The 45,514-nt window shown below is 34.9% G+C and carries 46 protein-coding genes, 2 pseudogenes and 1 riboswitch; of the genes and pseudogenes, 6 read left to right on the top strand and 42 right to left on the bottom strand.

Going from position 1 to position 45,514, the window contains the following annotated elements; translation table 11 throughout:
* Positions 1-539: 539 nt before the first annotated feature.
* The 16 genes from BCR26_RS10080 to BCR26_RS10005 all read right to left on the bottom strand — a co-directional run bounded on the left by BCR26_RS10080 (position 540) and on the right by BCR26_RS10005 (position 14,324).
* On the bottom strand, positions 540-995 hold the full coding sequence (locus BCR26_RS10080; protein WP_069698863.1) for a cupin domain-containing protein: 456 nt from the start codon (positions 993-995) through the stop codon (positions 540-542).
* 10 nt (positions 996-1,005) lie between these two features.
* A complete protein-coding gene (eutH, locus tag BCR26_RS10075) occupies positions 1,006-2,097 on the bottom strand; it encodes an ethanolamine utilization protein EutH (protein WP_069698862.1) in 1,092 nt (363 codons plus the stop codon).
* A gap of 20 nt (positions 2,098-2,117) precedes the next feature.
* Positions 2,118-2,381, bottom strand: a complete 264-nt coding sequence (locus BCR26_RS10070) for a EutN/CcmL family microcompartment protein (protein ID WP_069698861.1) — start codon at positions 2,379-2,381, stop codon at positions 2,118-2,120.
* Positions 2,382-2,390: 9 nt separating this feature from the next.
* Positions 2,391-3,014 (bottom strand): hypothetical protein, encoded by a 624-nt coding sequence (locus BCR26_RS10065; RefSeq protein ID WP_069698860.1) that lies wholly within the window; start codon positions 3,012-3,014, stop codon positions 2,391-2,393.
* A 9-nt stretch (positions 3,015-3,023) separates the two neighbouring features.
* Positions 3,024-3,653 carry an ethanolamine utilization phosphate acetyltransferase EutD gene (eutD, locus tag BCR26_RS10060; protein ID WP_069698859.1) on the bottom strand — a complete coding sequence of 210 codons (630 nt, stop codon included), beginning with the start codon at positions 3,651-3,653 and terminating at the stop codon, positions 3,024-3,026.
* A gap of 166 nt (positions 3,654-3,819) precedes the next feature.
* Positions 3,820-4,098: a BMC domain-containing protein gene (locus BCR26_RS10055; RefSeq protein WP_209591822.1), complete on the bottom strand. Its 279-nt coding sequence runs from the start codon at positions 4,096-4,098 to the stop codon at positions 3,820-3,822.
* A 128-nt stretch (positions 4,099-4,226) separates the two neighbouring features.
* Positions 4,227-5,687 carry an acetaldehyde dehydrogenase (acetylating) gene (locus BCR26_RS10050; RefSeq protein ID WP_069698857.1) on the bottom strand — a complete coding sequence of 487 codons (1,461 nt, stop codon included), beginning with the start codon at positions 5,685-5,687 and terminating at the stop codon, positions 4,227-4,229.
* A gap of 14 nt (positions 5,688-5,701) precedes the next feature.
* A complete protein-coding gene (locus BCR26_RS19120) occupies positions 5,702-6,160 on the bottom strand; it encodes a BMC domain-containing protein (protein ID WP_069698856.1) in 459 nt (152 codons plus the stop codon).
* A gap of 18 nt (positions 6,161-6,178) precedes the next feature.
* Complete coding sequence (gene eutL, locus BCR26_RS10040; RefSeq protein WP_069698855.1) at positions 6,179-6,832, bottom strand: ethanolamine utilization microcompartment protein EutL; 654 nt, start codon at positions 6,830-6,832, stop codon at positions 6,179-6,181.
* 15 nt (positions 6,833-6,847) lie between these two features.
* Positions 6,848-7,762: an ethanolamine ammonia-lyase subunit EutC gene (gene eutC, locus BCR26_RS10035; protein WP_069698866.1), complete on the bottom strand. Its 915-nt coding sequence runs from the start codon at positions 7,760-7,762 to the stop codon at positions 6,848-6,850.
* Between the two features lie 19 nt (positions 7,763-7,781).
* Positions 7,782-9,149, bottom strand: a complete 1,368-nt coding sequence (locus tag BCR26_RS10030; protein ID WP_069698854.1) for an ethanolamine ammonia-lyase subunit EutB — start codon at positions 9,147-9,149, stop codon at positions 7,782-7,784.
* A 48-nt stretch (positions 9,150-9,197) separates the two neighbouring features.
* Positions 9,198-10,625, bottom strand: a complete 1,428-nt coding sequence (gene eutA / locus BCR26_RS10025) for an ethanolamine ammonia-lyase reactivating factor EutA (RefSeq protein WP_069698853.1) — start codon at positions 10,623-10,625, stop codon at positions 9,198-9,200.
* 137 nt (positions 10,626-10,762) lie between these two features.
* Positions 10,763-12,184, bottom strand: a complete 1,422-nt coding sequence (locus BCR26_RS10020) for a sensor histidine kinase (RefSeq protein WP_084387104.1) — start codon at positions 12,182-12,184, stop codon at positions 10,763-10,765.
* Positions 12,177-12,752, bottom strand: a complete 576-nt coding sequence (locus tag BCR26_RS10015; RefSeq protein WP_069698852.1) for an ANTAR domain-containing response regulator — start codon at positions 12,750-12,752, stop codon at positions 12,177-12,179. The genes BCR26_RS10020 and BCR26_RS10015 overlap by 8 nt, the downstream gene beginning before the upstream one ends.
* Positions 12,753-12,772: 20 nt before the next feature.
* A complete protein-coding gene (eutS, locus tag BCR26_RS10010; protein WP_069698851.1) occupies positions 12,773-13,117 on the bottom strand; it encodes an ethanolamine utilization microcompartment protein EutS in 345 nt (114 codons plus the stop codon).
* 73 nt (positions 13,118-13,190) lie between these two features.
* Positions 13,191-14,324, bottom strand: a complete 1,134-nt coding sequence (locus BCR26_RS10005) for a 1-propanol dehydrogenase PduQ (protein WP_069698850.1) — start codon at positions 14,322-14,324, stop codon at positions 13,191-13,193.
* A 265-nt stretch (positions 14,325-14,589) separates the two neighbouring features.
* Positions 14,590-14,733, bottom strand: a riboswitch (adenosylcobalamin (AdoCbl) riboswitch).
* A 180-nt stretch (positions 14,734-14,913) separates the two neighbouring features.
* Between BCR26_RS10005 and BCR26_RS10000 the strand changes: the two genes are divergently transcribed.
* On the top strand, positions 14,914-15,846 hold the full coding sequence (locus tag BCR26_RS10000; protein ID WP_069698849.1) for a helix-turn-helix transcriptional regulator: 933 nt from the start codon (positions 14,914-14,916) through the stop codon (positions 15,844-15,846).
* 199 nt (positions 15,847-16,045) lie between these two features.
* On the opposite strand, the gene dnaJ is transcribed toward BCR26_RS10000, so the two are convergent.
* The 16 genes from dnaJ to rimP all read right to left on the bottom strand — a co-directional run bounded on the left by dnaJ (position 16,046) and on the right by rimP (position 31,049).
* A complete protein-coding gene (gene dnaJ, locus BCR26_RS09995; protein ID WP_069698848.1) occupies positions 16,046-17,209 on the bottom strand; it encodes a molecular chaperone DnaJ in 1,164 nt (387 codons plus the stop codon).
* 253 nt (positions 17,210-17,462) lie between these two features.
* On the bottom strand, positions 17,463-19,292 hold the full coding sequence (gene dnaK / locus BCR26_RS09990; RefSeq protein ID WP_069698847.1) for a molecular chaperone DnaK: 1,830 nt from the start codon (positions 19,290-19,292) through the stop codon (positions 17,463-17,465).
* Between the two features lie 72 nt (positions 19,293-19,364).
* A complete protein-coding gene (gene grpE, locus BCR26_RS09985) occupies positions 19,365-19,904 on the bottom strand; it encodes a nucleotide exchange factor GrpE (RefSeq protein WP_245676960.1) in 540 nt (179 codons plus the stop codon).
* A 71-nt stretch (positions 19,905-19,975) separates the two neighbouring features.
* Positions 19,976-21,019: a heat-inducible transcriptional repressor HrcA gene (gene hrcA, locus BCR26_RS09980; RefSeq protein ID WP_069698845.1), complete on the bottom strand. Its 1,044-nt coding sequence runs from the start codon at positions 21,017-21,019 to the stop codon at positions 19,976-19,978.
* A gap of 221 nt (positions 21,020-21,240) precedes the next feature.
* Positions 21,241-22,377 (bottom strand): radical SAM family heme chaperone HemW, encoded by a 1,137-nt coding sequence (hemW, locus tag BCR26_RS09975; RefSeq protein WP_069698844.1) that lies wholly within the window; start codon positions 22,375-22,377, stop codon positions 21,241-21,243.
* Between the two features lies 1 nt (position 22,378).
* Complete coding sequence (gene ribF / locus BCR26_RS09970; protein WP_069698843.1) at positions 22,379-23,326, bottom strand: riboflavin biosynthesis protein RibF; 948 nt, start codon at positions 23,324-23,326, stop codon at positions 22,379-22,381.
* 19 nt (positions 23,327-23,345) lie between these two features.
* Positions 23,346-24,266, bottom strand: a complete 921-nt coding sequence (gene truB / locus BCR26_RS09965) for a tRNA pseudouridine(55) synthase TruB (protein ID WP_069698842.1) — start codon at positions 24,264-24,266, stop codon at positions 23,346-23,348.
* A gap of 213 nt (positions 24,267-24,479) precedes the next feature.
* Positions 24,480-24,734 carry a hypothetical protein gene (locus tag BCR26_RS09960; protein ID WP_211272298.1) on the bottom strand — a complete coding sequence of 85 codons (255 nt, stop codon included), beginning with the start codon at positions 24,732-24,734 and terminating at the stop codon, positions 24,480-24,482.
* 89 nt (positions 24,735-24,823) lie between these two features.
* Positions 24,824-25,198 carry a hypothetical protein gene (locus BCR26_RS18960; RefSeq protein WP_245341889.1) on the bottom strand — a complete coding sequence of 125 codons (375 nt, stop codon included), beginning with the start codon at positions 25,196-25,198 and terminating at the stop codon, positions 24,824-24,826.
* 21 nt (positions 25,199-25,219) lie between these two features.
* Entirely contained in the window at positions 25,220-25,507 is a 288-nt protein-coding gene (locus BCR26_RS18955) for a class I SAM-dependent methyltransferase (protein ID WP_245341888.1), read from the bottom strand.
* 213 nt (positions 25,508-25,720) lie between these two features.
* Entirely contained in the window at positions 25,721-26,068 is a 348-nt protein-coding gene (gene rbfA / locus BCR26_RS09950) for a 30S ribosome-binding factor RbfA (RefSeq protein ID WP_069698840.1), read from the bottom strand.
* 21 nt (positions 26,069-26,089) lie between these two features.
* A complete protein-coding gene (gene infB / locus BCR26_RS09945; protein ID WP_069698839.1) occupies positions 26,090-28,675 on the bottom strand; it encodes a translation initiation factor IF-2 in 2,586 nt (861 codons plus the stop codon).
* Positions 28,676-28,687: 12 nt separating this feature from the next.
* On the bottom strand, positions 28,688-28,990 hold the full coding sequence (locus tag BCR26_RS09940; protein WP_069698838.1) for a L7Ae/L30e/S12e/Gadd45 family ribosomal protein: 303 nt from the start codon (positions 28,988-28,990) through the stop codon (positions 28,688-28,690).
* A complete protein-coding gene (rnpM, locus tag BCR26_RS09935; RefSeq protein ID WP_069698837.1) occupies positions 28,983-29,279 on the bottom strand; it encodes an RNase P modulator RnpM in 297 nt (98 codons plus the stop codon). The genes BCR26_RS09940 and rnpM overlap by 8 nt, the downstream gene beginning before the upstream one ends.
* Positions 29,280-29,303: 24 nt before the next feature.
* Entirely contained in the window at positions 29,304-30,482 is a 1,179-nt protein-coding gene (nusA, locus tag BCR26_RS09930; protein ID WP_069698836.1) for a transcription termination factor NusA, read from the bottom strand.
* Between the two features lie 93 nt (positions 30,483-30,575).
* Positions 30,576-31,049, bottom strand: coding sequence for a ribosome maturation factor RimP (gene rimP, locus BCR26_RS09925; RefSeq protein ID WP_069698835.1), 474 nt, complete (start codon positions 31,047-31,049; stop codon positions 30,576-30,578).
* Between the two features lie 350 nt (positions 31,050-31,399).
* Between rimP and rnhC the strand changes: the two genes are divergently transcribed.
* Positions 31,400-32,335, top strand: coding sequence for a ribonuclease HIII (gene rnhC / locus BCR26_RS09920; protein WP_069698834.1), 936 nt, complete (start codon positions 31,400-31,402; stop codon positions 32,333-32,335).
* Positions 32,336-32,440: 105 nt separating this feature from the next.
* On the opposite strand, the gene BCR26_RS09915 is transcribed toward rnhC, so the two are convergent.
* From BCR26_RS09915 to BCR26_RS09880, 8 genes are all read right to left on the bottom strand, one after another.
* Positions 32,441-33,286 (bottom strand): helix-turn-helix domain-containing protein, encoded by an 846-nt coding sequence (locus BCR26_RS09915; protein WP_069698833.1) that lies wholly within the window; start codon positions 33,284-33,286, stop codon positions 32,441-32,443.
* Between the two features lie 15 nt (positions 33,287-33,301).
* On the bottom strand, positions 33,302-34,147 hold the full coding sequence (locus BCR26_RS09910) for a helix-turn-helix domain-containing protein (RefSeq protein ID WP_069698832.1): 846 nt from the start codon (positions 34,145-34,147) through the stop codon (positions 33,302-33,304).
* A gap of 46 nt (positions 34,148-34,193) precedes the next feature.
* Positions 34,194-35,045 carry a helix-turn-helix domain-containing protein gene (locus tag BCR26_RS09905; RefSeq protein WP_069698831.1) on the bottom strand — a complete coding sequence of 284 codons (852 nt, stop codon included), beginning with the start codon at positions 35,043-35,045 and terminating at the stop codon, positions 34,194-34,196.
* A gap of 17 nt (positions 35,046-35,062) precedes the next feature.
* Positions 35,063-35,908, bottom strand: coding sequence for a helix-turn-helix domain-containing protein (locus BCR26_RS09900; protein ID WP_069698830.1), 846 nt, complete (start codon positions 35,906-35,908; stop codon positions 35,063-35,065).
* Between the two features lie 70 nt (positions 35,909-35,978).
* The gene (locus tag BCR26_RS09895) at positions 35,979-36,824 is read right to left on the bottom strand and encodes a helix-turn-helix domain-containing protein (RefSeq protein ID WP_069698864.1); all 846 of its coding nucleotides are present in this window, start codon (positions 36,822-36,824) and stop codon (positions 35,979-35,981) included.
* Between the two features lie 122 nt (positions 36,825-36,946).
* The gene (locus BCR26_RS09890) at positions 36,947-37,828 is read right to left on the bottom strand and encodes a helix-turn-helix domain-containing protein (protein ID WP_069698829.1); all 882 of its coding nucleotides are present in this window, start codon (positions 37,826-37,828) and stop codon (positions 36,947-36,949) included.
* Positions 37,829-37,898: 70 nt separating this feature from the next.
* Positions 37,899-38,729 (bottom strand): helix-turn-helix domain-containing protein, encoded by an 831-nt coding sequence (locus BCR26_RS09885; RefSeq protein WP_169818875.1) that lies wholly within the window; start codon positions 38,727-38,729, stop codon positions 37,899-37,901.
* A 360-nt stretch (positions 38,730-39,089) separates the two neighbouring features.
* Positions 39,090-39,935, bottom strand: coding sequence for a helix-turn-helix transcriptional regulator (locus BCR26_RS09880; RefSeq protein WP_069698827.1), 846 nt, complete (start codon positions 39,933-39,935; stop codon positions 39,090-39,092).
* Positions 39,936-40,949: 1,014 nt separating this feature from the next.
* Here BCR26_RS09880 and BCR26_RS09875 point away from each other — a divergent pair.
* The 4 genes and pseudogenes from BCR26_RS09875 (at position 40,950) to BCR26_RS09860 (ending at position 44,061) form a co-directional block, all read left to right on the top strand.
* Positions 40,950-41,279 (top strand): hypothetical protein, encoded by a 330-nt coding sequence (locus BCR26_RS09875; protein ID WP_069698826.1) that lies wholly within the window; start codon positions 40,950-40,952, stop codon positions 41,277-41,279.
* A 218-nt stretch (positions 41,280-41,497) separates the two neighbouring features.
* Positions 41,498-42,355, top strand: a complete 858-nt coding sequence (locus tag BCR26_RS09870; protein ID WP_069698825.1) for an AraC family transcriptional regulator — start codon at positions 41,498-41,500, stop codon at positions 42,353-42,355.
* A 61-nt stretch (positions 42,356-42,416) separates the two neighbouring features.
* A complete protein-coding gene (locus BCR26_RS09865; RefSeq protein ID WP_245676959.1) occupies positions 42,417-42,956 on the top strand; it encodes a YxeA family protein in 540 nt (179 codons plus the stop codon).
* A gap of 146 nt (positions 42,957-43,102) precedes the next feature.
* Positions 43,103-44,061, top strand: a pseudogene (locus tag BCR26_RS09860) (IS30 family transposase).
* 45 nt (positions 44,062-44,106) lie between these two features.
* Here BCR26_RS09860 and BCR26_RS09855 read toward each other — a convergent pair.
* Together BCR26_RS09855 and BCR26_RS18520 are read right to left on the bottom strand one after the other, a co-directional pair.
* Positions 44,107-44,481, bottom strand: a complete 375-nt coding sequence (locus tag BCR26_RS09855; protein WP_069698823.1) for a hypothetical protein — start codon at positions 44,479-44,481, stop codon at positions 44,107-44,109.
* Positions 44,482-44,503: 22 nt separating this feature from the next.
* Positions 44,504-45,514: pseudogene (locus BCR26_RS18520) on the bottom strand (hypothetical protein); the annotation flags it as partial.

Below are 45,514 nucleotides of genomic sequence, written 5' to 3'. Positions count from 1 at the left end.
AACCTTTTTCATCTTAGCATTTTAGGAGGCTTTTTTTCTTACCTCGCTGGAAGCTCTCCGGAACCACCGGCTTAGCCAGTGGTTTTCAAAGATATAAAAAAAACAGCATGCTTTTTCACAAAAGTTTGCTGTTGGAAAAGACGAATGATAACAAATGTCATTATGTCAGATTAGCAAACAACTTTTAAAAAATCTAGAATAGAAAACGCTTAGCCAATACCTACTATCGACTTCTATGAAGAATCATGACAGCGAAGCAAGTATGCACTAATGATAGTGGCTGAAACATTTTATATTTTATTTTTTTGCTATATCTTCATTGACATAATAATAAGTAAACTCTATGTAACTTCCTTGTTACACATTTATCCATATTATATAAATTTATTCTTGTAAAGTCAATAACGGATAGATTTTCTCGAAATACTAGTAGAGTATTTGTTTTCTTATAGTTTTTACCTCAAAGAGAACATTTTCTATGTACAAAAATAGTTCAAAAAATCAGTCTACCTAACTTTCTGAACCATTTTCACTATTGATTATTGTTGCTGCCAATCGGCTGGATATGTTACATAAACAAATCTAGCTTTTCCTTTTACAGAGAATTGGATTTTACTACTTTTAGGAATCAACAAGATTTCTCCTGGTCCAGCTGAAATCACTCGACCGTCAATAATGACATCTAATTGTCCTTCGATAATATAATCTACTTCATCATACTCCAAAAGCCAATCAAAAGTAGTATCTTCCATGACCATTAACCCACAGCCTAAACGTGGACTTTCATCAAGAGTTACTAAATCTTTACAATAAACTTTATGAGCTGGATTTCCTGTATCAAGACGATCTTCTTCTGAAACATCTAATTGAGGTAGTTTTACAGATAAGACACCACTAGGATCTACTTTTTTTGTACAATCAGCAGAGGAAAGTAATTGTTCTGTCAGCACTTCACGAACAAGCGCTCGAATTGCTTCTTTACTTAAATTTTCCATTCATTCTCACCTATTTCGCTTCTTTTTTCAACATGCGGTTTGCCATAAACATCGCTACCAAAACAGCAGTAACTCCACCAATTAATTTTCCTACCATCATTGGGAAGATCATTTCTTTGGCAACGCCAGCAGTAAAGCCTAAATGATCACCTAAAACAAAGGCTGCTGAAACAGCAAAGGCTACATTGATGATTTTACCTCTTGGATCCATATCTTTCATCATTTGGAACATTGGAATACTATTTGCTAAAGTCGCAACCATACCTGCTGCTGCCACTTCATTCATGCCTAATAATTTACCAAGTTTCATTAGTGGTTTGTTAAATAATTTGGTAATTACAAACACTAGACAGAAAGCTCCAGCTAAGGTTAAGGCAATTCCACCAACAACTTCGATACCTTCAGTTACAGGAGTAATTCCTTCAATCACTGTTACCCCTACTAATAATTGTAAAGCGCCTAAAACTAATCCTGCAATAGCCACAATAACAACAAATTTACCGAAAATAGTAAATCCTTTAATCATTGCATCAGGTTTTAGCCACAAACCGACCATAATTAAAACTGCAACTAATAAAATTGGTACTAAGTTTTTCAAAATCATAACAACTGGGAATCCTGCCACTAAACCGCCGAAGAAACAACCAATTGGAATTGTAATTACTCCTGATAGAACACCTGTTGCTAAATATTTTTGGTCTTCTTTTTTTATAATTCCTAGCGCTACAGGAATTGTAAATACAATTGTTGGTCCCATCATTGCGCCTAATATAGCTCCAGCAAAAAGTCCAGCTTGAGGATCTTGCGCTAACTGCATTGCTAATGGAAAACCACCCATGTCATTTGCTAACAAAGTTGTCGCAAACATTGATGGGTCAGCTCCTAGTGCTGTATATAATGGCACAACAACTGGTTTTAACACATTAGCTAAAACTGGCGCTAACGTGATAATCCCGACCATCGACAGAGCTAGTGACCCCATCGCCATGATTCCTTCTTCAAACTGTTCGCCTAACCCAAATTTGTTATCCAAACATTTATCGATGGCACCCAATACCATAAAAAAAGCGATAATGTACATAATCACTTCATTGATACTCATTCACTTCACATCCCACTTCATTATTCGTTCATTTCTACAGAATCAATAATACCGACAATGACTGCATCAACTGGAATGTCAGGGTTATCCAACGACATTCTAGCTGAACTACCAGTTGAAATCAAGACAAGATCATCTAGACCAGCACCGGCATTATCAGCGGCTACAATGGAATTTTGAGGTCCGTTGTATTCATCTAATTCAACGACTAAGAATTTCAAGCCGTTCAATTTTTCATCTTTTCTCGTTGCCCATAAACTACCTTTTACTCGTCCGATGAACATCTTAATCCCTCATTTCTCATTTGCTTGAATAATCTTTATTTCTTTCTCACGAACGTACTCTTTCGCATAGTCAGTTAAAACAGTTTCTTTTGAAATCTCAATCGTTGCTTGAGCATCTAGCTTATTTTCAAGAATATCTTTGACAGTTAAGTATTTTTTATGAGTAAAAGTTTTATTCTCAAGCGAATTGTGGCTTGCAAAAGCGGGTTGTTTCAACTCAGAAAGTGAAATAAATTTTCCACCATAACGGTAAAATTCATATTCAAGTTCCTGAATTTTTTGCTTTAATGCATATTTTCCTGAAGTCAGTAATGATAAGTACGTACGACCCTCTTTTATAACTAGTAATTCTTTTCCTGCTTTTATGGATTCAATGATTTCTTTCTCAAAGTCGTTAACAGGCTGAAATTGCATACAATTAACTAGATTTTCAAAAGAAAGTTCTGTAATGATTACTGCACTTGAAGAAGATGCCTGTTGCATTTTTTGAAAACCAATGAAGAAATCAGAAGAAATCAGTTCTTGGTTATTTCCTAAAACCTTAATCTTATGATTCGGTTCCATTATTGCTAGTCTTTCCATTACTTTATCTGTAATTTTCTCTACTAATCTATCAAAATCAACAGTTTTCATCATTAGTCCCTACTTTACAATATAACCGCGAGTTCCTTTTTTAAATGAACAAGCATTTGCTTCATCATAATCAATGTGCATTGCTGTCACAAATTTATCACTTACTCTAATGACTACATCATCAAAAATCAATGAGCGTTGTTCACTGTTTATACGAACTTTCACGATGTCACCTTGAGCGACATTCATTTTTATAGCATCTGCCGCAGAGACATGAACATGTCTTTTAGCAACGATAAGTCCTTTTTCAAGGGTAACTGTTTTACTTCCATTCATCAAGACGATTCCTGGTGTTCCTTCGATATCGCCACTTTCACGTACAGGTGCTTTTACACCTAATGGTAATGCATCTGTTGCAGAAATTTCCACTTGTGAAGCTGAACGAGCAGGTCCCAAAATAACAACGTTATGTAGAGCGCCTTTTGGTCCTAAAATGGTTACACGTTCTTTTGCTGCATATTGTCCAGGTTGAGATAAATACTTATCAATCGTTAACTGATAGCCTTTTCCAAACAATGCATCAATATGCTCTTGAGATAAATGGACATGGCGTCCACTGGCTTCTACTAGAAAGCCGCGCTCTTCATTTATTTTAGCAACGACCTGATCTACTAGATTATCTATCAATTGTTCGTTCATTTCTTTGTTCACCTCTACCCAAAATTTTTCTAAAATAGCCTATTGAAAGAGTGAAGGAAAAAGTTTTCAAGTAACATTTTAAGTGAAATCAAAGGAGACCGTCTTCTTACTATTTCAGCTATTACTATCGAATCTTTTTCCTTCAACCTTGTTCATTATTTAATGCTTATTTTGTTGGAGGTAAAATTGCGTCAACTTCTGTATGAGGACGTGGAATAACGTGAACTGATAATAGATCGCCAACGCGTTCTGCTGCTGCTGCACCTGCATCAACGGCTGCTTTAACAGCGCCTACGTCACCACGTACCATTACTGTAACTAATCCGCCACCTACTTGTTCTTTACCAATTAATGTTACGTTTGCTGCTTTAACCATAGCATCTGCTGCTTCAATTGCTCCTACTAATCCTTTTGTTTCGATCATTCCTAATGCATTTGCGTTCATAATGTAATTCCTCCTAGAGTTTTTTTAATTTTTTTGTGATCATGGAAGCCCATGTCTGTAAAGTCTTTTTCCTCAATAAACAATTTATTAAGGAGTCAAATTTATATACAAAATATTTATAAAAAATATTATTGTAACTTAGCTAAAATACGTTCGACTAATGTATCTACCAATTGATCTTCATTGATTGAAGTTGTTGTAATTGGTGTAGTACCCGTTTCTCTTAAATCTTCTAATTCGCGAACACCGTAAGCAATTCTACGAACATTAAATAAGTTTTCTGGACTAATATTGTCTGAAGTCGAGCTACCGCCTACAGCACCACAGCCTAAAGTTAACGCTGGAGCCATATTTGTTGTAGCACCAATACCACCTAAAGCACCAGGTGTGTTTACTAATACACGAGAAACTGGTTTTTTAAGACCAAACTCACGGATTACTTTATCATCCTGAGAATGAATCATCATAGTGTGTCCTGCACCTTCTTGATACAAAATGTCAGTTGCTAGTTCACAAGCTTCTTCCCAATTATTAACTGTATAGAAAGCCAAAATTGGTGCTAATTTTTCTCTTGAATAAGGAACTTTGTGTCCTACTCTTGTTTCTTCAGCAATCAACACTCGGGCATCTGCTGGTACAGTTAATCCTGTTAGCTGTGCAATTGCTTGAACAGATTTACCTACAATTTGCGGGTTCATGCTGCCATTTGGGCGCATAATATATTTTTCTAATTGAGCTGATTCTTCTGAAGATAAGAAATAAGCTCCTTGTTTTTTCAGTTCATCAATAACTTGAATTTTGTTACATGTTTCAACAATAATTGATTGCTCTGATGCACAAATTGTTCCATTGTCAAATGTTTTAGAATCTAAAATACGTTTAACTGCTAACGGAATATTCGCTGTTTTTTCAATAAATGCTGGGCCATTTCCAGGTCCAACCCCAATTGCAGGTGTTCCTGATGAATAAGCCGCTTTTACCATTGCTGAACCACCCGTAGCTAAAATTAGTGAAGTATCATCATGCTTCATTAATTCAGCTGTTCCTTGCATTGTTGGTTTAACCATACAACTGATCGCACCAGCAGGACAGCCAGCTTTTTCAGCAGCTTCAGAAATAATGTTAATTGTTTCCAAAATTGCTTTTAATGCATTTGGATGTGGAGAGAAGACAATCGCATTTCCTGCTTTAATAGAAATCAATGCTTTGTAAATAACCGTTGATGTTGGATTTGTGGATGGAATCAAACCAGCAACAACTCCTACTGGTACAGCTACATCAATCACTTTTTTATCGTTGTCTTCATTAATAATTCCAACCGTCTTCATGTCTTTGATGTAATCCCACACAAATTTTGAAGCAAAACTATTTTTTACTATCTTGTCTTGCCAAATCCCAAAACCAGTTTCTTCACTTGCCATCTTAGCTAGTTTTTCACGATTGTTATAAGCGGCAGACGCGATTGCTTCACAAATTCGATCAATTTGCTCTTGAGACATTTTAGCCAATGTTTTTTGAGCTTCTTTTGCAGCTTTAAGTAAGTCTCTCACTTCTTGGATAGATGCTAAATCTTTATCTAATGTGACCATTTGTCAGCCCCCTACTACTTCTTATTGTTCTTTTTCGTTGTTTTCTTTGCTTCTTTTGGTTTATTTTCTTTTTTCTTAGCAGGAGTTTTTTCGATTACTTCTTCTACTATTTCAGCTTTTAATTCTTCTACTTGAGCAGTAATCTGTTCCTTCGCTTGTTCTACTGATTCAGAGACTACACTTTCTGTCATTGGCTTTTCTTTGACATCCAATAAAATGGCTTGTGTAGCAATATCCATTCTCGGAATCACATGACTTGCTCTAAAGCAGCCTAAGCTTTCAGCAACAACTTTCCCAGCATCAACTGCAGCAGTCACTGCAGCTACATCACCGATCAATTGAACGGTTGTAATACCACCTTGAACTTTTTCAGATCGTAAAAGCGTCACATTTGCCGCTTTTAATGCTGCATCAGCTGAGCTAATAGCGCCTAGATAACCTGTAACTTCAATCATTCCTAAAGCTTCTAACATAGCGCTTTTTCACATCCCTTAATAATTTGTCGGATTTTCAGCAACCATAATAACCGCATCTGCAAATGCATCACAAGCTGCTTTACAAGCTGATTGACTTCCAGTTAGAAGTCCGCCACCAAAGTTTGTTTCTGATGGAGGGCCATAAAATGCAGCAACCTCAACATCAGCAGCTTTTAGTGCTGCATCCATGCCATACATTGCTTCTAAAGGAGGAGCAATTAGATAAGCGATTGCTGATCCTTCTTCGATGTTCGCTTCTTTTGATAAATGAGTTCCTGTACGTGACACACAGTGAGCAAAATAGGGAATTGAATTATCGTCATTGGCACTATAAAAACTTGCACCACTTTCAATTTCCTGCACCGCTACTGCTAATCCACTTTTTACTTCGGCTGGACTAGGTCCTGCCAAAATTCCGATTACTTCACCAGCAAGTTTTGTTGAAGCATTTGCAGCTCCACCATAAAAACTTTTAGCATAAACAACTTCAACTGCGGCTGCTTTTGTTGCTTCATCCAAAGCAACGTATGTTACATCATCACAGTCAGAAGTTATTAGACCTAAGCTGCGGTGTTCTGGTCCTAAACCTAAAGCTTTGGCCATAGAAGGGGCAACATTTGAAATAACTTTAACACTTAATACACTTGCTCCTAAACGTTCATTCTTCATTCGTGAAAAACCTCCTTATTCTGCTTCTTTTAAATCAATACCAGATTTTTTGTGTTCTAGCATTTTGTGAATCAATTCAGCGATATACGCGCCAGCTTCAACAGCTGGTGTACCACCTTTGTGAATATTTGAAATAACTGTTCTTCTTGCTTCTGGCATTCCGACAGTTGGTTTATAAGCAATATAGGCACTCATCGATTCTGCGGTAACTAGCCCTGGTCTTTCACCAATTAGGTAGCAGATAACTTCACTACCTGTTAATTCACCAATTTGATCCATTGCAGGAACACGAGCGTGCTTGATAAAAATAACTGATTTTTCGTCAAAATCTAAACCAAACATTTTAAGTCCTTGTTTAATTGAAGGTAAAATTTCTTTAATGTTGGCACCAATTGCTGCTGAACTTAATCCATCTCCAACAACAATTTGAACTTTTTGATTTAGCTTAACATTGTTTTTAATTTTTTCAGTGTTCGCTTCATCAAATTGACGTCCTAAATCTGGACGAGTGACATATTCATCTTTATCACGACATTTAGTTGCGACATCAACGAAATTCATCTCTTTAATTAACTCTTCAGGAACATAAGAGAAAACTGCATCTTGAGCTGCTGCATGGTCTGCTCTAAAACGCAACATAGATTGTGTTTTGTAACGTGGACCACTACGCCATAAACCTAAGCGCGCAGGTGTTTTTTCTTTCATTTTCAAGTAGCCTTCACGATCTGCTGGGTTTGGTACTAAAAATTGTTTACGAATATTCACTTCAGTTATATCATCAATCATACCGTCTTCTACTTGTGTTTGATTCGTATTTGGCTGAGTCTGGATAGACTCACTTGTTGAAGGTACTGTTGAAGAACTACTTTTTGTTTCAGTCATTTCTTCTAAAATTGAGACAATCATGGATTTGATATCATTTTTATCCACCATTTACGTTTTCACTCCCTTATTTTTTTAAGAATACAGAAGCATCACCAGCTAAATCGGTTAATTGTCCGTTTGCCATGAAGCCCATTTTTTCCATCCATTCTTCAAATTCTTTGATTGGACGTTTGTTTAACATTGAACGAATTGTTGCTGTTTCGTGATAACCGGTCGTTTGGTAGTTCAACATAACGTCATCTCCATGAGGAATCCCCATCACAAAGTTTACACCTGCTGTTCCTAGCAAGGTTAATAGGTTTTCAGCATCATTTTGGTCTGCTTTCATATGATTTGTATAACAAACATCACAGCCCATTGAAATTCCAGATAATTTACCCATAAAGTGATCTTCTAAACCTGCACGAATGACTTGTTTTGAATCATATAGATATTCAGGTCCAATAAAACCAACTACTGTATTTACCATGAATGGATCAAAACGTTTAGCAAACCCGTAACATCTTGCTTCCATCGTTACTTGGTCAACGCCATAATGAGCATCTGAAGATAATTCAGACCCTTGACCCGTTTCGAAATACATTACATTTGGTCCAGCTACTTGACCTTGTTGTAACGCTAGATGTTTCGCTTCCGCAATGTCATTAGCGTTAAAACCAAAAGCTGTGTTTCCTTTTTCTGAACCAGCAATTGATTGGAAGACCAAGCCAGTTGGTGCACCTTGTCTCATCGCTTCCATTTGTGTCTTAACATGAGCTAATACACATGTTTGTGTAGGAATCTCCCACTCATTTCTAAATTCTTCAAATTTATGAAGAATACGTTTAACACTTTCAGTTGAATCATCTACTGGGTTAAGACCGATTACTGCATCGCCAATACCATAAGATAATCCTTCCATTAAACTAGCCATAATTCCATCAACATCATCCGTTGGGTGATTTGGTTGTAGACGTACTGAGAAGCGTCCTTCTTCACCAATCGTTGTATTAGCTGTTTTAATAATTTTTATTTTTTGAGCTGCGTAAATTAAATCTAAGTTAGACATTAATTTTGCTACTGCTGCTACCATTTCAGAAGTCAACCCTCTAGCAACTTGTTTAATATCATAATCTGTTGTTTTAAAATCTAAAATCCACTCTCTTAACTCTTCTACTGTCCAATGCTTAATGCGATTATACGCACGTTGATTGACATCATCAATAATAATTCTTGTTACTTCATCATCTTCATAAGGGACAGCCGGATTGTTGAATAAATCCTCCATCGTTAGTTGTGCTAACACTACTTTAGCTGCTACTCGTTGTTCTGAGGATACCGCTGCAACTCCAGCTAAACGATCTCCAGATTTTTCTTCATTGGCTCTAGCCATAACATCCATTACAGACTCAAATTGATAGACTTTACCAAATAATTTTGTTTTTAAAATCATGAAATAAAAGCCTCCTTTATAGATTTTTATAATTATAAACCTCGTGCTCTACTCAAACACTAATGTTTTAACTACCACAGGTAATACACTTCCATTAATAATCGGCATCCCGATATCCACATAATCGCCATTTTCTACTTGAATCCCATCTATACAAACGAAAGGATAATCTTTTGGTAGATTGGCATATAAAGACTGACCTAGCGATTTTCCATTATCTTCTTGTAAAATAATAATTAGTGGGTACTTTTTAGCAATTTGTTCCTCAAAACCTTGAACGATTGCTTTGGCCGTATCTGATATTTCTTGAAAACTAGGACTAACCGTTCCAGTTAAGCCTAAGGCTACTGCTTGGCTTTCATTATTGACTGTAAACCAATTCAGTTTTTCTTTAATACTTGTTGCTAAATCTAACTTAGTGCCTTGTTCATCAACTTTTGATAATTTCAAGACGGGTATATTTTTAACTGGAAGTACTTTTTTATCATAAGTAATCGTACTACCACTAACTTTTGTTGTATGAGAACCTGCACCAACCACTGTCGCTCTGATTGTTTCTGCTGATTGAATCACTTTTTTTTCTTCAAAAAGTCTAGATTTTGCTAACTCTCTTCCTAGCAAAAGTCCAATATCTCCATATTCAAATAAATCTAATTGATTTTCTTGAATACAATCGGCAACCCCACCAGAAAATGAAAGACATTCAATCGGTGATTGCAGTTTCAGCGCTTTATTTGTAACTAACAATTCGTAATAAGGATTCAAAGTACCAAGCCCCACACTATTTTCAAGAACTGCTACTAAGATTTTTATAATCGGCATCAAAATTTCTGCTGACGCTGTCGTACCTTCCTGAATTTGCCAATCTTCTTTTTCAATTATTTGTTTTAGCTTGGGAGATATATACGTAATTTTTTTGGAAAGTTTATCTACTCGAATAAGTCGTCCACCAATATCAAAACAAGCAGTGTCTAACAAATCATCATCTTTAAACAAAACCAGATTCGTTGTTCCTCCACCAATATCTAGATTGGCTACTGAAGTGTGGTATTCCTTAGAATATGATTGAGCCCCAGCACCTTTTCCAGCAATAATACTCTCTAAATCTGGTCCTGCTGTCGCTACTACAAAATCACCCGCATAACCACTCATTGCTTGTAAAACGGAACTGGAATTTTCTTTACGAGCTGTTTCACCAGTGATAATTACAGCACCAATTTGAATCTCGTCTTTTTTTATTCCTGACTTTAAATATTGAGTATCAAGAAATTGTTTGATAGCATCTACGTCAATAACGTTCCGATCTTTCAAAGGTGTAAAAATAATGTCACTTCGAAATAAAACTTCTTTACTTGTTATTTCAATTCTTGGAATAGTAAAAGCTGAGGCCATATTATTCATCGTTAATTTGGAAATAACCATTTGCGTTGTCGACGTTCCTAAATCAATTCCAACACTTAGCATTGATTCAATCATTTTTTCACATCCTTTTCTAAAATCTTTTTTTGTTACTGATTGGGGTGTGTCTGAAAAAGACGCTTAAAAAACTCTAAAATAGAGATTTTTAAGCGTCTTTGCTTATCCGAAATAGACGACCTTGTCTATTGATTATTTTATTTTTTAAAATAGAAAGAAGTTTCTGTACCTCTAGCATTGGAAGTTATTTTAAGCTTCCCTCTTAGTTTTTCTTTTACATAACTATTAACAATTTGTAAGCCCAAATTATTTTGTTCTGTTTTTTCTTTTTCGTAGCCAACACCGTTATCCTTAATCGTAATGTAGACATATTGATTTTCTTCTACGACTCGAACTTGAATGAATCCTGTATCGCGACCTATAAAAGCGTGGTCAAAACAATTTTGAATTAATTCATTGACAACTAAGGCAATCGTCACAACAACATCACTATTTAAAATTAGTTGGTCATCAATTTCTGATTCAATATTAATATGATATAAATTCTCATAGCATCTACGCATATTTTCAATAACAGAATCTAAGACTGCTTTTAACGAGATATTATCTTCCAGTTGTTTTGATAGTAATTCATGAGTTCTGGCAATAGCCATAATTCGATACACACTTTCAGTCAAGACTTTTTGGGCTTCTTCCGTAGAACATCTTCTTGCCTGTATCCTTAAAAGAGAAACAACACTTTGTAAATTATTTTTTACTCTGTGGTGAATTTCCTGGATTACAACTGATTTATTGCTGATTTCTGCCTCTTTTTTTCGCACTTCTGTAATGTCATGCAAAATAACAATTAAGATCCCTTCAGTTTCAACAAATATATATTTCATTTCAAAATGATAGTTGCCAAATATAATTTCTTTTTCCATCGTATTGTGCAATTCATTTCTGGATCTTAAATAATTTAATTGTTCAAAGGTGGATAAATCTAGTGACAAATTATCATAGTGCATCCCTAGTATGTCATCTAAATAACCAAAGCTATGATAATAAGACTCCACTGCTCGATTCATTTGAACTAAATAGCCCTTACTATTGAAAATTAACATTCCTTCGTCAATGTTATCTGTGACAAAGTCTTTAAATGTCATAGGAATTTGCGCATTTTGATAGTTTTGTTCACTATCTCTAGCCGACAGTGAATTTTTTATTTTTTCATTGACAGAATCTTCTACAATGACCACGCCAATATTTTTCTGTTGATTTCGAATCGGATAGACTCTCTGGCGTAACATCACGTCTTCTTGAGACCTTGCTAATAAGCCAACAGTATTCAATGATGTCTCAAACGTCCGATAAACTGCTGCTTCATTGTGTCGTTCCGCTTTTTCACCAACAATATCTTTTGAATAAAGAGACTTCTTGGTTAGTGGTCCTCTTTGGAATACAACAATCGCATCCCCTGTCAATTCGTTCATCACATCTATAAACACATCGTTATCAGGATAAAGATTTCTTACGATAATTTTTTCTGCTTGAAAAATCAATTCTTGAATGTCTTCTTGAGAAAGAGCTGTATACTCCTGACACAATGCACTAAGTCGAGTTTCCATCTCTTCAATCATCATCAGATACCACAAACATTTCAGCAATTTCAGAAATCGGACATCGCTTATTCATGCTAAGTTCACGTAACAATTGATACGCTTCTTCTTCTGATAATTTCTGTTCCACCATAATAATTCCTTTGGCTTTCTCAATCAATTTACGATCAGACAACTTCTTTGTTAATTTTTCTAGCGATAATTCGTATTCTCTTGTTTTAGCACCGTTCGCAATAGCAACTTCAACCATCGGTGTTAATGATTTTTCCATGATTGGTTTCACTAAATAGCCACTTACTCCATATTTCTTTGCTTTCTCGATGTTTTCTTTGTCACTATAAGCCGTTAAAAGAATAATTGATTTGGTATACTTTTCATCTAAAATCTTTTTACTTGCTTTTAAGCCATCAAGAAGTGGCATGCTAATATCCATGATTACTAAGTCGGGTAGATGTTTTTTACAGAGTTCGATTGCCTCTATTCCGTCAGAAGCTTCCCCTACAACTTCGTAGTTCTCTGCTTCTAGCATCCCCCGGATATCCATTCTTGTAATAGGTTCATCGTCCACAATGACAATTCTTCCGTTCATAATGGTTCATCCTTTTCTATTTATGTTTTTGTAATGCGTGTTTCATTAAAGCCTAAAATGTTTCCAAGTCCTGATAAAACTTCTGACAATGCTGATTCAACTGAAGATATATCTCCAGTAATCACAACTGAGCCACTAAATCGATCAATAAAACCAATTTTAATGTCGCCAGCCTTTGTTGCTATATCTACAGCAATAATTGCCGCTTCACTAGGAGTAATGGTCAAAATGCCAATCGCATTCGTTTCTACATCAAGCAATCCTAGTTTTTCATAAATCTCTGGATTAGGATTAGCAATAATATGCGCTAAAGTTATCTGTTTACCAGGGACATATTCCTGAATCATTCGTTGCTTTTCAGACAATTATTCCACCTCCTCTTTTTTCTAGATAATTAACATTATCATGCTTTTTTTATATGGACAACAATTAATTAACTTATTTTATAGTTTCTAAAATTTTCTCAATGTCTTTTTTGGTCGGTTGCTTTGGATTAGTCGCTGTACACCCATCTAATAGTGCACTCTCAGCAATTTCCTCTTTGAATTCATTGAATTTCCCTGAGGTAATACCAGCTTCTTTCAATGTGCTTGGCATCGCTAATTTTTTCTTTAATTGTGTGATTGCACGAGTTAGGTTTCTAACACCCGTTTTAGGAGTTGAACTATCATAGCCTAACAGTGTAGATAAATAAGCATACTTTGTTGCAGTTCGCTCATCAAAATCCGTATTGAAAGACCCGCATCCAGCATTAAACTGAATCACTTCGTTTAATAGAATAGTATTTAATCTGCCATGAGCTACATGCAATTTCGCACCAGCTGCATGCGCAATTCCATGATTAATTCCAAGTGAAGTCAAATTGAATGCCATACCTGCCATGCAAGAAGCATGATGCATTTTTTCTCTTGCTTCTTTGTCTTGTCCATTCTCATAACATTTCGCCAAATAATCAAAAACTAGAACAACTACTTTTTCGCATAAAGCATCCGAAAAATCATTTGCTTTAGTGGAAACATAGGATTCTAATGCGTGAGTTAACACATCCATCCCTGTATCAGCCGTAATACTTGGCGGAGCACTAATTACCAACTCTGAAGCTAAATATGCTTCATCTGGTTGTATATCTGCTGTTACTAAAGGATATTTTACACCCTTATCTTGATTTGTAATAACCGAAAAATTCGTTACTTCCGATCCTGTTCCACTAGTTGTTGGAATTACAATCAAAGGTATATCCTCAATTTTTCCTAGTTGCTTTCCGAAAAATTTCATTGCTTTCCCAGCGTCTATTGGAGAACCTCCTCCAACGGCAAAAAGTAAAGTCGGGTTAAACGCTGACATAATCTCTATACCATTTACAACATTTTCAATCGGTGGATCAGGAATAATATTACTGAAAATCTTCACTTCGTTTTTCTCTTTTAGATAAGCAGTAATTTCTTCAATTTTATTTGATTGAACCATAAAAGGATCAGTTACAATAAATATCCGCTGATTTTCATATACTTCTAAATTTTTTAGCACATCTGTTCCGATATGTAGCTTAGTTGGAAAATTAATTGTCTCCATTCGTTGCCCCTTCTTTAACATTTTTTTAATGTTGCTCCCTTAGTCATAAAAAAGCCGCAAAAAAGACGGACTCCATCTTCTTTACAGCTTCTTTGCTTGTAAAAAAACACTACCTTGTGTTTTAATTTTTATTTAATATTTATGTTTTTTACTATAAATGAACACAAAAAATAGGCTTAACCGTTGTACTTCGTCGTACAAGCGCCACATTAATTGGTTCACTCTATTTAATAACCGAAAAACGATTATCAATAGTCACTTTTTAATGTGTCCTACTGTTTTGCCTCGAAACAGTATTACGGGTACATAAGTTCTAAAGACCTGACTTATAGCAAAAAATGCTCTTTACAGTGGCGGGACCGTATTGGAATCTAACCAAATTTCCATTGAAACTTACGCATATTCAATTTATACATCCATATTATAGCACAGAAAGAAAAAGAAACAAGAACTTTTTTCGAAATTCAAAAGATAAATTTCGATTTTTTTGACTTAAAATACTTGTAGTTTGGTTATAATATGAAAGAGAGAGATTTTCACTTATTTATCCATCATTTATACATAAATGGATTTGAAAGAAGGGAACCCCATGAAAACAGAAAGATTACTCACTATTATTATGATTTTGCTAGAACAAAAGCAAATCAGCGCCTCTAGATTGGCGGAAATGTTAGAAGTTTCTGTCCGAACGATTTATCGAGATATAGATTCTCTTGCCCAATCAGGGATTCCGGTTACTACCCAAACTGGCAGTAAGGGCGGAATTAGCATTATGGAAAACTACAAGATAGATAAGCGTTTTTTTACGAATTCTGATATTACTTCTTTACTAATCGCACTAGAAAGCTTAGCTAATAATATTTCTCCAATCAACTTACAACACACATTTGAAAAAATAAAAACCTTAATACCAGAACATGTTTCAGAAGAAATTGAATTCAAGGCAAACCAAATCGCTGTTGACCTAACGCCATGGACCAGTAATCGGAAAACACAGCCAGTCTTAGAAAATATCAAACAAGGAATGGACCAAAATAAACTATTCTCTTTCAATTACGAAGACAATAAAGGTCAAAAAACTAAACGCATTGTTGAACCCTATCGTTTAGTATTAAAAGAAATAAGTTGGTATCTACAGGCCTATTGTCAAAGTAAGCAGGACTTTAGAACATTTAAACTCTCTAGAATCGACCAAGCCCAACTACTCTCTCAAACATTTGAGCCTAGAGCTTTTAACACTAAACCACTAGGTGGTGAGCCATGGACAAAAAAAGAATTAATCACTATCCAACTAAAAATACACCGCACGTTAAAAGATCAATTGATTGATAAATTTGGAAATATAACTGTCCTTTGCCAAGAAGATGAACAATATTTAACTGTTGAATTAAGATTTATGGCCGACGACTATGGATATAATTTCTTACTTGGGTTAGGAGAAAGGTGCGAATGTCTCGCTCCTGAGTACGTGCGAATCGAATTAAAAAAACGAATTAGAAAGTTGCTTTCTCTGTATGATTAAAACAAAAAAAAGATAAAACAAAACTAAAAATCAGTTTTGTTTTATCCTCTAAATCCGAATAATTGGTGGTCAAAAATCTGAATCTTCGGAAATTCTCCGAAAATCACTCGGTATATAAAGCGTATCGTACGCTTTCCGGTCCAATTTCTCGCCCAAAAACGGCTTCTGTCTCAACCACTTTAACTTACTTTATTTCATCTTATCTTTTCTTCTTACCACCGAAAGCGTCTTTCATTTTATCAAAAAAACCTTCTTCTTGCTGCTCACTTACTTCTTGTCCACCAGCTTTAGCAAAAGCTCTTAAAGCTTCAAGTTGTTCTTGATTCAAGTTTTTCGGTGTAATAATCTTCACTTGTACATGTTGATCGCCATTACTTCCGCCACGTAAACGCGGAGCACCTTTTCCTCTTAGACGGAAGTTCGTTCCAGTTTGCGTTCCAGCAGGAATTTTCAACTTCACATCTCCATGAACAGTTGGCACTTTAATTTCATCTCCTAAAGCCGCCTGAACAAAGCTCAAAGGCAACTCATAATAGATTTCAGCACCATCACGATCGAAAATATTACTATCTTCAACACTAAAGACTACATAAAGATCACCATAAGGCCCACCATTGGTTCCGGCCTCACCTTTATTTGCTAAGCGCATCTGTTGTCCATCTTCGACACCAGCGGGCACATTGACTTTGACTCTATGGGCTTTTTTCTCATGGCCTGTGCCATGACAAGTTGGACAAGGTTCTTTAATTTCTTTCCCTGTTCCATGACAAACATCACACGTTTGTCGGCTCATTACACGACCAAGCGGCGTTTGTCTCTCAACGTTAATCGTTCCAGCACCATGACATTTACGACAAGTCTCTGGATGCGTGCCCGGTTTCGCGCCATTTCCGCCACAGGTACTACAATTATCTTCACGATTATATTTGATTTCTTTTTCAACACCAAAAATCGCTTCTTCGAACTTAAGATTAATTGTATATTGTAAATCTGCACCTTGCCTAGGAGCGTTAGGATCAACTGAACGTCCGCCGCCACCAAAGAAAGAATCGAAAATATCTTCAAATCCGCCAAATCCGCCTGCGCTGCTAAATCCACCGCCTCCGAATCCACCAAATCCACCACCGCCACCATAATTAGGATCGGTACCTGCATGACCGTATTGATCATATGCCGCTTTTTTCTGTGAATCACTCAATATTTCATAGGCTTCGGATACTTCTTTAAATTTCGCTTCTGCATCGGATTCTTTGTTAATATCTGGGTGATATTTTTTAGAAAGCTTACGGTATGCTTTTTTTATTTCATCATCTGAAGCGCCTTTGGATAATCCTAGCACTTCGTAATAGTCTCGTTTAGCCATTGGTTCCCTCCAACTTTTATTCCTACTGCTGTTCGACTAATAAAAAATTTTAAAGAAGAACTAGCATTTACTAGTAATTGTTTCAAATAAATAACTCTAATCATGCGAAAACACCGTTGTAATCATACCATAATTTAGCAAAAACCTAAATAGATTCTTACAAAATGTCATACAATAGTTACCTATTTCCAACATGCCATCAAAATCAATAGAGACCAAAGTTGTGACTTTGGTCTCTATCAGCTTTTAACGATTATTTATCATCGCCATCTACTTCTTCAAAGTCGGCATCTACAACATCATCTGCTCCACCTTGTGCAGCTTCAGGATTTTCTTCTGCTTGTTGTTGCGCTGCTTGTTCATAAAGTTTTACAGTCAAGTTTTGAACGATTTCATTCAAAGCATCACGTTTTTCTTTCATTTGTTCAATGTCATTTGCTTCAACAGCAGCTTTTAACTCATCACGAGCATCTTCTGCTTTTTTCACTTCATCAGCATCAACTTTACCTTCAAGCTCTTTCAATGTTTTATCAACAGTGAATAGTAATGCGTCAACATCGTTACGTAAATCCACTTCTTCTTTACGTTGTTTGTCTGCTTCAGCATTCGCTTCAGCATCTTTAACCATACGTTCGATTTCGTCATCTGATAAACCAGAAGAAGATTTGATTGTAATTGTTTGCTCTTTCTGTGTTCCTAAATCTTTCGCGCGAACATTTACAATACCATTTTTATCGATATCAAAAGTCACTTCAATTTGAGGAACACCACGTGGTGCTGCTGGAATATCTGTTAATTGGAATCTTCCTAATGTTTTATTATCAGCAGCCATTGGACGTTCACCTTGCAACACATGAATATCTACCGCTGGTTGGTTATCTGCAGCCGTTGAAAAGACTTGTGATTTACTTGTTGGAATTGTTGTATTACGATCGATCAATTTAGTAAATACGCTACCCATTGTTTCAATCCCTAATGATAAAGGAGTTACGTCTAGTAAGACTACGTCTTTCACATCACCAGTGATAACGCCACCTTGGATTGCAGCACCCATTGCTACTACTTCGTCTGGGTTAACTGATTTGTTTGGTTCTTTATTTGTTTCTTTACGAACTGCTTCCACAACCGCTGGAATACGAGTTGATCCACCAACTAAGATGACTTCATCAATTTCAGAAGCATTTAAGCCAGCATCTTTTAGCGCTTGACGAACTGGAATTTTTGTACGTTCAACTAAATCACTTGTTAATTCATCAAATTTTGCACGAGTCAAATTCATTTCCAAATGCAATGGACCTGCGTCTCCCGCAGTAATAAATGGTAAGCTAATTTGAGTACTTGTTACACCTGATAAATCTTTCTTCGCTTTTTCAGCCGCATCTTTCAAACGTTGTAAAGCCATTTTGTCTTTACCTAAGTCAACGCCATTTTCTTTTTTGAATTCAGCAACCATATGATCGATAATTTTGTTATCAAAGTCATCTCCACCAAGACTGTTATCTCCTGAAGTTGACAATACGTCGAATACGCCATCACCTAATTCAAGGATAGATACGTCAAATGTACCACCACCAAGGTCAAATACTAAGATTTTTTCATCTTTATCTGTTTTATCTAAACCATAAGCTAATGCCGCTGCTGTTGGTTCGTTAACAATACGTTCTACTTCTAAACCAGCAATTTTACCAGCGTCTTTAGTTGCTTGGCGTTGTGCATCATTAAAGTAAGCAGGAACAGTAATAACTGCTTTTTCAACTTTTTCACCTAAATATTCTTCAGCAAAACCTTTTAGATATTGTAAAATCATCGCTGAAATTTCTTGTGGTGTATATGATTTACCTTCCATTTCAACTTTATATCCTGCTTCACCAATATGACGTTTGATAGATGAAATCGTATGAGGGTTGGTTACTGCTTGACGTTTTGCAACTTCCCCTACTTGAATTTCGCCATTTTTAAATGAAACAACGGATGGTGTTGTGCGGTTTCCTTCTGGATTCGCAATGATTTTTGCTTCTCCACCTTCTAAAACTGCTACTGCAGAGTTTGTAGTACCTAAGTCAATACCGATAATTTTAGTCATAATCAATAATCTCCTATTCTTCTTTTAATTTCTATTTAATTTATATACATACGAACTTATTTAGCTCGTTAACTATTGTGCCACGATAACCATACTTGCTCGTAGAACACGATCTTGCAATTTGTAGCCTTTTTGTAGAACTTCAACAATTGTCTCAGCTGGCACATCTTCCCCGGCTGGTATTGTTTGAACCGCTTGATGTAAATTAGGATCAAAGATTTCTCCCATTGCTGGAATTTCTTCAATTCCTTCTTCTTTTAAAGCAATATGCAAACTTTCAAGGACCATTGAAATTCCTTTTTTAAGACTCGCACCTTGTTCATCATCAACTTCGATAGCCATTGCCCGTTCTAAATTATCAATCGCAGGCAATAATTTTTTACCCAAGTCTTGAGAACGGTAACGAACTAACAGTTCACGTTCATTCTTGAAGCGATTGCTCATATTTGCAATCTCAGCTCGAGCTCTTAAAAATTTATCTTCCATTTCATCTAATTCAGCTTTAAGATTATCCTCTCCAGCATCCTCAACTTCTGTTTCCGAAACCTCAGGATCTTCCTTTACTTCGACGTCTTTTTGTTCGTCTAGCTCTTCTTGTTCTTCTTTTTTCACACTAACAACTTCCTTTCTCTTTTTTATAGAAATAACTTATTCTATATATTTTAAAAGATTTTATAATCAACCTACTCGTCTAAAAATCGATAGTAGGTACCAAGCTTTGAAGCTAATTCGTGTCGAAACACATCAACTAGACCAAACATTTTCGAATAAGGCATGCTGGTCGGTCCTAATAATGCGATTGTACCTTTCCCATGTCCTGCGACTTCATAAGTTGCAGTAATCATACTCATATCATCTAACAGTTCATTTCCCAATTCTGTTCCAATCCTAATGGCAATTGGCGAATCCGTAGTCACAGTGGCATTTAATAATTGAGTAAGCTCTTCTGAATCTTGCATAAATGAATAAACTGATTTAATTTGTTGCACATCTTTTTGAATGCCAAAATCTAAGACATTCATTCGACCGCTGACATACACTTTTTCATCAAAAGCTTGCCCTAGCATTGCATCGAACAAATCCATCATGCCATCAGGCGTTTGGAAATAACGATGTAAAATCATCGGTATCTCTGTTCTCAAGCGATGATAGACCGTAAGTAATGGCTCACCAACTAGCTTTTCATTAATAATCTGAGTCATCTTCTCTAAATCTTGGCTAGAAACACTAGGAGGTACGGCAAACACTTGACTTTCTACGTTTCCTTTGTCTGTGACGATGATTGCAATAATTTGCCTTTCATTCAAAGGAACAATACGGAAGCCTGTTAACCGCCGCTCTTTCACTTCTGGACCTAAAGAAAATGCTGTGTAGCTAGTTAAGTCTGAAAGAATCTCAGCAGACTGCTCAATAATATCATTAATTTCATGAAACTCTTTGCCAAAAGAATGCCGAATCAATTGTAATTCTTCATTATTTACTTCAGCAGGTCTCAATAGATGATCTACATAGTAACGATAGCCTAACATAGAAGGGATTCTTCCAGATGAAGAATGTGTTTTAAGAAGCAAACCATATTCTTCCAAAGCCTTCATGTCGTTACGAATTGTTGCAGAACTAGATTCTACGCCATCTTCCATTAATTTTTTTGACCCTACAGGATTTCCTGTATTGGTATAACTTTGGATGATAAGTCGTAAGATATTCTTTTGTCTTTCTGTTATCATATGTTACCACCCTTCATTAGCACTCATGAACAGCAAGTGCTAATACAAGTAATAATATACCAAGTTCTGTCCAACTTGTCAAGAGAAACAATCACTTTTTTAGCACTCTGTTCCAACGAGTGCTAAAACATATATTTTTAGCTATTTATTCCCACAAAATATCAAAAAAGAAAAAACTACCCTACAAAAAATTACATCTTTCATAGGATAGTTTTTTCTATTTATTTTTCTAGCAAGAATGTTTCAAATACGTCATTACCCAAAAAAAGTCCTTTTTCGCTAAGTAATAAATGATCGTTGTGTTCAATTAACAATTTTTCTTGAATTAACTTTTTAATGACTTCTCCATAGATTTCTTCAATTGGATGATGAAATTTTTGTTGAAATTTTTCTTTAGACACGCCACTTTTTTTGCGTAATCCTAAAAACATTTCTTCTTCCATTTGATTGTTTTTAGTTAATTTTTCTATTTCAACAGTCGGTAATTGGCTATTTCTTAAAGGCTCCAAATAATGTTGGATTGGTCCATGATTCCGATAGCGTTGGTACCCTAAATAGCCACTCGCTCCTGCACCAAAACCATAGTAATGGTCATTGTTCCAATAGACCAAATTATGTTGACTCTCTTTTCCAGGTAAAGCAAAATTGCTGACTTCATATTGATTACGACCGCCTTTTGCCATTGCGGAAATCGTTTCTTCGAACATTTTCGCCTCTATATCCTGATCTGGAAGCTTCAACCTTCCTTGTCTAATCCAATTCATGAACATCGTTTTATTTTCTAATATGAGAGAATATAAAGAATAGTGAGGCAAATCAAGTTCAATCGCTCGATGAAGTGTGTCTCGAAAATCTTCTAATGTTTGTCCTGGCAACGCATAAATCAAATCAATACTAACATTAGAAAACTGTTCTTTCTCTAAAAGCTTCATCGTTTCATAGACATCTTCTGCTGTATGCTTACGACCTATTTTTTTTAGCAACTGATTGTTAAATGTTTGGACGCCCATAGAAAGACGATTCACGCCATATTCTTTCATTACTTGTAGTTTTTCCCGGGTCAAATCCCCTGGGTTTGCTTCCACGGTAAATTCATTTTTTAAATCAAAAGGCAACAAATCCCTAACACCTTCTAATAAAACAGATAACTGCTTAGCGGATAAAGAGGTCGGTGTGCCACCACCGATGTAGATTGTTTCTGTTTCCAAACTAGGGTACTGTTTCTTCGTTAATTGAATTTCTCTTAAAAGCATTTGAATATATTCATCAACTGGCTGCCCTTCTAAAAAAACTTTGTTAAAGTCGCAATAGTAGCAGATGTGCTCACAGAACGGTATGTGGATGTAGGCTGATGTCATACTATTCTCCTCTTTCTGAAAAGTAAGCTGCTGTATCTGCTTCGTCTTGTTTTAATTGCAAAATTAATTTTTCTGCCCCATCAAAAGTAATCTGGTCTCTTAAATAATGATTCCAACGTACCGAAACTTGTTCACCATAAATATCCTGATGAAAATCAAGAATGTATACTTCAACCGTTAACCCTCGACCAGCACCAAAAGTATCATTGTGTCCAATCGATCCCATGCCAACTAGCCATTTGTCACCAACCAAAATCTCCACTGCATAAACACCAATCCTCGGAAGACGAACGGTACTTTTTATTTTGATATTTGCTGTAGGGAATCCTAATTGTCGCCCTCTAGCATCGCCATGAACAACAGTTCCTTCAATTTCATAAACATAGCCTAAAAGATTCGTCACTTCTTCCATATTTCCAGCTTCCATCATTTCACGAATACGAGTTGAACTAATCTTCTCCCCATCACTTTCTTCTTTGGAAACCGTAACTACTTCAAAGCGATTTTTCGCATACGTAGGCAATTGTTCTACACCAGCAATTTCTTTTGGCCCGTAGGTATAATCAAAACCAGAAACTGCGACTTTCCCATGCAACCCAACAATATACTGATCCACAAATTCTTGTGGTGCCAAACGAGCAAAGGCTGAAGTAAACTCAATAACGTATAAAATGTCTACACCCAAACTTTCCATTAATTGTTCTTTTTGAGGTAAACTATTTAAATATTTCATATTTTCAGGCAAAACTTTTTGAAAAACAATTGAAGGATGCTGGTTAAAAGTCATAACCGCTAACTTTAAGTTTCTTTCTTTAGCAATTTTACGTCCCGTTTCAATTACTTTTTGATGCCCTTTATGAACCCCATCAAAAAAACCTAAAACCATAACTATCTCGTCTACAGGAATCATTTTCGGATCATAGGGATGATGAATTGGAATAATTTGCATATCATAAAACTTCTTTCTATTAGTTATTTCTCAATACTTTACTTGGTTTTAGCAAGTCTTTTTTACTAGGATGAGCCATATATAAACTAACAACCTGATCGTTATAATAAAGAGCCACTAATTCTTGTGGCATCTCCACCAATCCAAGCTCTTTTTTGGTCAAAGGAACACCATTTTTCACTTTTTCGTATAAGCTGTCTGAAAGATCAATTCTCTTAAATTGCTTGATAGCTACTTCGATTGGCAACAAAAAGTCATTTATAGTTTCTGACGACATTTTTTCAGCTACCTGATCCAAAGTCAAACATTGCTTTGCTTCTAATCCACCACTTGCAGTACGAACTAATTTTGACATATGAGCTGGAAATCCTAAACGTTCTCCTGTATCAACAGATAATGTCCGAACGTAAGTCCCTTTTCCACAGACTACTCTAAAACTCCAACTTTGAGTTCCTGATTCCTCATTAAAAATAGGCTCACTAGTTCGCTCAAAAGAATAAATTTGCGCTTTCCGAACAGGTCGTTCTACTTCTTCCCCGTTTCTAGCATATTCATAGAGACGTTTTCCATTGACTTTTACCGCCGAAAACATCGGAGGAATTTGCGTAATTTCTCCTGTCATTTTCCTCATCGCTTGATCTATTTCCTGCACCGACAAAGCTCTTAGAAGTGGTTTCTTTTCAACGATTTCTCCACTGGCATCTTCGGTTGTCGTAGAAAAACCTAGTGTGATTTCCCCTTCATATGTTTTCCCTGAATCTACCATATACTCAATGACTTTCGTTCCTTTGCCAATACAGATAGGTAAAACACCTGCAACATCTGGATCTAACGTGCCTCCATGACCGATTTTTTTTGTATGTAAAATTTTCCTTAACTTAAAAACACAATCATGACTCGTCATGCCAGGTTCTTTCCATAAAGGTAAAATGCCTTCCATTTTCGTGCCTCCAATTCCATTGTTATAACTAGTCGCCTTTCCTTTGACTCAAAGAACAATCAGCCTTAGCAACTTGTATATTATAGCATAGATGGTTCTTGTGTAGCATTTCCAAGTGCTGTTTTTTCTCAAAAAAATCTATCCTGTATGCAAAATGATAGACCTTTCCCTTCGTTTTTCTCGCTTACGTTTAGGTTTGTTGTCATCACCTTTTCATAAATATTCTCTCAAAACCGAAGCTGTCAGACTATCTTTTGATTCAATGACTTTTCGTGGCGTTCCCTCAGCAATAATGTTGCCTCTATATTTACCACCTTGTATTCCCATATCAATAATATAGTCTGCTTGCGAGATGACATTTAAATTATGCTCAATTACAAAAACGCTGTTTCCTTTTTTGACAAGTCTTTTTAAAATATTGATTACTTTCAAGAACATCATGCTGATGTAAACTAGTTGTAGGTTCATCAAGTAATAGAGACGATTATTCCTTTTTTCTTTCATTTATACTTCTATTGATTGAAACTTGTCAGTCAATTTAAATCCACTTCTCTCTCCTATCTTTTCCTTGCAAGTATGCACCATGTAGTGTATCTAAATGGATTAATTTCCCAAAATTTGTCTATTGTCGATACGTAGTTTACTACTTGCTCAGCGAGTATGATTATTTCCCATTTATCATCAGAAAAGATTTGTTTTACTCCCTCCACATCAAAATAATGATGTGGAATACCTTCTTCTTTTCCTAAATCTAAAATAAATGTATTTTTTTCAATTTCTTTCCCTTTTCCAAATAAATCAGCTTTTGTAGATTTAATAGTTCCTAAAAAATATCCTCCCGTAATGAGTGATTTGTGTATGCAATTAATAGATTCAATTATTTTATCTAAGGTATTATGCTGGAGAACAGCCCAACTAAAAACACCATGCAAAAATTCTTTCTTTTCCCATGGTTAATTTTCCATTGAAGACAATGCATCAGTATAAAAAATCTTATTATCATCCAATTTTTCCTTAGTCAATTCTATTGCTTTATTAGAATTATCGCTGATAAAAACTTCACATCCTAGTTTGCCCATCACGACACTATGACGTCCAGCACCACAACCTAAATCCCAAACTCTCCTTTCCTTCTCATTTGGAAATTTCCTTGCTAAGAGTTCAATAAACTTAACTACTTCCGGTTCAGGAGCCATTTCTATATTCTTTTTATCATGAAACAAAGTATTCCAATCTGACATCTTCTTTACCTACTTTCTTTGAATTTGAACATTATTTTATTTACATTCAGAACCCCTCATTCAATTTAATCATAAAACCAGAGATTAGTCTTTCCTTCCATTATCTTATATTCAATAGCTAGACTCAATAAATAAATTGACAACGATACAGCATAACATATGTTTACACAAAAAAGGCAACCCCCTATTTTTATCAGGAGATTGCCTATCTTTTTATTCTTGATTCAGCTTACGAATCAACTCATCGATATGATTTCCGTACTGGACGGATGCATCACGTTCAAAAATTAATTCTGGCGTTTTATAAAGCGTTAAACGTTGCCCTAACTCTCTACGAATTAGTCCTTTTGCTTTATCTAACCCTTGTTGTGCTTTTTGTTGATCGGAAGCTAAATCAGATAACAAACTATAATATATTGTCGCTTGTTGTAAGTCACCAGTTACACGAACATCTGTAATTGTGATTTCTTGGACACGAGGATCTCTCACCCGACGTCTTAAAATGTCGTTGATTTCTCGCATAATTTCCTGACCTACTCGACGGTCTCGGTAATTTGCCATACTAATTATCCTTCTTTTCTTTTATTTTTTGATTTCTTCCATCACAAAACCTTCAATGATATCATCCACTTTTAAATCATTAAAGTTTTCGATCATTGCGCCACACTCGAAGCCTAGTTTAACTTCTTTCGCATCATCTTTAAAACGCTTCAAGCTTGCTAGTTTTCCTTCTAAAATCACGATACCATCACGAATGACACGTACACCACTATCACGTCTGATTGACCCTTCAGTAACGTAACAACCTGCAATTGTTCCAACTTTTGATACCTTGTAAAGTTCACGAACAACCATTTGACCCGTAATTTTTTCTTCAAACTCTGGATCAAGCATTCCCTTCATTGCCGTTTCGATTTCATCAATCGCTTTATAAATGATACGGTGCAGACGAATATCGACTTCTTCTTGTTCTGCTTGTTGTTTCGCTTGCGGAGTAGGTCGAACGTTAAAGCCAATGATTATCGCATTACTTGCCGCAGCAAGAGTAACGTCACTTTCATTGATAGCTCCTACAGCCGAGTGAACGATCTTCACACGAACACCCTCAACATCAATTTTTTGTAAGCTTGCTGCTAAAGCTTCTGCTGAACCTTGCACGTCCGCTTTGATAATTACATTAACTTCTTTTAGTTCGCCTTCTTTAAGACTTTCAAATAGGTTATCTAAGGTTACACGACTACTTGCTGAACGTTGTTCTAACAAGGCACGTTTGCCACGTTCTTCCCCTGCTTGACGTGCTGTTTTTTCATCTTCAAAGACGACGAAACGATCACCCGCTTGAGGAACATCATTTAATCCAGTAATTTCTACTGGTGTAGCTGGACCAGCTTCTTTATCGCGACGACCGATATCATTTGTCATTACACGAACACGCCCAAAGGTATTCCCTACAACGATTGGATCACCGACTCTAAGCGTCCCTTGTTGTACAAGTAATGTCGCAACAGGACCTTTTCCTTTATCTAAACGCGCTTCAATTACAGTTCCAATCGCTTTTTGTTCAGGGTTAGCTTTCAAGTCTTCAACTTCAGCAATTAGTAAAATATTTTCTAATAACTCATCAATATTTTGGTTAAATTTAGCTGAGATATTTACAAAGATTGTATCGCCGCCCCATTCTTCTGGGATTAGACCATGTTCACTTAACGCTTGCTTCACATTATCAGGATTTGCACCTGGCTTATCAACCTTGTTTACTGCAACAATAATTGGCACTTCTGCTGCTTTGGCATGGTTAATCGCTTCGACAGTTTGCGGCATTACTCCATCATCTGCTGCGACAACTAAAATTGTAATATCAGTAATACTGGCTCCACGAGCACGCATGCTAGTAAAAGCCGAGTGTCCTGGGGTATCTAAGAAAGTGATTGGTTTGCCATCAATGTCAATTTGATACGCACCAATATGTTGAGTAATTCCTCCAGCTTCACCTGAAGTAACTCGTGAGTTTCTTAACGTATCTAATAAAGTTGTTTTCCCGTGGTCAACGTGTCCCATAATCGTTACAACTGGAGGACGATTGACTAGACTTTCCTCGACAACTGCTTCTGGTTCAAAGAATTTATCAATGTCAGCCAAGTCAACTTGAATTTTTTCTTGTGGCTCCATTCCATAATCTACAGCTAGAAGCTCAATTGTTTCTTTATCTAATGATTGGTTTTGGTTAACCATAACACCCATCATAAATAACTTTTTGATGATTTCAGCTGGCTCGCGGTGAATCTTTTTCGCGATATCCGCAACGTTCATCCCTTCTGTATATTCTAGTACATCTGGCAATTCACGGAATTTACGTGCTGGCACTGCTGGTTTTTGAGACTCTTGATGATACTTGCCTTTTTTACCTTTTTTATTAAACTTATTACGGTTTTGATTATTGTAGTTGCTACGGTTGTTGCGGTTTTGGCCACCACCGAAGCCGCTATTACGATTTTGAGTATTGTTGGTTCTGTTTTGATTCTGTCCTTGCGTTTGTGTTCCTTGACCGCCAGTTGAGCGATTTTGAGTAGTTTGACCTTGTTGCGGACGATTCTGTGTATTTTGTGTTTGTGCTGGACGATTATTCTGTTGTCCTTGATTTGTTCCTTGTGTATTTCTATTTTGATTATTTGGTCTTTGCTGATTATTTTGACCTGTCTGTGGTCTATTTTGTTGCGGTCTGTTTTGTTGTCCTTGATTACTTGGACGATTCTGATTATTCTGCGTATTGTTCCCCTGCCCTCCACGGTTTTGTCCATTTTGAGGACGTTGTTGCTGACCATTCGATTGTTGTGGTCTATTTTGATTATTATTTGGTCGTTGATTTTGGCTTTGATTTGGTCGATTGCTTTGATGTTGCTGGTTAACTGGCTTTGGATTTGCTGGTTTTACTTGTGTTTGCCCTGTTTTAGGTTTTTCTGCTTGCTGTTGCGGTTTAGCAACAGGTGCTGTTTTCCCCTGAGGTGCTTTGTTTCCTCCGAAAGCTTGACGTAGTTTTGACTCATCATCAGAAGAAATGGCCCCCATGTGATTCTTGACGTCCATTCCTAATGCATGTGCTTTCTCTACGACATCTTTACTCGACTGATTGATTTCTTTTGCTAATTCATAAATTCTCTTTTTTCCCATGCAATCACCTTCCTAACCTTTGATTAGTTCCTTGAATTTAGTCGCAAATCCTTGATCGTTGATTCCAATAACCATGCGTGTTCTACCAATCGCTTGGCTAATCTCTGATTGAATGAACGACTCATTCCATGGAACGTTATAATAAGAACATTTGTCCTTGATTTTCTTTCTAGTATTTTCACTTGCATCCGCAGCGACAAAAACAAATTTTGTTTGGTTACTACGAACATCCCGAAGTGTCAACTCTTCACCAGTTACTAGCTTTCCAGCTCTCATGGCAATTCCCAATAGGTTTAAAATCTTTTCTTTATTCATTACCAAACAACTCTTTACGTGCTTTTTGATGTTCAACATAGTCTAATAGTTCTTGATAAAAAGTATCACTCAACGTTGTTTCTAGTACACGATCTAAAATATGTTTGTCCCAAGCTTCTTGTACTTCTTTTGGCTCAAGAGAAATATACGCACCTCGACCAGGCATTTTTCCACTTGAATCGATGGTTACTTCGCCTTCTTTGGAACGAGTAATCCGAACTAATTCTTTTTTAGGTTTCATTTCACCTGAAACAACAGATTTACGCATTGGAATTTTTCTTTTTTTCATTTAATCCCCTCCAAAACGCTTCGTTTATTCTTCGTTTTCTTCTGATTTTTCTTCAAAAGCAACGTTCTCATAATCATCTTCAGTCATATCAGATGCCACAATCGCTTCATCGTAAGCTTCTTCTGCCTCTTCACGGTATTCAGTTTCTTCTTGTTTTGCGTAGTAGTCTTCCATGTCTGACTCTGATTTAATGTCTACTTTAAAGCCAGTTAATTTAGCAGCTAGACGGGCGTTTTGCCCACGTTTTCCAATAGCTAAAGATAGTTGATAATCTGGTACTACCACCGTACAAGCTTTGCTATTCGTTGGGTCAAAAATAACATCTACAACTTGTGCTGGATTTAACGCATTGCTAATGAAAATAGCTGGATCTTCATTCCATTCAACAATGTCCATATTTTCACCTTTTAGTTCATTCACAATCGCTTGAACCCTTTGTCCTTTTGGTCCTACACAAGTACCCACTGGATCTATGTTCGCATCGTTAGAACGTACTGCTACTTTTGAGCGATCTCCCGCTTCACGAGCCACACTAACAATTTCAACAATTCCATCATAAACTTCTGGAATTTCTTGTTCAAATAAGCGGCGCAGTAAATCTGGATGACTACGGCTAACAAAAACTTGTGGTCCTTTAGACGTATTTTCTACTTTAGATACATAAACTTTAATGCGATCGTGAGGTTGATAAAATTCATTTGGCATTTGATCTTGCTTAGACAACACCGCTTCTATTTTACCTAAGTTCACATAAATGTAACGGCGATCTTGTCGTTCAACAATCCCTTGCATAATATCATTTTCATATTCGCTAAACTCGTTGTAGATAATGGTTCTTTCCGCTTCACGAACACGTTGCAAAATAACTTGTTTCGCTGTTTGAGCAGCAATTCGTCCAAAATCTTTCGGTGTTACTTCAAAACGAATTTTATCTCCAAGTTCATATGCTTTGTTAACTGCCATCGCATCTTTTAATGAAACTTCCAATTGAGAATCAAATACTTCTTCTGTCACTTCTTTCACAGCATAAACATGGATGTTTCCTTTTTTAGGTTCAAATTCTACCTCCACGTTTGTTGCCTGTCCGTAATGTCTTTTGTATGCAGAAACTAACGCAGCTTCCAACGCTTCAATCACAATCTCCTTAGAAATACCTTTTTCAGCTTCTAGTGTATCTAATGCGTTTAACATTTCTTTGCCCATTTTTTTACCTCTTCCTCCTACGTTTTTATTGAAAGCTGAACGAGCTGTTTCTCGATTATCTAAATAATCGAGAGTACCCGTTAGAACTTGTTTTTAAAATTGAATCGCTAAACGAGCTTTAGCAATATTTTTCCGTTCAAATGTCAGTTCTTTTTCTCTTGTTTTAATTTTGATCTTTAATGTTAGTTGTTCTTCATTAAGTGTTTCAAGGGTTCCTTCAAATTGTTTCTCTCCGTCCACTGCTTGATACAATGAGATATGAATATACGCTCCTAAAGCGTTCTGATAATCGCTCTCTTTTTTCAATGGACGTTCTGCTCCCGGTGAGGATACTTCGAGAAAATAAGCTTGAGGAATCGGATCTGGATCAATTGTATCCAAACGCTCGCTTAGTTGTTCACTAACAAACGCGCATTCTTCAATATCGATACCACCGTCTTTGTCTATAAAGACACGCAGAAACCAATTCTTTCCTTCCTTAACAAACTCTACTTCTACAAGTTCAAAATTTTGCTTTTCTAAGATGGGAGTGACTAACTCAGTGACAGTTTCCACAACACTACTCAAAAATTTCGCCTCCTTCGAGATTAGTGTAACGATCCATTAGAAAACTAGAATAACTGAGTCATTCCATCAAAAAGAGTGAGCAGAAATCCGCTCACTCCCTCACTGGTATCATTACTATTATGTATGATACCATAAAGCGCTAGAAAACTCAACTTTTGGAAAGAATTAAGTTGCTTTTCTTATGTATTTATAAAAATATCTTTATTTTTCTCTTCCTCATGGTAGCGAATGCGGAATAAATAATTAATGCTACGCTTTCTTTTTCACTCCTTTTGCTTTAAGATAAGAAACGTCAACAGCAAAATGCTGAATATCCCCTAATAAATAGAACAAAAAAGTGAGGTCTTTGAATGAGTCAAAATCAAGTGATTAAAGTGGATAGTACTACAATGAAAAAAATAGCGGATTACTATGGGAATTACCGTTTAGATAAAGTAGTACCATATACTAATTTCGTTGCTCGAATTGGTATGACGACGATTACTGCGTATAATTCTGGAAAAGTAATGTTTCAAGGTGTCGATGCAGAAAGAGAAGCCGCTTTGTGGGAAGGAACACCTTCTAAGCCAAAAACAAAAAAAAGCAACGGCGGAAAATCTGCGACTACTTTACCAGCAAACTTTAGTCAACTCTCTGTTTTAGGAAGTGACGAAGTAGGAAATGGCAGTTATTTTGGCCCTGTAACCGTTTGTGCTGCCTATGTGGACAAAACGATGGTTGCAAAGCTGAAAGCATTGGGAGTCAAAGATTCCAAAGAATTAACAGATCCGCAAATTGTTACATTGTCTGCGGTTATAAAAGAAACCATTCCTTACAAATTGTTGATTGTAGAACCAGAAAAATATAACCAAATTCAACCGAAATACAATGCCGTTCATATGAAAGTCGCTCTACACAATCAGGCAATTTTTCTTTTATTGAAAGAATTAGCTCCTGAAAAACCAGAAGCGATTTTAATAGATCAGTTTACGCCAGAAGCAAATTATCGCAAATATGTAAAATCAGAACAACACCAAGTGCAAGAAAAGCTATATTTCGTTACAAAAGGAGAACAATACCACATGGCTGTTGCAGCAGCCTCAATTATTAGTCGCGCGGCGTTTTTAGAAGAACTTGACAAAGAATCCATTGAATTAGGATTTAAAGTCCCTTCCGGCGCTGGTGCTAACGCTGATAAGTTAGCAGCTAGAGTGTTAGAAAAAGGTGGCATTGAGTTGTTAGGAAAATTTGCTAAGTTACATTTTGCCAATACAGAGAAAGCTAAGAAAATAGCTAGTCGTTCTTAAAAATATAAATAAAAAATGCAGACTCGAAAGTATCGTCACTTAAAGAGGCTGCATTTTTTTATTTGGAAAATTTCCGTTCATCTATTCAAGTTTTTAGATACGCTCTTATAATGCAATGTCATATCTCTCCATGTCCTTTATGACATGACCCAAAATATGTTGATTTTCAATAAAACGTGTAAAATAGTAGGCCGTTTTATAGCTTTCCGCTGTTCCATTTAAATAGAATTCGTTGTAGGCCTTCTCATAAAGTAGCGCATCTAAGTAGATATTTGTCTCTTCTTTCCTGCTTAACTTAATACCCGCGTCACAAAGTTCAATACTTTTCTGATATTCTTTCAGTTCAGAATAATATTTTGCTAAATTATAATAGAGACCACAAGCGATAGCAGGTAGTGCGTCTTCGGGGAATTCTTGAAGCATTTGATTGGCCTTTTCAAAATATGGCTGAGCCTTTTCCATACTTTCACTCAATAGATAAGTTATCCCAATAGCGTTAGTACTCATTATGTTATATATGTTATTTTTCTGGATTAGTTTCTCAGCTTGGCTTAAATAAAAAAGTGCTTCTTTAAAACCGTTCATGCTTAGTGTTCTTGTTGCCCCCATATAATAGAAATACTTAATTGCCAAAGAATCTGGCAATTGACTAACATCTACGAAATAATTAGAAAGCATCTTATACCCTAACTCAGGCTTAAAACCAATGCACAACACTTCTACCTCATCAAGGATTCGCTCTAATTCTTGCTCCTTATTTTCCGCTAAGTAATCATTTACCGCTACACCTAATTTTAAACAAAGAGAATAAAAAATATCTAGACTTTCACACCTGTTTCTATTTTCGATTTTGCTAACGGTGGTTTGGGTGCAAATTCCTGCTGCCAGTGCTGTTTGAGATAACCGTTGCTTTTTTCTAGCTTCCCGAAATTTATTTCCTAAAACCTTCATTTTCTCCTCCCCTCTTCATAATTCGACTTTGTATTTTGCAATGTCTTGTTTAATGTATTTCATCATTTCTTCGTGATTAATAAAATCAGTAAAGTAATAAGCGATTTTGTACCATTCTTTCGTTCCATTCAAAAAGTATTCGTTGTAAGCTTTTTCATAGAGTAATAAATCCAAACAACTATTAGAACTGGCTTCCTTACATAGTTGGATTCCCTTATCACATAATTGAATGCTTTTTTGATACGCTTTTATTTTTGAATAGTATTTTGCTAAACGATAATAGAGAATCGCAGCGTTAGCGGATAATTTATTTTTGGGATATTCTTGAAGCATTTGATAGGTTTTCTCAAAATACGGTTGAGATTTTTCAAGTCCTTCACTAAGGATATACGTCACAGCAATACTATTTATTATTAATATACTATAAAAATCAGATTTCCTATTTATCGACTCAGCTTGATTTAAATTGGCCAAGGCGTCTTCAAAATTTTCCATCCCTATTGCACTAGTAGTTCCTTTATAATAAAAATATTTGACTGCTAAATCAGTAGCCATTCCCTCTAAATCAACAGGATAATTGTTTAAACGCTCATAGGCTTCTTTGTAATTAAAAAGATTGCAAAGTTCCTCAACTTGCTCCAATAAAGATTCTAATTCTTGCTCCGTATTATCTGCTAAATAGTCATTCACTTTTACGTTAAGCTTTGAACATAAAGAATAAAAAATATCTAGGCTTTCACACCTATTTTTATTTTCAATTTTGCTAACAGTCGCTTGGGTACAGATTCCTGCTGCCAGTACAGTTTGAGATAACCGCTGATTTTTTCTAGCTTCCCGAAATTTATTTCCTAATACCTTCATGCGCTTGCCTCCTTATTCATACAAAAGTCAACCTCCACTTATAGATTCAAAGCTCAATATTATATTTATTCATGTCTTTTTTTATACAGCCCAATATATATTCATGGTTAATGAATTCTGACATGTAATAGGCAATGCGATAGCCTTCTTCAGTTCCATCCAAATAAAATTCATTGTAAGCTTTTTCGTATAATAAAAAGACCAAATAAACATTTGAATTTGTCCGTTTATTGATCCTAATTCCTGCATTGCATAAATCTATACTTTTTTGATATTCTTTTAATTCAGAAAAGTACTTTGCTAAATTATAATAAAGTCCACATATTATAGGCGGAAGCAATTCTTCAGAAAATTCTTGAAGCATTTGATTAATTCTTTCAAAATGAAGCTGCGCTTTTTTCAAGCCTTCTCCGTTTAACATATAGGTTGCAGCAATTGCATTTTCAATTAATAAGCTGTAAACACTAGTTTTTTTCGACAAGCTCTTGGCTTGATTTAAGTAAGCCAAACCTTGTTTATAATATGACATACCATTTGAACTAGTTCTTCCCTTATAATAAAGATATCGAACTGCTAAATCATTGCTTAAGTTAACTACATCCTTATCCCCATAGCATTCGAGTAGCTCGAATGCTTCTTTACATTTGTTATTATTACAAAGATATTCCACATCATCCAAAATTTTGGTTAACTCTTGCTCTTCATTCTCCACCAAGTATTCTTCAACTAAAATGTCTAATTTTGTACAAAGAGAATAAAAAATATCTAGACTCTCACACCTATTCTTATTTTCTATTTTACTAACGGTCGCTTGGGTGCAGATTCCTGCTGCAAGGGCTGTTTGAGACAACCGCTTTCTTTTTCTCGCTTCCCGAAATTTATTTCCTAAAATTTCCATATACTCTCTACACCACCCTATAGCTTAATTTGATAATCTTTCATATCTTTTTTTATACAATTCATCATATACTCATGGTTTACAAATTTTGTAAAATAATAGGCGATTCGATACCCTTCAGTCTCGCCAGTTAAAAAATATTCATTATACGCTTTTTCGTATAGAAGATTATCAAGCAATGTAATAGAATTTTTACTTTTACATAAATTAATTCCTTGATTGCATAATTGAATACTTCTTTTATAATCTTTCAACGAAGAATAAAATTTAGCTAAATTAAAAAATAGTTTGCATGCCACTAGTGGTAACTCCCTCTCAGAAATTTCCCTAATCATCTTGTAAGCTCTCTCATTATAGCCTCTTGCTTTATCGAATTTCTCTTGTAATTCATAGTGAATACCAATAGCATTCATGCTCAATATGTTATAAATTGTCGGTTCATTTTTTATAATAATGCCCTGTTCTAAATATACTAGCGCCTCTTCAAAAAGGGATGCCCCAAGTAGCGATGTACTTCCTTTATAATAGAAATATTTTGTCTGAATAAAAGGATTTAACTTCTCTACATCAACTTCATATTTACTGAAAATTTCATAAGCTTCTTTATGTTTTACTACTTCAGATAGATTTTCTACATGATCTAATAAACTGATTATTTCTTGTTCATACGTTTCTTCTAAGCATTCAAAAACAGACAAACCTAACTTTGCGCAAATCGAAGAAAACACATCTAGGCTCTCACATCTATTCTTGCATTCAATTTTACTGACGGTCGCTTGGGTACAAATTCCTGCTGCTAATTCAATTTGAGATAACTTTTTTTCTTTCCTTCTTTCTCGAATTTTCTTACCTAAAACCTCCATTAAACTCCTCCTACTTTTTAAAATAGTGAGATTATAGCTCCTTATCTAGCGTTATGTAAAATGACTCTTCTTAAAGCTGAATATTGTATTCCTTCATATTTTTCTTAATTGTTTCCATCAAGACTTTGTGATTCATAAAGTCTGTAAAATAGTACGCTAATTTGTAGCCTTCAATAGCTCCATTTAAATGATATTCATTATAGGCTTTTTCATAGAGTAAAACATCTACTCCCATGATAGTATTCTTGCGTTTACATAATTTTATCCCTTCTTCACACAGTTCAATGCTTCGCTCGTAATCTTTTAAAGAAGAATAATATTTTGCTAAATTATAAAATAACCGACTAGCTACAACTGGTAACTCATCATCAGGAAAATCATTCAGCATCTGATACGCTTTCTCATTATATTTAGCTGCCTCTCGATACTTTCCTTGCAGTTCATAAGAAACCCCAATGGCATTCATACTCAATATATGATAAATATTTGTTTTGTTCTTCATCCTAACTACCTGTTTTAAATATGCTATTGCTCCTTCAAAATCAGATTTCCCAAGCAACGAAGTTGAGCCTTTGTAGTATAGAAATTTAGTTTTAGTAAAATAACTCAATTTATCTTCTTTGAAATTATATTCTTCCAGAATTTCATGCGCTTCGTAGGCTCTTAATTGCTCACGTAATTTTTCAACAACCGTTAAAATCCGTTCTGTTTCTTGTTCATAAGATTCTTCTAAGCACTCAAAAACAGATAATTCTAATTTTGAACAAATAGAAGAAAAAACGTCTAAACTTTCACACCTATTCTTATTTTCAATTTTACTGATTGTCGCTTGCGTACAAATTCCTGCTGCTAAGGCTGATTGTGATAGTCGGTGCATTTTTCTTGCTTGCTGAATTTTTTCCCCTAATACCTTCAATTTAAGTTCTCCCAACTATTAATTATTTAGATTGTTTCCTCCTTTTTAATTTATGTCTGACCTAAAGAATTCTGACTTTATTAGTTTGTAATGATTGACTTATTTCAATCAATAGTTTTGGTTCAATAACAAGTACTATGGTAGTAGTAAACCTGTCTTTCCAACTCAATATTATATTTTTTAAATTCTTTTTCTAAAAACTTTTTCATGCCCTCACGATTGGCAAATTCTGAAAAATAATAAGCGAATTTGTAGCTTTCCGTGGTACCGTACAAATAAAATTCATTATAAGCTTTTTCATAGAGTAGGACATCTAATCCAAATATAGTATGTTCTTTTTTACTTAGCCTAATCCCTTCATCACACAAAAAAATACTTCTTTCATAATCCCTTACTGCAGAATAATATTTTGCTAAATTATAAAATAGCTTACAGGCGATGGCTGGTAACTCATCATCAGGAAAATCAAGAACCATTTTGTATGCTTTTTCATTATATACCTTCGCTTGTTGCCAGTTTTCTTGTAACTGATATAAAATACCAATCGCATTCATACTTAAGATATTGTAAATATTAAGTTGTTTTTCTATGTTTACGCCTTGGCTTAAATATTTTTTTGCTTCTTCATACTTAGATTTTCCAAGAAGACTTGTTAACCCACGATAATATAAGAATTTTATTTTGGTAGTTTGACTTATGAATTTTCCTTCTAAATTGTATTGATAAATAAGTTCATAAGCTTCCCTGTGTCTTACTTGCTCACACAAGTATTCCACATTAGTTAAAATCCGGTCTATTTCTTGTTCATAAGTTTCTTCTAAGCACTCAAAAACAGATAAACCTAACTTTGAGCAAATCGAAGAAAACACATCCAAGCTCTCACATCTATTTTTATTTTCAATTTTGCTAACTGTCGCTTGGGTACAGATTCCTTCTGCTAATCCTATTTGAGATAACTTTTTTTCTTTCCTTCTTTCTCGAATTTTCTTTCCTAAAACCTTCATTTAACTCCTCCTATTTTTTAAATAGTGAAATCACAGTTCTTAAAATTAGCATTATGTATAATAATTCCTATTAAAGCTGAATATTATATTCCTTCATATTTTTTTTGATTATTTCCATCAAGACTTTATGATTCATAAAGTCTGTAAAATAGTAAGCTATTTTGTAGCCTTCAATAGTCCCATTTAAATGATATTCATTATAGGCTTTCTCATATAGTAATACATCAACATTGAATGTGAAATTTAACTCTTTGCTTAGTTCAATTCCCTGATTACATAATTGAATACTTCTTTCATAGTCTCTGCATTCAGAATAAAACTTTGCTAAGTTATAAAACAACCGACAAGCCACTCTTGGTAGCTTGTCAACAAAAAGTTGTCCTATCATTTCATAGGCTTTTTCATGGTACTCTCTAGCTTGATTCATTTTCCCCTGAAGGTGATAGGAAATTCCAATCGCATTCATACTCAGTAGGTTATAAATCGTTGGCTTTTTAATTATCTTAATCCCCTGATTTAAATAGATCATTGCTTGCTTATAATTAAATTCTGTAAGTAAGCAGGTTGAGCCTTTATAGTAGAGATATTTTATTTTAAGATCATCAGAAATCAGATCACTATTTATATCAGATTTCTTAAGAAGTTGGTAAGCTTGCCTATGCTCCATCTGTTCGCATAAGCTTTCTACATCATCTAATATTTTCTCTAGCTCCTGTTCATTTGATTTTTCCAGACAATCAGAAACAATTAATCCCAGCTTTGAACAAACGGAGGAAAAAACATCTAAGCTTTCACATCTATTTTTATTTTCAATTTTGCTAATTGTCGCTTGAGTGCAGATTCCTTCTGCTAAAGCCTTTTGAGACAGGCGCTGCTTTTTTCTAGAATCTCTAACTTTCATCCCTAAAACCCTCATAACATATTCCCTTCCAAAAAAATCTTCTTAAATTCAAATCCCAATATAATCATTTTACCATCATTCTCTACTAAAAATCCAACAAAAAAATAAATTCAATAATAAAGATATTTTGAAAAGAAAATAAATAAAAGATTCTAGTTTAATAATATTTTTTTAGTTATAAGCAGTTTTGGTAAGACTAAATTCGAGTTACTTAAGGAATATCATAAAGTTAAAAAATAATATTAACATTGGATAAAACTGTTGAAAAAACTTCAATACAAAAAACGTTAATAATCAATTGTTGACTATTAACGTTTTTTATTAAAATTTAAACATAAATAAATTACTTTTTCAAAATAGTTACAATGAATAGTTGAATTCTTCAATATCCTTTTTAATAACAGAAATTAGTTTATCGTTCCCAAAAAATTTAGCAAAATAGTAAGCTGCTTTGTAATCTTCTTCCGCATTTTTATCTAACATATATTTATTAAAAGATTTTTCGTAAAGAAGCTTATCTAAAGAATAATTAGTATTGTACTTTTTATTTAAATCAATACCTTGAATACATAATTCATAACTCTTAGAATAATCTTTAATCAATGAATAAAACTTAGCAGAACTATAATAAATTTTGCAAACTTGAGTTGGAATGTCCTGAGTAAATCTACCTAAAAGCTCCAGTGACTTATCAAAATAAACTTTAGCTTTCCTTAAATCTCCCTGCATTACATACAAAGTACCTACTGTATTTACACTTAATATATTATAAACATTGACTTCTCTATCAATCTCTGAACCTCTATGCAAATAAAATAAAGCTTCACTATTATTTTTAGCACCTAAAAGGCTAGTTACTCCTTTATAATAGAAAAATTTTGTCTCCAAAATATAGTTTGATGTCGAAATATCCTCTTTATAATCATTCAACATTGTATATGCTTCTTTATACTTAAAAACATCACATAAATTCTCTATTTTATTTAACATATTCTCTAATCTATGTTCATTAGAGTTCTCAATACATTCTTCTACTTGTAAATCCAATCGTAAACAGACTGAGGAAAAAATATCTAAGCTATCGCAGACATTCTTATTCTCTATATTACTAACTGTTGCTTGTGTACAGATTCCTTTAGCTAATTCAGCTTGTGATAACCTTTTTTCTTTTCTAGCAATTTTTATTTTTTCTCCTGCAACTTTCATATTCAGTTCTCCTATCAATATTTTTTCATAACCTATACATATTAAAACTATATAGTGGTATAATAAAATCGAAAGGGGTGAAGATCATGCTTATCAATTTTATCATTGAAATAGTTCCTTATGGAAACGCGCCTTGGTAAATTCTAAATCCATACAAGAATTTTACAAAAAAGAACAGTCATCAATATTTGGTGACTTTTCTTTTTTAAAGACAAATCCCTTTAAAATAATAACATTTTTCTATTTCAATTAATATCCCACTAAAAGTCTCAAATCTATCGTATCATCCCACTCTTCTCATTACCAAGCAATCGCTCTTTCCTAAAAATAACTCCCTATACTCCTAATCGATCCTCCATATTATTCACAAAAATTCTCTATGTAGTCTTGCTAGTCTAATTACTTTATGCTTTATGTTTTTCTTAATGCCGTGAGTTGCATTAATCAGAGATTTCATTGAACGATGTTGTTTTCGAATTAGGCATAGAGTGATTATCTGAGAGCAAAGCTACTCTTTTTGACGTATTTTCACTATTAGAATTAGGAAAGAATTTGATAACTTAATTAATAATCATCGCAATAATAATACTTACCTATCATTATAGCATAATTTAATTAAAATAGTTCATAAATTTTAATTAAATTTCAGTTTCCCTCTTTTTTTCTGCTTTCATAGCTACAAATTACTTGAAATTTCCGGTTCTTAAGAGAATATTTGCTTGCTATCGTAATATTTTCACCATTTCATCTCGTAATAATGACAAAAAATACTAGCTTCAAGCATTGCTTTATACTAAATTTCATCTTAAAAACTAAAAAAATTGTTCCCTTTAAGCAAATATCGTTTCCCTACTCTTAATAGCTAATAAAAAGTGCAATTCTTTCTTAAATTTGAATAGAAAGCGCTTAATCCCTCATCAATTTTTTAACTTTGAGTTTTTTAGTGTAAATAAAATGGGGAATTTGATATACTGATGTCGGTACAAATAAAACTAGCCAGAAAAGAGGATTGCTATGCAGTATATTAATGATGACAGAGAATTGTTATATGAGAAGTTTCCATTCCGCATAGAAGAGTTGACCATACAGCAAAAAAACAGATTGATAAACTTAGCAAAAAATAAAAATCTTTCTATTGAAGAAATAGAAAAAATACTAGAAAACTACTTTGAATCATTTAATCACGAAGGAATCACTTATAACGTTAATACGTTAAGATTTCGTGCAGTGTTAAAAAAAGACAAAGTGGTTGTGCTTAATAGTTATTTTGATGAATTAGAAGATGCTATTGCAGCACGCAAAGAAGCGGAAGAAAAATATTTTGATAAAGCAGATTCAGAATAATCTGCGAGTCCCCAATAAATTAGTATAAAGACTAATTTATTGGGGATATTTTTTTATTTCATTAAAAGAAAAGTAATTCTCATCCCTTTTGAGGTATACTGTTTATTATACAGAATAGTAAATCATCGACCGGCTTTTTGAATCATACAAAATCGGGCAAAGAAAGTGCGCTACTTATTTCGTCAAAAGCTTATACTAAATATAGGAGTTGATTCTACATGGAATGGGTTGAACGTTTAGAAAATACGTTGGAATACATTGAAACACATTTAACACAAGTAATATCTACTAAAGAAATTGCACGAATTGCTTATTGTTCAGAGTATCATTATCAGAGAATTTTTTCTTACATGGTGGGTATTCCTTTATCTGAGTATGTTAGAAAGCGACGGATTTCATTGGCTGGAAGTGACTTGCAAGCTGGGATGAAAGTCATTTATGTGGCAGTGAAATACGGCTACGATTCACCAAATTCTTTTGCTCGTGCATTTAAACAATTACAAGGATTTCCTCCTTCACAAGCACAACAACCAGGGATCAAGCTAAAATCTTTTCCACGAATCAAATTCCATATTTCTATTAGAGGAGATGTTGAAATGGAGTATCGTATTGAAAAATTACCGGCATTTAGAATTGTAGGGGAAAAACTTCCCCTGTCAAAATCAATGGAAGAAAATTTCAAAGAAGTTCCAGCTTTTTGGAACAAGGTTGCTACAGAAGGAAGGCTTCAAGAGTTACTTCCTTTGAATAATCAAGAGCCTAAAGGAGTTCTTGGAGTGAGTGCCGGTTTTTTATCTGAAAATGAGGATAACGCCTATTATATTGCCGTTGCTTCGGATCAATCGAAGCCAGAACAGCTTGCTGAATATCAAATCAACAGTTTTACTTGGGCAATTTTTTCTGGTGAAGGATCAATGCCCAATAGTATCCAAGAGCTTGAAAAGAAAATTGTTACTGATTGGCTTCCTAGTTCAGGGTATGAATATGATAACGGTCCTGATATTGAACTATATTTAGATAATAATCCTATGAATGCAACCTTTGAAGTCTGGATTCCTGTGAAACAGCTAAACTAGTAGAACTATTTTTCATAAAGAGCCTAAATTTGATTAGAAATAATCGGTTTTCGGGCTTTTTTTGTCTCTTCTTATTTTTGTCTATTGTTCAATAATTACTATTTTTTCACAACCTACATCATTTTTTTCTGCTTACAAAATTGTTATCTCTTTCGATGTTTCTTCTCTGCTTGTTTTTGCTATTATTAAATTACATCAAGCACAGAAAGGTACGATTAATATGAAAAAAATTTTTGGTTCTTTATTTGTAATAATAGCTTTAGTTGGTGGTTATTTTGGGTATAAATATTACGCTGAAACTTATCAAGACATGAAAGCTTACGCTCTGGTTCCAGAAAGTATTCCAGAGAAAAAACCAATAAAAAATGACACAGGCGCTATTGAAGAAGGGTTATTCTCTTATCATTATACCTTGACATTTGTTAAGGAAAACGGTGAAACTCAAATAATGGATTATGAATTATCAGGTGAAACGCCTACTCCACTTAAGCCGCATTCATTTGTGGAAGCAAAAATAAGTCAAAAGAGAATAACAAGTGGTCCTAGTGAGATTAGTAGAACTGCCATCCCAGAAAAGGTTTTAAAACAATTGGAAAAGTAATTTAGAGTATGAGATATTGAGAGTTTATTTTCCAATTGCTTTCTTTATTTTTCGCCGATAGTAAAATTAAGCTAGACAACTAAAAAAAGTCATTTGTGTTACACTCAAAATAGTTCCGACGAAAGAATTATGAGGAGTGAAGACAAATGACCTATACCCATCTTACACCAAATGAGCTTGTGATGATAGAGGCTTATTTCAGAAATAACCAACCTGTTTTAGAGGTAGCTAAACAACTGAAACGTTCCAGACAAACGATTTACAAAGTCTTTCATTTTTTGAAACAAGGGAACACTGCCTATGACTATTATTAACAGTACAAAGAGAATAAAGCCCTTTGTGGCAGGCGTCCAATTATTTTACCTGTTGATCAACAGGAGTATGTTCGAACCAAGGTTGCTCAAGGATGGACACCAGATGTTATTGTTGGCCGAGGCGAGTTTCCTATTTCTTGTTCTACTGGAACCCTTTATCGACAGTTCAAAAGCCGGTTATTTGACGTAAACCAACTTCCCTTGAAGGGCAAGCGCAAGCCGAATGGACACAAGGAGCGATGGGGAAAACAGGCCTTCAAGCCACCCTTTCAGAACGAGGGTCTGATTATCCTGCTTTTCAACAGGAATTTGGCCACTTAGAAGGGGATACAATTGTTGGCCTTCATCATAAAAGTGCTATTATTACGCTAGTTGAACGCCTGTCAAAAGTGATAATTACGCTGAAACCAGCAGGACGCAAAGCCAAAGATATAGAAAGAGCCACCAACCAATAGCTCCAACAGATTCCTAAAAATCTGTTTAAATCGATAACATTTGATTGTGGCAAAGAGTTTTCAAATTGGAAAAGAATCAGTAATGAAAATGATATCGCCATCTATTTTTCTGATCCAGGAACCCCATCACAACGTGGCTTAAATGAACATTCTAATGAGCTACTTCGTAGAGATGGGTTACCAAAACAGATGGATTTTAATCAGGTGGATCAGACTTTCGTGTCCTCTGTTGCCTCCAAAAGAAATCACATACCAAGAAATTCACTGAACTACCAAACACCGTTAGAAGTATTTATGAGTCACATGGATGAGGATACTTTGTCCAACTTAATTTGACAAATGGAAATATATTCATACAAATTTCTAACTCTTAACTAAATATTAACTATCAATAATTTCAACAGATTCCGCTAATATCCATCCACCCATCCCATAAGAAGAACGCATTAAATAATAGTTTGCATGACTTTCCTCTATTTTCTTTCTAAGTTCATCATTATCTTCATACATGATGGGCCACCCATAGTTTTTTCTATCATTTAATAATTTTTTATTCATCTTAAAAAAATGGTCTAAATTTCTTTCCTCTAAATCTAATATTACACTATAAGCCATCTCATCAGAAAAATGATAGGCAAATACTTTATAAAATATAATTTTCTTAAAATTATTATTTTTTTCTATTTTAAATACAAGTTCGTTTGTAACAAAGTCCATACTATATCTTTTTATTTCATAATCATGTATATCCTTCATACTATTTTTTCACCTCAAAATATTATTTTTGTCTAGGATTTTTTTTCTTCCAATCCCATTTATGCCTATGCGGAAATTCATGAGTACCATCATCAGTGTGGTTAAAGTCTATATCTTCTACTGCTTTACCATCTTTACCATAATACCTTCTTTGTTTAACTGAACCATCTGGATTCAGTAAATCTGTTGATGAATTAGGTTGCCCCTTTGATGGTAAATTATTCGCTTCATCATCTTCTACTATTGAATGATCTTTTAATTTTTCACCATTTTTCACTTTATCCTTAAAATCAGAATCTTCTTTCATATAATTAATATTTGGTGCTGACTTTATTTGATCTATCACGGATTGTCCGACTTTAACAATGCCCAAACCTTTGTTGATGATCTCTACACCTTTACCGATTTTACCAATATTCCCTAAAATACCTCCACCAAAAACTGGAGATAACGGCATTTCATTTTTCATAACCATCATTTCTTTGACTGTATAACGATTTTTCGGTAAATAATCTTTAAATTGCTCTAATTGTTTATAAAGAGAGGAATATTCATTTGGTGGAAGAATTTTGCCATTCTTCATCAAATACCATTCTTTGGTACTGCCCAAATTGGTACAAACAATCGTATACCCATCTAATTTCCCAAGAGCTTTTTTCACTTCTTTATCTTTCGCTGCTTTAATCTGTTGCTCTCGTCTTGCCCAACGCTCTTGAATTGGTTTCGCCCACGTCATATTTAATCGGTTAATATTGAAAGTGCCTGTGCTTGGATTCCATGCACCGCTGGTTTCAATAGCAGATAATCCCGCATCTAATTCACCTAAACTAGCATAAAATTCTGAAAAAATAGAGGCTGAATGAGCATTATATGCGTACAATTTTTCCAATCGTTCTTGGATTCGGTCTACCGTATTACAGGCATTCATATACCGCCGTTCTAAATCTGGCTTCCATTCTTTCGCTTGGTCAATTTGTAACGACAGCTGATATTTTAATTGCTCCCATTGCTGAATTTGATTTTTTAAAATCTC

It is taken from the genome of Enterococcus rivorum (assembly GCF_001742285.1).
GTDB classification, from domain to species: Bacteria; Bacillota; Bacilli; order Lactobacillales; family Enterococcaceae; genus Enterococcus_L; species Enterococcus_L rivorum.
The sequence above is the reverse complement of the archived record's forward strand: the minus strand, read 5'-3'. Positions and strand labels throughout refer to the sequence as shown.

Excerpts from the sequence above, each read along its gene's own strand:
- BCR26_RS10055 (WP_209591822.1), bottom strand. The coding sequence starts at position 4,098 with ATGAACGCAAATGCATTAGGAATGATCGAAACAAAAGGATTAGTAGGA.
- infB (WP_069698839.1), bottom strand. The coding sequence starts at position 28,675 with ATGGGAAAAAAGAGAATTTATGAATTAGCAAAAGAAATCAATCAGTCG.
- nusA (WP_069698836.1), bottom strand. The coding sequence starts at position 30,482 with ATGGGCAAAGAAATGTTAAACGCATTAGATACACTAGAAGCTGAAAAA.
- BCR26_RS09855 (WP_069698823.1), bottom strand. The coding sequence starts at position 44,481 with ATGAAGGATATACATGATTATGAAATAAAAAGATATAGTATGGACTTT.
- eutH (WP_069698862.1), bottom strand. The coding sequence starts at position 2,097 with ATGAGTATCAATGAAGTGATTATGTACATTATCGCTTTTTTTATGGTA.
- BCR26_RS10065 (WP_069698860.1), bottom strand. The coding sequence starts at position 3,014 with ATGAAAACTGTTGATTTTGATAGATTAGTAGAGAAAATTACAGATAAA.
- BCR26_RS09915 (WP_069698833.1), bottom strand. The coding sequence starts at position 33,286 with ATGAAGGTTTTAGGAAATAAATTTCGGGAAGCTAGAAAAAAGCAACGG.
- BCR26_RS09900 (WP_069698830.1), bottom strand. The coding sequence starts at position 35,908 with ATGGAGGTTTTAGGTAAGAAAATTCGAGAAAGAAGGAAAGAAAAAAAG.
- BCR26_RS10000 (WP_069698849.1), top strand. The coding sequence starts at position 14,914 with ATGAAAACAGAAAGATTACTCACTATTATTATGATTTTGCTAGAACAA.
- BCR26_RS09870 (WP_069698825.1), top strand. The coding sequence starts at position 41,498 with ATGGAATGGGTTGAACGTTTAGAAAATACGTTGGAATACATTGAAACA.
- BCR26_RS09940 (WP_069698838.1), bottom strand. The coding sequence starts at position 28,990 with ATGAATAAAGAAAAGATTTTAAACCTATTGGGAATTGCCATGAGAGCT.
- BCR26_RS10030 (WP_069698854.1), bottom strand. The coding sequence starts at position 9,149 with ATGATTTTAAAAACAAAATTATTTGGTAAAGTCTATCAATTTGAGTCT.
- BCR26_RS09880 (WP_069698827.1), bottom strand. The coding sequence starts at position 39,935 with ATGAAAGTTGCAGGAGAAAAAATAAAAATTGCTAGAAAAGAAAAAAGG.
- rnhC (WP_069698834.1), top strand. The coding sequence starts at position 31,400 with ATGAGTCAAAATCAAGTGATTAAAGTGGATAGTACTACAATGAAAAAA.
- BCR26_RS09875 (WP_069698826.1), top strand. The coding sequence starts at position 40,950 with ATGCAGTATATTAATGATGACAGAGAATTGTTATATGAGAAGTTTCCA.
- BCR26_RS19120 (WP_069698856.1), bottom strand. The coding sequence starts at position 6,160 with ATGTTAGAAGCTTTAGGAATGATTGAAGTTACAGGTTATCTAGGCGCT.
- BCR26_RS10015 (WP_069698852.1), bottom strand. The coding sequence starts at position 12,752 with ATGAACGGAAGAATTGTCATTGTGGACGATGAACCTATTACAAGAATG.
- rbfA (WP_069698840.1), bottom strand. The coding sequence starts at position 26,068 with ATGGCAAATTACCGAGACCGTCGAGTAGGTCAGGAAATTATGCGAGAA.
- BCR26_RS09885 (WP_169818875.1), bottom strand. The coding sequence starts at position 38,729 with ATGAAAGTTAGAGATTCTAGAAAAAAGCAGCGCCTGTCTCAAAAGGCT.
- hemW (WP_069698844.1), bottom strand. The coding sequence starts at position 22,377 with ATGACATCAGCCTACATCCACATACCGTTCTGTGAGCACATCTGCTAC.
- dnaJ (WP_069698848.1), bottom strand. The coding sequence starts at position 17,209 with ATGGCTAAACGAGACTATTACGAAGTGCTAGGATTATCCAAAGGCGCT.
- truB (WP_069698842.1), bottom strand. The coding sequence starts at position 24,266 with ATGGAAGGCATTTTACCTTTATGGAAAGAACCTGGCATGACGAGTCAT.
- eutL (WP_069698855.1), bottom strand. The coding sequence starts at position 6,832 with ATGAAGAATGAACGTTTAGGAGCAAGTGTATTAAGTGTTAAAGTTATT.
- BCR26_RS09960 (WP_211272298.1), bottom strand. The coding sequence starts at position 24,734 with ATGAACCTACAACTAGTTTACATCAGCATGATGTTCTTGAAAGTAATC.
- eutA (WP_069698853.1), bottom strand. The coding sequence starts at position 10,625 with ATGATTGAATCAATGCTAAGTGTTGGAATTGATTTAGGAACGTCGACA.
- BCR26_RS09890 (WP_069698829.1), bottom strand. The coding sequence starts at position 37,828 with ATGAAGGTTTTAGGAAAGAAAATTCGAGAAAGAAGGAAAGAAAAAAAG.
- BCR26_RS09905 (WP_069698831.1), bottom strand. The coding sequence starts at position 35,045 with ATGGAAATTTTAGGAAATAAATTTCGGGAAGCGAGAAAAAGAAAGCGG.
- BCR26_RS10080 (WP_069698863.1), bottom strand. The coding sequence starts at position 995 with ATGGAAAATTTAAGTAAAGAAGCAATTCGAGCGCTTGTTCGTGAAGTG.
- BCR26_RS10020 (WP_084387104.1), bottom strand. The coding sequence starts at position 12,184 with ATGATTGAAGAGATGGAAACTCGACTTAGTGCATTGTGTCAGGAGTAT.
- rnpM (WP_069698837.1), bottom strand. The coding sequence starts at position 29,279 with ATGAAAAAAAGAAAAATTCCAATGCGTAAATCTGTTGTTTCAGGTGAA.
- hrcA (WP_069698845.1), bottom strand. The coding sequence starts at position 21,019 with ATGATAACAGAAAGACAAAAGAATATCTTACGACTTATCATCCAAAGT.
- BCR26_RS09910 (WP_069698832.1), bottom strand. The coding sequence starts at position 34,147 with ATGAAGGTATTAGGAAATAAATTTCGGGAAGCTAGAAAAAATCAGCGG.
- BCR26_RS10070 (WP_069698861.1), bottom strand. The coding sequence starts at position 2,381 with ATGTTCATCGGACGAGTAAAAGGTAGTTTATGGGCAACGAGAAAAGAT.
- eutD (WP_069698859.1), bottom strand. The coding sequence starts at position 3,653 with ATGAACGAACAATTGATAGATAATCTAGTAGATCAGGTCGTTGCTAAA.
- dnaK (WP_069698847.1), bottom strand. The coding sequence starts at position 19,292 with ATGACTAAAATTATCGGTATTGACTTAGGTACTACAAACTCTGCAGTA.
- BCR26_RS18955 (WP_245341888.1), bottom strand. The coding sequence starts at position 25,507 with ATGTCAGATTGGAATACTTTGTTTCATGATAAAAAGAATATAGAAATG.
- BCR26_RS10050 (WP_069698857.1), bottom strand. The coding sequence starts at position 5,687 with ATGGTCACATTAGATAAAGATTTAGCATCTATCCAAGAAGTGAGAGAC.
- ribF (WP_069698843.1), bottom strand. The coding sequence starts at position 23,326 with ATGCAAATTATTCCAATTCATCATCCCTATGATCCGAAAATGATTCCT.
- BCR26_RS10005 (WP_069698850.1), bottom strand. The coding sequence starts at position 14,324 with ATGGAGACAATTAATTTTCCAACTAAGCTACATATCGGAACAGATGTG.